Annotated in this window: 60 protein-coding genes, 1 pseudogene, 2 riboswitches and 1 other annotated feature (2 of these 64 cut by a window edge); of the genes and pseudogenes, 38 read left to right on the top strand and 23 right to left on the bottom strand. The window is 46.2% G+C overall.

Translation table 11 applies throughout. The annotated features are described in order from the left end of the window. On the top strand, nt 1-179 hold the final stretch of the coding sequence (locus tag KI350_RS03325; protein WP_023855809.1) for a glycogen/starch/alpha-glucan phosphorylase. The gene continues 2,227 nt to the left of window position 1, outside the view; 179 of the gene's 2,406 nt are visible here — the last part of the coding sequence; its start codon lies beyond the left edge, outside the window; the stop codon is at nt 177-179. A 27-nt stretch (nt 180-206) separates the two neighbouring features. On the opposite strand, the gene KI350_RS03320 is transcribed toward KI350_RS03325, so the two are convergent. Together KI350_RS03320 and KI350_RS03315 are read right to left on the bottom strand one after the other, a co-directional pair. Further along, on the bottom strand, nt 207-959 hold the full coding sequence (locus tag KI350_RS03320; protein WP_023855810.1) for a TraR/DksA C4-type zinc finger protein: 753 nt from the start codon (nt 957-959) through the stop codon (nt 207-209). Nucleotides 960-1,066: 107 nt separating this feature from the next. Further along, nucleotides 1,067-1,999, bottom strand: coding sequence for a 1,4-dihydroxy-2-naphthoate polyprenyltransferase (locus KI350_RS03315; protein WP_020452697.1), 933 nt, complete (start codon nt 1,997-1,999; stop codon nt 1,067-1,069). Nucleotides 2,000-2,267: 268 nt separating this feature from the next. On the opposite strand from KI350_RS03315, the gene KI350_RS03310 reads away from it, so the two are divergent. From KI350_RS03310 to menC, 6 genes are all read left to right on the top strand, one after another. Continuing rightward, nucleotides 2,268-3,692, top strand: a complete 1,425-nt coding sequence (locus tag KI350_RS03310; protein WP_023855811.1) for an isochorismate synthase — start codon at nt 2,268-2,270, stop codon at nt 3,690-3,692. Further along, the gene (menD, locus tag KI350_RS03305) at nt 3,689-5,431 is read left to right on the top strand and encodes a 2-succinyl-5-enolpyruvyl-6-hydroxy-3-cyclohexene-1-carboxylic-acid synthase (RefSeq protein WP_020452695.1); all 1,743 of its coding nucleotides are present in this window, start codon (nt 3,689-3,691) and stop codon (nt 5,429-5,431) included. The genes KI350_RS03310 and menD overlap by 4 nt, the downstream gene beginning before the upstream one ends. Further along, the gene (gene menH / locus KI350_RS03300; protein WP_025810960.1) at nt 5,419-6,240 is read left to right on the top strand and encodes a 2-succinyl-6-hydroxy-2,4-cyclohexadiene-1-carboxylate synthase; all 822 of its coding nucleotides are present in this window, start codon (nt 5,419-5,421) and stop codon (nt 6,238-6,240) included. Before menD ends, menH begins: the two co-directional genes overlap by 13 nt. A 13-nt stretch (nt 6,241-6,253) precedes the next feature. Then, complete coding sequence (menB, locus tag KI350_RS03295; protein ID WP_020452693.1) at nt 6,254-7,072, top strand: 1,4-dihydroxy-2-naphthoyl-CoA synthase; 819 nt, start codon at nt 6,254-6,256, stop codon at nt 7,070-7,072. Between the two features lie 77 nt (nt 7,073-7,149). Next, entirely contained in the window at nt 7,150-8,586 is a 1,437-nt protein-coding gene (locus tag KI350_RS03290) for an o-succinylbenzoate--CoA ligase (protein ID WP_025810961.1), read from the top strand. Between the two features lie 12 nt (nt 8,587-8,598). Next, entirely contained in the window at nt 8,599-9,708 is a 1,110-nt protein-coding gene (gene menC / locus KI350_RS03285; RefSeq protein ID WP_020452691.1) for an o-succinylbenzoate synthase, read from the top strand. A 161-nt stretch (nt 9,709-9,869) separates the two neighbouring features. Here menC and KI350_RS03280 read toward each other — a convergent pair whose 3' ends face one another. Genes KI350_RS03280 through KI350_RS03265 form a run of 4 tightly spaced genes read right to left on the bottom strand, consistent with a single transcriptional unit; the run spans nt 9,870 to nt 12,700 of the window. Further along, the gene (locus tag KI350_RS03280; RefSeq protein ID WP_020452690.1) at nt 9,870-10,061 is read right to left on the bottom strand and encodes a hypothetical protein; all 192 of its coding nucleotides are present in this window, start codon (nt 10,059-10,061) and stop codon (nt 9,870-9,872) included. A gap of 26 nt (nt 10,062-10,087) precedes the next feature. Continuing rightward, nucleotides 10,088-10,249: a DUF1540 domain-containing protein gene (locus KI350_RS03275; RefSeq protein WP_075212789.1), complete on the bottom strand. Its 162-nt coding sequence runs from the start codon at nt 10,247-10,249 to the stop codon at nt 10,088-10,090. Between the two features lie 44 nt (nt 10,250-10,293). Next, nucleotides 10,294-11,337, bottom strand: coding sequence for a cytochrome d ubiquinol oxidase subunit II (locus KI350_RS03270; RefSeq protein ID WP_025810962.1), 1,044 nt, complete (start codon nt 11,335-11,337; stop codon nt 10,294-10,296). A gap of 37 nt (nt 11,338-11,374) precedes the next feature. Next, a complete protein-coding gene (locus KI350_RS03265) occupies nt 11,375-12,700 on the bottom strand; it encodes a cytochrome ubiquinol oxidase subunit I (RefSeq protein ID WP_023855818.1) in 1,326 nt (441 codons plus the stop codon). Nucleotides 12,701-12,892: 192 nt separating this feature from the next. Between KI350_RS03265 and KI350_RS03260 the strand changes: the two genes are divergently transcribed. Continuing rightward, a complete protein-coding gene (locus KI350_RS03260; RefSeq protein ID WP_065643694.1) occupies nt 12,893-13,138 on the top strand; it encodes a type B 50S ribosomal protein L31 in 246 nt (81 codons plus the stop codon). Between the two features lie 81 nt (nt 13,139-13,219). Here the strand turns inward: KI350_RS03260 and KI350_RS03255 are convergent, their stop codons facing one another. Both KI350_RS03255 and KI350_RS03250 read right to left on the bottom strand, forming a co-directional pair. Then, the gene (locus KI350_RS03255) at nt 13,220-14,251 is read right to left on the bottom strand and encodes a metal ABC transporter substrate-binding protein (RefSeq protein ID WP_065643695.1); all 1,032 of its coding nucleotides are present in this window, start codon (nt 14,249-14,251) and stop codon (nt 13,220-13,222) included. A 98-nt stretch (nt 14,252-14,349) separates the two neighbouring features. Further along, complete coding sequence (locus KI350_RS03250) at nt 14,350-15,531, bottom strand: GTP-binding protein (protein WP_065643696.1); 1,182 nt, start codon at nt 15,529-15,531, stop codon at nt 14,350-14,352. A 125-nt stretch (nt 15,532-15,656) separates the two neighbouring features. Between KI350_RS03250 and KI350_RS03245 the strand changes: the two genes are divergently transcribed. Beyond that, nucleotides 15,657-16,226, top strand: a complete 570-nt coding sequence (locus tag KI350_RS03245) for a beta-class carbonic anhydrase (protein ID WP_025810964.1) — start codon at nt 15,657-15,659, stop codon at nt 16,224-16,226. Here KI350_RS03245 and yidD read toward each other — a convergent pair. Then, nucleotides 16,223-16,450 carry a membrane protein insertion efficiency factor YidD gene (gene yidD, locus KI350_RS03240; protein WP_020452683.1) on the bottom strand — a complete coding sequence of 76 codons (228 nt, stop codon included), beginning with the start codon at nt 16,448-16,450 and terminating at the stop codon, nt 16,223-16,225. The genes KI350_RS03245 and yidD overlap by 4 nt on opposite strands. A 137-nt stretch (nt 16,451-16,587) precedes the next feature. Here yidD and KI350_RS03235 point away from each other — a divergent pair, with 137 nt between their 5' ends. Then, entirely contained in the window at nt 16,588-17,061 is a 474-nt protein-coding gene (locus tag KI350_RS03235; protein WP_020452682.1) for an S-ribosylhomocysteine lyase, read from the top strand. A gap of 131 nt (nt 17,062-17,192) precedes the next feature. Further along, nucleotides 17,193-17,636, top strand: a complete 444-nt coding sequence (locus tag KI350_RS03230) for a FixH family protein (RefSeq protein ID WP_020452681.1) — start codon at nt 17,193-17,195, stop codon at nt 17,634-17,636. Here KI350_RS03230 and ytzI read toward each other — a convergent pair. Continuing rightward, on the bottom strand, nt 17,630-17,773 hold the full coding sequence (gene ytzI, locus KI350_RS03225; RefSeq protein ID WP_020452680.1) for a YtzI protein: 144 nt from the start codon (nt 17,771-17,773) through the stop codon (nt 17,630-17,632). The genes KI350_RS03230 and ytzI overlap by 7 nt on opposite strands. 133 nt (nt 17,774-17,906) lie before the next feature. On the opposite strand from ytzI, the gene KI350_RS03220 reads away from it, so the two are divergent. The 4 genes from KI350_RS03220 to ytkD all read left to right on the top strand — a co-directional run bounded on the left by KI350_RS03220 (nt 17,907) and on the right by ytkD (nt 19,926). Next, nucleotides 17,907-18,344: a Dps family protein gene (locus KI350_RS03220; protein WP_003184609.1), complete on the top strand. Its 438-nt coding sequence runs from the start codon at nt 17,907-17,909 to the stop codon at nt 18,342-18,344. Between the two features lie 149 nt (nt 18,345-18,493). Continuing rightward, nucleotides 18,494-18,898, top strand: a complete 405-nt coding sequence (locus KI350_RS03215) for a phage holin family protein (RefSeq protein WP_020452679.1) — start codon at nt 18,494-18,496, stop codon at nt 18,896-18,898. A 47-nt stretch (nt 18,899-18,945) separates the two neighbouring features. Next, complete coding sequence (locus KI350_RS03210) at nt 18,946-19,269, top strand: hypothetical protein (RefSeq protein ID WP_020452678.1); 324 nt, start codon at nt 18,946-18,948, stop codon at nt 19,267-19,269. A 180-nt stretch (nt 19,270-19,449) separates the two neighbouring features. After that, nucleotides 19,450-19,926 (top strand): RNA deprotection pyrophosphohydrolase, encoded by a 477-nt coding sequence (gene ytkD, locus KI350_RS03205; RefSeq protein WP_020452677.1) that lies wholly within the window; start codon nt 19,450-19,452, stop codon nt 19,924-19,926. Nucleotides 19,927-19,956: 30 nt separating this feature from the next. Here the strand turns inward: ytkD and KI350_RS03200 are convergent, their stop codons facing one another. The 3 genes from KI350_RS03200 to KI350_RS03190 are packed head-to-tail and all read right to left on the bottom strand — an operon-like array spanning nt 19,957 to nt 22,501. Further along, nucleotides 19,957-20,781 (bottom strand): ABC transporter permease, encoded by an 825-nt coding sequence (locus tag KI350_RS03200; protein ID WP_020452676.1) that lies wholly within the window; start codon nt 20,779-20,781, stop codon nt 19,957-19,959. Next, entirely contained in the window at nt 20,768-21,532 is a 765-nt protein-coding gene (locus KI350_RS03195) for an ABC transporter ATP-binding protein (RefSeq protein WP_020452675.1), read from the bottom strand. The genes KI350_RS03200 and KI350_RS03195 overlap by 14 nt, the downstream gene beginning before the upstream one ends. A 12-nt stretch (nt 21,533-21,544) precedes the next feature. Continuing rightward, a complete protein-coding gene (locus KI350_RS03190) occupies nt 21,545-22,501 on the bottom strand; it encodes an ABC transporter substrate-binding protein (protein ID WP_043054601.1) in 957 nt (318 codons plus the stop codon). Nucleotides 22,502-22,646: 145 nt separating this feature from the next. On the opposite strand from KI350_RS03190, the gene KI350_RS03185 reads away from it, so the two are divergent. Both KI350_RS03185 and KI350_RS03180 read left to right on the top strand, forming a co-directional pair. Beyond that, nucleotides 22,647-23,471, top strand: a complete 825-nt coding sequence (locus tag KI350_RS03185) for an alpha/beta hydrolase family protein (protein ID WP_020452673.1) — start codon at nt 22,647-22,649, stop codon at nt 23,469-23,471. Continuing rightward, entirely contained in the window at nt 23,472-23,714 is a 243-nt protein-coding gene (locus KI350_RS03180; RefSeq protein ID WP_009329422.1) for a DUF2584 domain-containing protein, read from the top strand. It begins immediately after the preceding gene. A gap of 40 nt (nt 23,715-23,754) precedes the next feature. Here the strand turns inward: KI350_RS03180 and KI350_RS03175 are convergent, their stop codons facing one another. Continuing rightward, on the bottom strand, nt 23,755-24,939 hold the full coding sequence (locus tag KI350_RS03175) for a dicarboxylate/amino acid:cation symporter (protein ID WP_020452671.1): 1,185 nt from the start codon (nt 24,937-24,939) through the stop codon (nt 23,755-23,757). A 250-nt stretch (nt 24,940-25,189) separates the two neighbouring features. Continuing rightward, the gene (gene pckA / locus KI350_RS03170) at nt 25,190-26,773 is read right to left on the bottom strand and encodes a phosphoenolpyruvate carboxykinase (ATP) (RefSeq protein ID WP_020452670.1); all 1,584 of its coding nucleotides are present in this window, start codon (nt 26,771-26,773) and stop codon (nt 25,190-25,192) included. Nucleotides 26,774-26,967: 194 nt separating this feature from the next. After that, nucleotides 26,968-27,105, top strand: a riboswitch (SAM riboswitch). Nucleotides 27,106-27,554: 449 nt separating this feature from the next. Here pckA and metK point away from each other — a divergent pair. Together metK and asnB are read left to right on the top strand one after the other, a co-directional pair. Beyond that, nucleotides 27,555-28,757, top strand: coding sequence for a methionine adenosyltransferase (gene metK / locus KI350_RS03165; protein ID WP_003184586.1), 1,203 nt, complete (start codon nt 27,555-27,557; stop codon nt 28,755-28,757). Nucleotides 28,758-28,901: 144 nt separating this feature from the next. Then, complete coding sequence (gene asnB / locus KI350_RS03160; protein WP_020452669.1) at nt 28,902-30,800, top strand: asparagine synthase (glutamine-hydrolyzing); 1,899 nt, start codon at nt 28,902-28,904, stop codon at nt 30,798-30,800. 41 nt (nt 30,801-30,841) lie between these two features. Here the strand turns inward: asnB and KI350_RS03155 are convergent, their stop codons facing one another. From KI350_RS03155 to KI350_RS03145, 3 genes are all read right to left on the bottom strand, one after another. Then, the gene (locus tag KI350_RS03155; protein WP_023855829.1) at nt 30,842-31,978 is read right to left on the bottom strand and encodes a glycosyltransferase family 4 protein; all 1,137 of its coding nucleotides are present in this window, start codon (nt 31,976-31,978) and stop codon (nt 30,842-30,844) included. 59 nt (nt 31,979-32,037) lie between these two features. Beyond that, complete coding sequence (locus KI350_RS03150) at nt 32,038-32,562, bottom strand: phosphatase PAP2 family protein (RefSeq protein ID WP_065643615.1); 525 nt, start codon at nt 32,560-32,562, stop codon at nt 32,038-32,040. Nucleotides 32,563-32,736: 174 nt separating this feature from the next. Further along, nucleotides 32,737-33,255 carry a gamma carbonic anhydrase gene (locus KI350_RS03145; RefSeq protein ID WP_020452666.1) on the bottom strand — a complete coding sequence of 173 codons (519 nt, stop codon included), beginning with the start codon at nt 33,253-33,255 and terminating at the stop codon, nt 32,737-32,739. Between the two features lie 43 nt (nt 33,256-33,298). On the opposite strand from KI350_RS03145, the gene KI350_RS03140 reads away from it, so the two are divergent. Both KI350_RS03140 and KI350_RS03135 read left to right on the top strand, forming a co-directional pair. Beyond that, nucleotides 33,299-34,078, top strand: a complete 780-nt coding sequence (locus KI350_RS03140) for an alpha/beta hydrolase (protein WP_023855831.1) — start codon at nt 33,299-33,301, stop codon at nt 34,076-34,078. Nucleotides 34,079-34,092: 14 nt separating this feature from the next. Then, complete coding sequence (locus KI350_RS03135) at nt 34,093-35,172, top strand: tetraprenyl-beta-curcumene synthase family protein (protein ID WP_020452664.1); 1,080 nt, start codon at nt 34,093-34,095, stop codon at nt 35,170-35,172. A gap of 40 nt (nt 35,173-35,212) precedes the next feature. On the opposite strand, the gene gltP is transcribed toward KI350_RS03135, so the two are convergent. The 3 genes from gltP to mnmL form a co-directional block, all read right to left on the bottom strand. Beyond that, nucleotides 35,213-36,463 carry a glutamate-aspartate/proton symporter GltP gene (gene gltP / locus KI350_RS03130; RefSeq protein ID WP_023855832.1) on the bottom strand — a complete coding sequence of 417 codons (1,251 nt, stop codon included), beginning with the start codon at nt 36,461-36,463 and terminating at the stop codon, nt 35,213-35,215. Between the two features lie 166 nt (nt 36,464-36,629). Next, nucleotides 36,630-37,214 carry a tRNA 5-(aminomethyl)-2-thiouridylate-methyltransferase MnmM gene (gene mnmM / locus KI350_RS03125; protein ID WP_023855833.1) on the bottom strand — a complete coding sequence of 195 codons (585 nt, stop codon included), beginning with the start codon at nt 37,212-37,214 and terminating at the stop codon, nt 36,630-36,632. Beyond that, on the bottom strand, nt 37,211-38,179 hold the full coding sequence (gene mnmL, locus KI350_RS03120; protein ID WP_065643616.1) for a tRNA modification radical SAM protein MnmL/YtqA: 969 nt from the start codon (nt 38,177-38,179) through the stop codon (nt 37,211-37,213). The genes mnmM and mnmL overlap by 4 nt, the downstream gene beginning before the upstream one ends. Before the next feature lie 152 nt (nt 38,180-38,331). Between mnmL and KI350_RS03115 the strand changes: the two genes are divergently transcribed. The 7 genes from KI350_RS03115 (at nt 38,332) to KI350_RS03090 (ending at nt 43,180) form a co-directional block, all read left to right on the top strand. Beyond that, the gene (locus tag KI350_RS03115; RefSeq protein ID WP_065643617.1) at nt 38,332-38,604 is read left to right on the top strand and encodes a YtzC family protein; all 273 of its coding nucleotides are present in this window, start codon (nt 38,332-38,334) and stop codon (nt 38,602-38,604) included. A 126-nt stretch (nt 38,605-38,730) separates the two neighbouring features. Continuing rightward, a complete protein-coding gene (locus KI350_RS23170; protein ID WP_020452661.1) occupies nt 38,731-38,859 on the top strand; it encodes a hypothetical protein in 129 nt (42 codons plus the stop codon). Between the two features lie 41 nt (nt 38,860-38,900). Beyond that, nucleotides 38,901-39,293, top strand: coding sequence for a GntR family transcriptional regulator (locus KI350_RS03110; RefSeq protein ID WP_003184565.1), 393 nt, complete (start codon nt 38,901-38,903; stop codon nt 39,291-39,293). Then, a complete protein-coding gene (locus KI350_RS03105; RefSeq protein ID WP_023855837.1) occupies nt 39,286-40,164 on the top strand; it encodes an ATP-binding cassette domain-containing protein in 879 nt (292 codons plus the stop codon). The genes KI350_RS03110 and KI350_RS03105 overlap by 8 nt, the downstream gene beginning before the upstream one ends. Further along, nucleotides 40,158-41,135, top strand: coding sequence for an ABC transporter permease subunit (locus tag KI350_RS03100; RefSeq protein ID WP_065643618.1), 978 nt, complete (start codon nt 40,158-40,160; stop codon nt 41,133-41,135). The genes KI350_RS03105 and KI350_RS03100 overlap by 7 nt, the downstream gene beginning before the upstream one ends. Nucleotides 41,136-41,160: 25 nt before the next feature. Beyond that, the gene (locus KI350_RS03095) at nt 41,161-41,859 is read left to right on the top strand and encodes an ABC transporter ATP-binding protein (RefSeq protein WP_025810970.1); all 699 of its coding nucleotides are present in this window, start codon (nt 41,161-41,163) and stop codon (nt 41,857-41,859) included. Next, nucleotides 41,849-43,180, top strand: coding sequence for an ABC transporter permease (locus KI350_RS03090; protein WP_020452657.1), 1,332 nt, complete (start codon nt 41,849-41,851; stop codon nt 43,178-43,180). The genes KI350_RS03095 and KI350_RS03090 overlap by 11 nt, the downstream gene beginning before the upstream one ends. 229 nt (nt 43,181-43,409) lie before the next feature. On the opposite strand, the gene KI350_RS03085 is transcribed toward KI350_RS03090, so the two are convergent. Further along, the gene (locus KI350_RS03085; RefSeq protein WP_236808599.1) at nt 43,410-44,141 is read right to left on the bottom strand and encodes a hypothetical protein; all 732 of its coding nucleotides are present in this window, start codon (nt 44,139-44,141) and stop codon (nt 43,410-43,412) included. A 131-nt stretch (nt 44,142-44,272) separates the two neighbouring features. Continuing rightward, nucleotides 44,273-44,380, top strand: a riboswitch (SAM riboswitch). Nucleotides 44,381-44,436: 56 nt separating this feature from the next. On the opposite strand from KI350_RS03085, the gene KI350_RS03080 reads away from it, so the two are divergent. The 5 genes from KI350_RS03080 to KI350_RS03060 all read left to right on the top strand — a co-directional run bounded on the left by KI350_RS03080 (nt 44,437) and on the right by KI350_RS03060 (nt 50,706). Then, complete coding sequence (locus KI350_RS03080; protein WP_065643620.1) at nt 44,437-45,261, top strand: MetQ/NlpA family ABC transporter substrate-binding protein; 825 nt, start codon at nt 44,437-44,439, stop codon at nt 45,259-45,261. Nucleotides 45,262-45,381: 120 nt separating this feature from the next. Continuing rightward, nucleotides 45,382-46,563, top strand: coding sequence for an MDR family MFS transporter (locus tag KI350_RS03075; protein WP_020452654.1), 1,182 nt, complete (start codon nt 45,382-45,384; stop codon nt 46,561-46,563). 220 nt (nt 46,564-46,783) lie between these two features. Continuing rightward, nucleotides 46,784-47,113, top strand: a complete 330-nt coding sequence (locus tag KI350_RS03070) for a DUF4257 domain-containing protein (protein ID WP_016885609.1) — start codon at nt 46,784-46,786, stop codon at nt 47,111-47,113. 102 nt (nt 47,114-47,215) lie between these two features. Then, nucleotides 47,216-47,422: a binding site (T-box leader), on the top strand. A gap of 112 nt (nt 47,423-47,534) precedes the next feature. Continuing rightward, the gene (gene leuS, locus KI350_RS03065) at nt 47,535-49,949 is read left to right on the top strand and encodes a leucine--tRNA ligase (protein ID WP_212930429.1); all 2,415 of its coding nucleotides are present in this window, start codon (nt 47,535-47,537) and stop codon (nt 49,947-49,949) included. A gap of 349 nt (nt 49,950-50,298) precedes the next feature. After that, nucleotides 50,299-50,706 carry a VOC family protein gene (locus KI350_RS03060; protein ID WP_026579041.1) on the top strand — a complete coding sequence of 136 codons (408 nt, stop codon included), beginning with the start codon at nt 50,299-50,301 and terminating at the stop codon, nt 50,704-50,706. Nucleotides 50,707-50,717: 11 nt separating this feature from the next. On the opposite strand, the gene KI350_RS03055 is transcribed toward KI350_RS03060, so the two are convergent. Beyond that, entirely contained in the window at nt 50,718-51,620 is a 903-nt protein-coding gene (locus KI350_RS03055) for a LysR family transcriptional regulator (protein WP_039072933.1), read from the bottom strand. A 117-nt stretch (nt 51,621-51,737) separates the two neighbouring features. Here KI350_RS03055 and KI350_RS23350 point away from each other — a divergent pair. The 5 genes and pseudogenes from KI350_RS23350 to KI350_RS03030 form a co-directional block, all read left to right on the top strand. After that, nucleotides 51,738-52,989, top strand: a pseudogene (locus KI350_RS23350) (APC family permease). A 32-nt stretch (nt 52,990-53,021) separates the two neighbouring features. Beyond that, nucleotides 53,022-53,909 carry a dienelactone hydrolase family protein gene (locus tag KI350_RS03045; protein WP_065643669.1) on the top strand — a complete coding sequence of 296 codons (888 nt, stop codon included), beginning with the start codon at nt 53,022-53,024 and terminating at the stop codon, nt 53,907-53,909. A gap of 18 nt (nt 53,910-53,927) precedes the next feature. Beyond that, nucleotides 53,928-54,692 (top strand): NAD-dependent epimerase/dehydratase family protein, encoded by a 765-nt coding sequence (locus KI350_RS03040; protein ID WP_025810974.1) that lies wholly within the window; start codon nt 53,928-53,930, stop codon nt 54,690-54,692. A gap of 141 nt (nt 54,693-54,833) precedes the next feature. Then, nucleotides 54,834-55,712, top strand: coding sequence for a carbohydrate ABC transporter permease (locus KI350_RS03035; RefSeq protein WP_020452647.1), 879 nt, complete (start codon nt 54,834-54,836; stop codon nt 55,710-55,712). Between the two features lie 16 nt (nt 55,713-55,728). Continuing rightward, nucleotides 55,729-56,570, top strand: the 5' portion of a protein-coding gene (locus KI350_RS03030; RefSeq protein WP_065643621.1) for an extracellular solute-binding protein. Its footprint extends 664 nt past the window's final position; the window shows 842 of its 1,506 coding nt (coding positions 1-842); the start codon lies at nt 55,729-55,731; its stop codon lies off the right edge, out of view.

Raw genomic sequence — 56,570 nt, 5'->3', positions numbered from 1 at the left:
ATTTTGCTTCTTATATTGAAGCGCAGGAACGGATTCAAAAAGACTACTTGAATAAGCGTTTTTGGGCCGAAAAAGCCGTCACAAACATCGCGTATGCCGGATATTTTTCAAGTGACCGCACGATCAGGGAGTATGCGGAAGACATTTGGGAAATTGAGCCGTATCACCGCCGAATTTAAAAACGCTAAGCCCCTGACCCGCGGGGCTTAGTCTTCTTCAGTATAAGGATCCTTTTCATAAGCCGGGAGATCACCGAAAGAGGTCATGATGCCTTCTTCATCAAGAAGGTCTTCATATTTTTCGTGTTCTTTCGTCGGGTAGACGGTTACTTCTTTTCCGGTAATGTCTGTTGCGGCATAGTTTTCGTAATCTTCGACGTATCCGAGCGGCTCTTCATATTCCATGTACATCTGGCTGTATGAAAGCGGCGGAACGGCCAGATCCTGAGGTGTTTCAGAATTGCCGTAGCGTTCGACGTCCTGGTAAGCGTCTTCTGAATCGTATGCGACGTTTTCGTCGTCTTCGTCTTTTTCAAAATGTCCGAACGGGGGATTCAGCACTTCTTCTTCAATCGGACGGTCTTTTGAAACGGAGACGGTTGACGAATGTTCGCTGCATGTCGTTGCGGTTGGCAGTACGGACAGCCTTTCATACGGGATATCCTTTCCGCATACCTCACAGCGGCCGTATGTTCCTTTTTCGATCAAAGCCAGAGCATGTTCGATATCGTGCAAATGCTCTCTTTCATGTTCAAAAAGAGCAAGATCTTTTTCGCGTTCGTACAGTTCTGTACCTTCATCTCCTGGATGGTTGTCATAAGCCGAAAGATCGCCCGTCGAGTTGAACGGATGCGTCACATCGATGCCAAAATGTCCGTTTTCTTTAAAGCGGCTGACGATCTGTTCTTTCCCGGCTTTCAGTTCATTTTCGAGTTTTGTCAACTGTTCTTTTGTTAGCACATGCATCGCCTCGTTTCTTTAAAGTGCTCGCGTTTTTAGTATGAACGAATTCAAACAGAACTTTCTTGTAAATAAAAGCAAAAAAAAGAGCCATAAAGGCTCCTTTTTTAAAAAATATACTGAATGAGCAGGGCAATGGCGAGCAAAAGGCCGAAAAAGGTGTTCGTCTGCGCCGTTGATTTCATGGCGACCATCAGATCCGCCGGTTTTTCTTTTTCCTTGAACTCCTGGATGGCTTTAATCGGCTTCGGCAGGCTTAATAGAACAATGCAGCTCCACAGAGAAACGATCTCAAAGCCGATGTATATACCGATCAATATATAGGAAACAGCAAAAACCCAGCTCAAAATCTGCACGGCATTTTTTCTTCCAGCCAAAATCGGCAGCGTCTTCCTTCCGTTTTCTTTATCTCCGACCATATCGCGGATATTATTGGAAAGATTGATGCCTCCGACTAAAATCGTAATCGGAAGGGAGATCAGAAAGACGTTCCAAGTCAACCCGCCAGTCTGAATATAATATGAAATCAGAATGATGACCATTCCCATAAAAACGCCCGACATAATTTCACCGAACGGCGTATAGGAGATTGGAAACGGTCCGCCCGTATAAAGATAGCCGACGGCCATGCATACCAATCCGATCAACGCAAGCCACCAGCTTGAAGAAGCGCAGATGTACAGGCCGAGTAAAACGGCTGCTCCAAAAAGTCCGTATGCCAGGTATAATACCGTCTTTGGCTTCATTCCATAGCGGACGATAGCACCGCCGATGCCGACCGAGTTTTCATTATCAAGTCCTCGTACAAAATCAAAATACTCATTGAATAAGTTCGTTCCGATTTGAATTAATATTGATGCGGCCAGCATAGCTAAAAACAGCCAGATATCAATTTTTCCCGATTCAAGGGACATTACGGTCCCGAGCGTTACAGGGACAAAGGCTGCTGTCAGTGTATGGGGTCTTGTTAACATCCACCATACGCGCCATTTTTCCGGCTTTATTTCAGAAACACTCCCTGAAAGTGATTGATGCTGCATATAGTATGACTCCTTTAGTTTTAATACGTACACGTCCATACTAAGTTTAGAAAAAGTTAAAAAAGGTGTCAATATAATGGGTGATATTGTTAGAAAAAAAGCGGCCGTCCAGCAATTCAAAAATATTAAATGACCTTGTCTTTTTCAATCGGCCGATTACGTTTATAATAGGTAAGGGCAGTTGTTAATAAAGTGTCGTTTTGTTGACACATACCGTTCACAGGTGTATGGTTATAAAAGCATTTTACGGATTTTGGAGGAATGTATCATGGTGACAACAGTGCAGCGCACTTTCCTAAGGGAAGCGCCTGAAGCATTAAACATCGTCAAAAAAGTCAACCATGCTGTTTTAATAAGTTATTCCAGAAAAATTGAGAGCATAGATGCTCTTTCCTTTTTCATAAATGGGGAAGAACAATTTGCCGGGAAACGGTTCTTCTGGTCTGATCCCGACGGCGGACTGACGCTTGTCGGATTGGGAAAGGAAATTTCGGTTTCCACAGACCTGAAGGATGCCGGACGTTATCAGGCTGTACATGAAAAATGGGAGCGCTTAAAAGAGAAAACCTTTCACTTCCACGAAGATCAATGCACGAGTCAGGCAGCGGTGGGGCCATTGCTGTTTGGCGGTTTTTCATTTGATCCGCTGGAAGATCGCAAGCAGCATTGGAACGGCTACCAGGAAGGCGCTTTTTTTATTCCTACCGCTATGCTGACACAGGACGGAGAGGAAACGTTCATTACGGTCAATAGATGGAAGGCTCCTGAAGAGGATGTGCGCAAAGTACTTGAAGAAATAAAGGGCGCTGCTTCACAGCTGATCAAGGCGGACGCTTCCCGTTATCCCGAAAACGGTCATGCGCGATTTACCGCCAAGGAGGAGCTTGATGTTCCTGAATGGCTTGAAGCGGTCCGGCGGGCGACTGACGACATTAAAAACGGGAAGTACGATAAAGTTGTGCTCGCCAGAGAGATCCTTTTAACGTTCGACCAGCCAGTCGAACTTCACAGAGTATTATTCAATCTGATGTCTGAACAAAAAACGAGCTATATATTCGCTATTGAAGAAAACGGCAAAAGTTTTGTCGGCGCGTCACCTGAACGACTGGTCAAAAAAGACGGAGACAACGTGCTGTCGACCTGCCTTGCCGGTTCAATCAAGAGAGGCGAAAGTGAGCAGGAGGACCGGATGCTCGGTCTTGAGCTGTTAAACGATGAAAAAAACCTTATCGAACACGACATTGTCGTCAATATGATTCATCAGGCGCTATTGTCAAATTGCAGCAATATCAAAAAGCCGGCCAAGCCGGGACTATACAAAACAAAAAATGTGCAGCATTTGTATACGCCGATTGTCGGCAAAATGAATGCGGAGTCCTCGCTTTTTGATTTAATCGAGAAGCTTCATCCAACTCCTGCACTTGGAGGAGCGCCTCAGCAAAAAGCGATTGAGGTCATCAGAGTGTTGGAGCCGATGTCAAGGGGCTGGTATGCGGCACCGGCGGGCTGGATCGACATGTCCGGCAATGGGGAATTTGCGGTGGCGATCAGGTCAGGACTTATCGATTCAAAAGAGGCCAGAATTTTTGCCGGCTGCGGGGTTGTGGCTGATTCCGATCCTCATATGGAATACGAAGAAACGCAAATTAAGATGAAGCCGATGCTGTCTGCACTTGGAGGCGATATCCGTTGACTGAAAATCCAATTACAAAATATATAGGGAATTTTATTGATGAGCTTTCTCTTGCAGGCGTGACAGAAGCGGTTATCTGCCCGGGATCAAGATCGACGCCCCTTGCGATTTTGGCCGCGAGTCATCCGGACATCAATGTTCATATTCATGTGGATGAAAGATCCGCTGCGTTTTTTGCAATGGGCATGGCAAAAGCTATGCGGAAGCCTGTCGCATTGATCTGTACATCCGGAACAGCTGCGGCGAATTTCTACCCGGCTGTGATCGAAGCTCATTATTCAAGAATACCGCTTATCATCTTAACGGCTGATCGGCCGCATGAACTGAGAGAAGTAGGAGCACCTCAGGCGATTGATCAGCAATTCTTATTCGGAAACTTTGTTAAGTTTTTCACAGACTCGGCTTTGCCTGACAGTCATCCCGAAATGCTGGCGTACATCCGTTCTTTGGCAGCACGCGCAGCCGGAGAAGCCAAAAAAGCGCCGCGCGGACCCGTGCATATCAACTTTCCGCTGAGAGAGCCGCTCATGCCGAACCTTGAGGATGAACCGTTTCAAAGGTTGAGAAACGGCAGTCATGTGGCGGTTGAAAGCGGCCGCTTTCGTGCTGACCGGCATCAGCTTGAAGCGCTGAGCGCTCTGATCAAAGAGACGGAAAAAGGCATGATCGTCTGCGGAGAGCTGCAAGATGATAACGCCAAAGCACATATTGTATCTCTCTCTCAGGCAGCGGGATATCCGATTTTGGCTGACCCGCTTTCAAACTTGAGAAACGGCAGCCATTCAAAAGAAACCATCATCGATGGATACGATTCATTATTGAAAGAAGAACAGCTGAAACGGGAGCTCATGCCTGAGCTAGTCATCCGCTTCGGCGCGATGCCGGTTTCAAAGCCGCTTTTTCAGCTGCTAAAGCAAAATCCGAGCATCAGGCAAATCGTTGTTGACCCAGATGGAGGGTGGCGCGATCCGACTCAGCTCAGTGCACATATGCTGCATTGCGCGGAAGAAGAGATTGCGGCTGCTGTGGCTTCCGCTGTCCATTCAGAAAAAAGATCAGACAGCTGGCTGGAGAAATGGCGGTTTGCCAACAGCCGCTTCCGAGCTCTTTTAAGAAATCTTGAAGCTGAGGATCTTACCTTTGAAGGAAATATCTACCGGAACCTGCAGCATTTGATTCCGGAAAACAGTTCCCTGTTTGTCGGAAACAGCATGCCGATCCGCGATGCGGATACATTTTTTGAAAATCAGGAGCGATCATTCCGGATTTTCGCCAATAGAGGGGCAAACGGGATTGACGGCGTTGTCTCGACTGCGCTGGGCATATATGCCGCAACGAAAGAACCGGTAACTCTTGTCATCGGCGATCTGTCTTTTTATCACGATTTAAACGGCCTTCTTGTCAGCAAAACGCTCGACATTCCGCTGACTGTCGTTCTCGTCAACAATGACGGCGGCGGCATTTTCTCATTTCTTCCCCAATCTGCTGAAGAAAGGTACTTCGAGCTCTTGTTCGGAACGCCGACGGGGCTCGAATTCGAGCATGCCGCCAAGCTGTATGGGGGACGCTATGTATGCCCTGAGTCATCCGCTCATTTTGCCGATGCGTATTTGTCCTCCGTCAACCGCCGCGGCTTGGATATCATTGAGGTGAAAACGAAGCGCGATGATCGTGTAGAGCAGCATCGCCGAATGCTTGATTCCGCAATGTATGAAATAAGAAAAGAGTGGCCGTTTTGAAATTAACACTGAAAGACGGCGTTTCCTATAAAATAGAAGACAATGGCCTGTCTGCGGAAAAAACGGCGGTGTTTTTGCATGGCTTTACAGGAAGTGCGGCAACATGGGACGGGATAGACGGCTATTTTCAGGGGCTGCGTCTGATCAAGCTGAACCTGCTCGGACACGGCGGAACAGACTCGCCGGCAGACAGCAGCCGCTACACAACAGAGAAGCAGGCAGCCGATCTGATCGAGATTTTTGATCAGTTAAATGTGAAACAGGCTTACCTCATCGGTTATTCAATGGGCGGCCGGCTTGCCTTATCAGTGGCGATGATTCATCCGGAGCGTGTGTCCGGTCTTGTGCTGGAAAGCAGTTCTCCGGGGCTTGATTCGCCGGAAGAAAGAAAAATGCGCAGGGAGCAGGACAGCCGGCTCAGCAGACGGATACTTGAAGAAGGAATCGAGTCTTTCGTAGATTATTGGGAAGGCATTCCGCTGTTTGCATCCCAGCTGTCAATGGACCCTTCGAAAAGAAAAAAAGTGCGTGAAGAACGTCTGAACAACAATCCGGTCGGGCTTCGAGGCAGCTTAATCGGAATGGGAACCGGATCACAGCCGTCCTGGTGGAACAGATTGAGCGGAATCGATGATCCGGTGCTTCTCATTGCGGGGAGCCTGGATCGGAAATTTATCGCGATCAATGAAAGCATGGCAAAGCGAATTCCAACTGCCCGCCTCGAGATTGTTGAACATACCGGTCATGCGGTTCATGTGGAAGAGCCCGATTTTTTTGGTAAAATAGTAAGTGAATTTATTTTAAAATAGGAGGTACACATCTATGACTGTAGAATGGAAAAGCGAACGTCAATACGAAGATGTATTATATGAAACATATAACGGCATCGCCAAAATCACGATCAATCGCCCTGAGGTACATAACGCATTTCGTCCAAAAACGGTTTCGGAACTGATCGATGCGTTTGCATATGCGCGGGATGATGCCAATATCGGTGTCATTATCCTTGCAGGGGCCGGCGATAAAGCGTTTTGTTCAGGAGGAGACCAGAAGGTAAGAGGACACGGCGGCTATGTTGGCGAAGACGAGATTCCACGTCTGAACGTTCTTGATCTTCAGCGGCTGATCCGCGTCATTCCGAAGCCTGTTGTTGCGATGGTGTCAGGCTATGCGATCGGCGGCGGCCATGTGCTCCACATCGTATGCGATTTGACGATTGCTGCAGACAACGCAATTTTCGGACAAACAGGGCCGAAAGTCGGCAGCTTTGATGCAGGCTACGGATCAGGCTATCTGGCTCGTATCGTCGGTCATAAAAAAGCGCGTGAAATCTGGTATCTGTGCCGTCAATACAACGCTCAGGAAGCTAAGGAAATGGGCCTTGTCAATACGGTTGTACCGCTTGAAAAGCTTGAAGAAGAAACGATTCAATGGTGTGAAGAAATGCTTGAGAAAAGCCCGACAGCACTCAGATTTCTTAAAGCGGCCTTTAATGCCGACACGGACGGGCTTGCAGGCATCCAGCAGTTTGCCGGAGATGCGACACTGCTTTATTACACAACAGATGAAGCGAAAGAAGGCCGCGATGCGTTTAAAGAAAAACGCCGTCCAGATTTCGGACAGTTCCCGCGTTTTCCTTAAAAGACGGAAGAGAGAAACAGCTTAGTGCGACTGAGCTGTTTCTTTTATCATTCAAGATATTTTTTGGAGATGATGATATGCTGATGGACCATCCGAATTGGCTTAAACAGCGAGCAGAGCTGACTCCTGACAGGATGGCTGTGATTCAGGGGGATCACAAGCTGACTTTTAATCAATTGTTTCATGAAGCAAAAAAAACGGCCGGGCAGCTGAAGAGCTTTGGTCTGAGGAAAGGGGATACAGCGGCTGTACTTCTCACCAACCGGCTGGAGATGGTTATCGCCGTCCATGCCTGTTTTATTCTCGGAGTTCGCATCGTTTTGCTGAATACGAAGCTGTCAATGGCCGAACGAACATATCAAATTGAACACTCGGAAGCAAAGCTATTGCTTACAGAACAGCCTTTCCTGGAAGAGCATAGAGAGGGCAAGCCGGCCCGCGCTGTTGACATTGAAGACGTTCAAAACGCCGCCGGCCCTCCGGTTACGGAAATCGAGAGCATTCATTTGGACGATGCAGCCACAATTATGTATACGTCCGGAACGACAGGACGGCCGAAAGGGGTTATGCAGACATTTGCCAACCATTATTTCAGCGCGGTTTCATCCGCTTTGAATTTGGGGCTCCAAGAACACGATCGCTGGCTGATCGCCTTGCCGCTTTTCCACATCAGCGGCTTATCGGCTCTTTTTAAATCGGTCATTTACGGAATGACAGTTGTTTTACATCAAAGGTTTGACGCGGAAGAAGTTCTCCGTTCGATCAAAGACAATCAAGTAACGATTGCATCGGTCGTTCAGACGATGCTGTCAAGGCTTGCGGCAAAAGTCGACAGCTGCCCCGAATCATTAAGGTGCCTGTTACTGGGCGGAGGGCCTGCTCCGCTTTCTCTCCTTGAGGAATGCAAAAGAAAGAGGCTGCCTGTCGTACAGTCATACGGAATGACTGAAACGTGCTCACAGATTGCCACCCTCGCCCCAGAATACTCGATTGAAAAGCTCGGTTCAGCCGGCAAGCCGCTGTTTGCATCAAGCATTAAAATCGAAAAGAACGGCACGGAATGCCAACCCGGAGAACATGGAGAAATAACCGTAAAAGGGCCGACCGTTATGAAGGGCTACTTAAAAAATGAGGCGGCAGACAAAGCCTCATTCAATGATGGCTGGTTTAAAACCGGTGATATCGGGTATCTTGACGTTGACGGATTTTTATACGTGCTGGACAGGCGTTCAGACTTAATCATATCAGGGGGAGAAAACATCTATCCGGCTGAAGTCGAGGCCGTTCTTCTGTCACACCCCAAAGTTGCGGAAGCGGGGGTAAAAGGGGTCGATGACAAAACTTGGGGAAAGGTTCCCCACGCCTATCTTGTCGCCGCCAGCCCTGTTGATGAAGAGGAGCTGAGCGACTTTTGCAAAGAACGGCTTGCTTCCTATAAAGTGCCTAAAGCCTTTCATTTTGTCGGCAAGCTGCCGAGAAATGCTTCGAATAAACTGATGAGACATCAATTGTAGAAGGAGAGCGCCATGATTCAAATCAAACAGCTGACATTGTACCATCTCAGCATGCGGCTGAAAAAGCCTTTTAAATCAAGCTTGGAAACCTTTCAGGATCGCAAGTTTATCATCATAGAAGCTGCTGACCGGGAAGGGGTGACAGGCTGGGGGGAAGTATCCGCTTTTTCATCTCCGTGGTACACAGAAGAAACAACGGAGACATGTTACCACATGCTAAAAGATTTTTTGATTCCGGCTGTGCTGCGCGAATCATTCACACACCCTTCAGAAGTGCCCGAGACGCTTCGCGGATTCAAAGGCAACAGAATGGCAAAGGCCGGCCTTGAAGCCGCCTTTTGGGACATTTACGCCAGGAAAAAAGGGATCTCTTTAAGAGAGGCGCTGGGCGGAGTAAAAACAGAAGTTCCTGCCGGGGTCGTCGTCGGTCTTGCTCCATTGGATGATATGCTTGAGGAAATTGAACAATATGTAAAAGAAGGTTATCAAAGAATAAAAATCAAAATTCAGCCGGGGCAGGATATAGAGCTTTTAAAGGAAATACGCCGGCATTTTCCGAAGGTGCCGCTGATGGCGGATGCCAACTCTTCTTATGAATTAAAAGACATCAGCCGGATTAAAGAGCTTGACGCATTTAAATTAATGATGATCGAACAGCCTTTGGCGGATGATGATATCGTAGACCACCGCCATCTGCAAAAACATATCAAAACATCAATTTGTCTTGACGAAAGCATCCGTTCTGCTGATGATGCGCGAAAGGCAATCGAGCTCGGCAGCTGCAAAATTATCAATATTAAGCCGTCCCGAGTCGGCGGTTTGACAGAAGCTCTGAAAATCCATGACATCTGCAAAGAACATCAAATGCCTGTCTGGTGCGGCGGCATGTTTGAAACCGGTATTTCAAGAGCACACAATCTTGCGCTGAGTTCTCTTCCGCAGTTTTTGATTCCCGGGGATCTTTCTTCATCCTCAAGGTATTGGGAAGAGGATATCGTAAAACCGGAAATCCGCATCGAAGGCGGCTATATTCAGGTTCCAAGCCGACCGGGAATGGGCTTTGAAGTGGATACTCATGTTTTAAGAAAGAATTCATCTAAAATAGATGTTTTCAAACAGTAAAGGCTGTTTTAAACGCTGATTTCCAGATTTTCAAGCTTTGTTAAATGGACGGCCTCTCATGTATAGTAAAGCTGTACATTATTCCCTTCTCGTTTGGACCGGCTTTCAAGCCGGTTTTTTTAAAAATATGAAAAGAGCTGCCTTTATGACAGCCCTTTCCTTTAATCGCCCAAAAGCAAATCTTCGTGTACGATCTGTCCGATCAGCCGGTCCGCTTGATCCGGCAGCCCGTCCAGACATCCGTATTCATAATCCCATAAGTTCATGAAGGAGCAGGCGGCTTTTTGAAATGCGGTTTCGTCCGCCCCGTGGATTTCCTGATAAAAAGCCTGTAGCAGCGACTCTTTATTCATGACTGTCCCTCCTTCATTCATCCGCTTTAATGATGTTCAGGTTTAAATGTTTTACAATCCGTTTCTTTGCTATTAGAAGCTTTTTCACCTTCAGCATGGCTGACGACATAAATGGCGTCGGCTGTACACTTGTTTCCCTGGCCCCAATAGGTGCAGTTGCTGACTTCACACAGTATTTTTTGTTCCATATCATTTTGGCCCCCTTTAAAAGTTGTACACATTTAGCTTAACCTTATTCATGCTGTTTGATGTACCTCTTGTCCTTCATGAACAATTTCCAGAAATAATAAAAGCCGGGGAATAAAATAATAAAACCGACGATATAGGAGATGAACAGCGCCCTGAATGTCTCCGGCGCGGTGAAGCCTGATTGAATCGTGACATCAGGATAGACCATGTAAGGAAGGTGCGCTCTCCCGTACACATAGCTCGCCGTAAAATACTGCAGCGTAATGGCGATGACGGCGAGGCGAGGCTTTCCCTGCCGGTCGCTGTTATGTCTGTTTGGCAGAAACAAAGCCGCAAATGCGACGAGAAACAGCAAAAACGATAAAATCAGCCACGGAAGCCCGTCCATCATTTTTGTATAAAGCCAGCGGGCTTCCGTCCTCATGGTCATCATGATGCTGAATGACATAAGCAAAGCGAGCGGGCCGGTGATTAAAGCGTTTCGGCGGTAGACCTGATACGCGTCTTTTTCTCCGGCTACATTTGAAAAATCAGCCAGCAGCAATGAAGACAGAAACAGCGTGCTGAAAATGGCAAAGCCCATAAAAGAATAGGCATGAGGGCTTAAAAACAAATTAATAAAATCCAATTGGTGGTTTCCGTCTACCTGATATACGAAGTTGCCGTGTGTCACGGGCAAGACAAGGATTAAAACAGCCGGAATGATAAAGCCGCTGATCCCTGAAACGTAAGTCAACGCCCTTTCATAATCTTTTGCAGCGTGCGAAAAGACCAAAAATCCGCTTCGAATCGCCAAAAGCAATAAAATAATGCTGCCAGGAAGCAAAAGCACCGTTCCCAGCACAAAAGTGCCGCCCGGGAAAAAGCTGAAAAGGGCCACGACGATTCCGACGATGAAAACATTGGTCACTTCCCAGGTCGGGGAAAGGTAGCGGTTTGCAATATTGGTTGCTTTCAGCTGTTTTTTGTTCATATAGATCATCGACCAAAATCCCGCTCCAAAATCCATTGACGCCATCACAGCGTAGATAAATATAAATCCCCAGACGATCGAAATAGCCAGCAGGGCATCTGTTGTTCCATCCAGTTGCATCATATGACTTCCCTTCTGTTTTTTTGTGCATTCAGCTGCTTTTTAAATCTTCTTCGACAGGGTGGCGTTTAAAGTAATATTGCAATACGAACACCACCGCTGCTCCTAAAATGATGTAGACGATAAAGAACAAAAGAAACAATATGCCGATCGAGCCGGAGGATGTCACTACTTCGGACGTTTTCTGCATATGGTAAATGACCCAAGGCTGCCTTCCGGTGCAAGCGAAAACCCAGCCCAATTCGATTGCAAGCAAAGCGAGCGGGCCGCCGGTTATAAACACGGCCAGCATCCAGCGGGGAAAGCGGTCTTTTTTCATGACTTTTCTCCAAATAAAACCGACAGCGGCATAAACAATCAAAAGGCTGCCGATAAAAACCATGCCGTTGAACAAAGTATGAATGAACAGAGGAGGCCACTCATCCCTTGGAAAGTCATTCAGTCCTTTTACAACGGTGTCAAAGCGGTTGTCGGCCAAAAAGCTTAAAGCCCAAGGAATCTCAATCGCCCATTTGACCGATTGCGTCTTTTCATCAGTAAATCCGCCGATCGCAAGTGGAGCGTGGGACTGAGTTTCAAAAAGCCCTTCTGCGCCCGCCAGTTTTTCAGGCTGGTAGCGGTGAAGAAGCTGTGCGGATTCGTGTCCGCTCAGAGCCGTGACCAGAGAAAACGCTCCTCCGACAATCAGCCCGAGCAGCAGCGCTTTTCTATGAAGGGCGTAGACTTTTTCATCACCGCGGTTTCGGAGCATTTTGTAGGCGGCTATCGTCGCAATAATAAACGCGCCCGTCATAAAAGCGGAGACGACAACGTGTCCTGCTGTAGCCACAAAGCTTTTGTTGAAGAACGCCGTCCACGGCTGAACATCTGTAATTTCGCCGTTCACGATTTTGAAGCCTTCAGGCGTTCCCTGGAAAGCGTGCACATTTGTAATTAAGATGGCTGATGCGGCTGCTCCGATAACGATAAAAATGACAGCTGTAATTCTCATAAGGGGAGTCAGCCGATCGGCTGCGTAAACATAAATGGACATAAATAATGCCTCAATAAAAAAAGCGTAGATTTCAATTTGAAATGGGAGGGACATGACTTTCCCGATCACTTCCATGAATCCCGGCCAAAGCAAGGCGAGCTGCGTTCCGGCAATGGTTCCTGTCGGTATGGCGACCCCGAGCAACACGGCCTGTGCCTTCGTCCATCTTTTGGCCATAATGGCGTAGTGGGGATCTTTCGTTCTTTGATAGATCAGCTCGGCCAGCAAAATCATTAAAGGAATTCCGACACCGAGCGAGGCGAAAATAATATGGAACCCCATCGTTGTTCCGAAAAGGCTTCTTGCAAAAATCAAGTCATTCATCCGGAAAACCACCTTTCATTTACACCATTTTGCTTTTTATTGTTTACCGCCTTTTTTAGATTATTCTTCCTGTGAGCGGTTAAAATGGATAAGGTGATCAAAACATGGCAAATGAACATTCATTTTTGACACAAACATATGAAAGGTATATAATAAAACGTAATTATTACGTTTTGTTAGGAGGAATGGCATATGAAACCAAATATTCATCCGAAAACTTATCAAGTGATCTTTCAGGATGTAAACAGCGGGTACCGTTTTTTAAGCCGCTCAACTAAAACTTCCGATGAGACGGCCGAGTGGGAAAACGGCAAGACGTATCCCGTTATAAAAGTTGAAGTAAGCTCAGACACCCATCCGTTTTATACCGGAAGACAGAAATTCAACGAAAGAGGCGGAAGGGTCGAACAGTTCAAGAAAAGATTTAATATGGATTAAATGAAAAAGACCGGATGTTTCCGGTCTTTTTTCGTCCATATAAAAAAACAAGCGCATGAGGTCTCATGCGCTTGATCTTTGTTATTTGTTTGATAAAGCTTTTTTCAAGACGGTCAGGTTTTCTTTCATGATGGTAGTATAATCTTTGCCGCTTTCAATGTCTTCTTTTGTTACAGATTCAAGGTTTTTCATCGTCAGACTTTCGGCTCCGATTTCTTTTTTGATGATCTCGGAGATTTTGCTGCTGACATTGCTTTCAAAAATGACGTATTTAATATTATGTTCTTTCGCTGTTTTAACAATGTTTTCAAGCTGCTTTTGTGAAGGTTCCTCAGTAGGCGAAAGGCCGAGAACGCTTATTTGTTTAATGCCGTAGCGTTTTTCCCAGTAGCCGTAGGCGGCATGTGAGACGAGAATTTCTTTTTTATCAGCTTTGTCAACGGTTTGTTTAAAGTCTTTGTCAAGCTGCTCCAAATCTTTTTTTAGAGACTCATAGTTTTTCGTAAACGTTTTTTCGTGTTCCGGATCTAATTTTACGAGTTGGTCTTTAATGTTTTCGGCCATTTTTTCAGCAAGGACAGGATCAAGCCATACGTGCGGGTCATGATCTCCATGGTCGTGATGATGATCATGGCCTTCGGCTTCTCCGTGTTCATGTTCTTCTTCGTGAGCATGCTCATCGTGGTCACCATGTTCTTCTTCATGTGCATGGTCATCGTGTTCGCCTTCTTCTTCACGTGACAGAAGGTCAATGCCCTCTCCGGCTTTGACGATTTTGACGTTGCTGTTTTTTAATGTGTTTACAGCTTTGTCTGCGAATCCTTCTACACCGACTCCAGAGTATATAAAGGCATCCGAGTCGGAAATTTCCGCCATCGTTTTTGAGCTTGGCTCGTAAGTGTGCGCTTCAACGTTTGGCGGGTAAACACTTTTGACGTTCACATATTCTCCGCCGACCTTTTTGGCGAAGTCTTCAAGCGGATAAATGGTTGTATAGATATCCAGCGTGTCTTTATTTTCTTTTTGTTCACTGGAAGTGCCGTTGCTTGAACAACCGGCTGCTAATCCGGCAGCAAGAATGAATGCAGATGCTAATCCGAATGTTTTTTTCATGGTATTTCTCCTCTCAATGTAAAACTGTAATGGTTCCGATTTAATGGTCCTGTATCATTGTATCGTAATAATTACGATTTGAAAAGAGGAAATGATAGTTAAATATACTCAGGCAGTGAATCATGGAAGGCCGACCAGTCTGAATTCATTTCTTTATCTGTAAGAAGGGTCTGATCCAGGGAGCGGATCACGTCTTCCTGATTCATGTCAATGCCGATAAAAACGATTTCCGTTTTCCGGTCTCCGTATGTTTCATCCCAGTCCGTTTTTAAATGGGGATCCTCTTCAAACGCGAGCTTTTGTTCTTCCTCGGGAGACGCTGCAATCCAGGGGCCTGCGCTTTGGATCATCAGAGAAGAGCCTGCCTGGGACAGAAGGCCTGCTGTGTCATTTCGAGAAGCAAGCCAGAAGAAGCCTTTTGCTCTGATAATATGAGGCGGCCAGTTTTCAAGCCAGCGCTTCAGTCTTTCAGGATGGAAAGGCCTTTGTTTTTGATAGACGAAGGAAGAAATTCCGAATTCCTCTGTTTCAGGTGTGTGCTCTTTATTCAGTTCTTTGATCCACCCCGCTGATTGACTCGATTTTTCAAAATCGAACGATTTCGTATTCATGATGGCCGAAAGCGGCACTTTTGCGAATGTCGAGGAAATGATTCTGCAGTCCGGATTCAGTTTTCTCAGAGACCAGAAAAGCTTTTCTTGCTCTTTTTTATTGAGTAAATCAGTTTTATTCAAAATGAGGACATCGGCAAATTCGATTTGCTCAATTAAAAGATCGGCCACTTCACGGCTGTCTGTTTCATCTGCCGCCTGTTTCCGTTCCAAAAGGCTTTCCCCCGAAGCGAAGTCCTCAAAAAAACGGCTGCCGTCGACGACGGTGACCATTGTATCAAGCCTGCAATATTTGCCTAAATCAATATCCAGCTCCTCATCTTTGTAAGTAAAGGTTTGGGCAACGGGAATCGGCTCGCTGATACCGGAAGATTCGATGAGAATATAATCGATTCCGCCGTTCTCCGCCAGCTTTTGGACTTCGATGAGCAGATCGTCTCTCAGCGTACAGCAAATGCAGCCGTTCTGCATTTCGACAAGCTTTTCATCCGTGCGGATAAGATCCCCTTTTTTCACGAGGGAGCCGTCGATATTAATTTCACTCATGTCATTGACGATCACGGCGATTTTCATGCCGTGCGCTTCATGCAGAACATGCTGCAGCAGCGTCGTTTTCCCGGACCCGAGATAGCCGCTTAAAACAGTGACAGGAATCAGGTTTTGCGTCATGTTTTCACTTCCTTTAAAACGTAATTATTTCGATTTGCACAATGGAAATCTTACTTGACTTATGAAAAAAATACAAGAAATATGTTATATTTAGATATAAAAAGCGTTTAGAAAGGAAATGAGCCATGAAACTTTTGGAGAACATTCTACAGTTCAATCAACAGTTTGTTGAGCGGCAGGACTATCAAAAATACCAAACAAGCAAGTTTCCCGATAAGAGAATGGTGATTCTGTCTTGCATGGACACAAGGCTTGTCGAGCTGCTTCCTCATGCCATGAATATGCGGAACGGGGACGTGAAGATCGTTAAGAGCGCGGGTGCACTCGTGGCTCATCCTTTCGGGAGTATTATGCGGAGCATTCTCGTTGCGGTATACGAACTGAACGCTGATGAAGTATGCGTGATCGGCCACCATGACTGCGGAATGAGCAAGCTGAGCTGCGCCAGCTTTTTGGATAAAGTCGTTAAGCGAGGCATTCCAAAAGAACGGATTGAGACGCTTGAGTACTCCGGCGTCGATTTTGAACAATGGCTGAAAAGCTTTGATTCTGTAGAGGACAGCGTCAGGGATAGTGTAAGCGTGATTCGAAACCATCCGCTGATGCCGGAGGAAGTACCTGTTCACGGACTTGTCATCAATCCGGAAACAGGCAGACTGGATCTTATTGTCAACGGATATCCGGAAGAACGTTAATCCTTTTGCTTTTTTTCCGGAACGGGATCTATCCCGCCGGGATGGAACGGATGGCATTTCAGAATCCGCTTAATGGTGAGCCATCCGCCTTTACATGCGCCGTGCTTTTCGATCGCTTCACGGCCGTAATTGGAGCATGTCGGATAAAAACGGCATGTCGGCGGAAGAGCCGGTGATATCCATTTTTGATAAAAGCGGATGAGCAGCAGGAATAAGGTTTTCATGTTTTTCGCACCTTTTTTGTTTTGATCTTATTATAATATAAGCAAAAAACTCATAAAAAGGAAAAGCATTGACCTGAAAACTTATCGGTAAAGTATGATATAATACAAAAAGACCGATTAGAGGGGAGAGAGGAAACATGCCTTCAGTTGAAAGTTTTGAACTTGACCATAATGCAGTAAAAGCGCCTTACGTCAGACACTGCGGCGTCCATAAAGTGGGATCGGACGGCGTCGTCAACAAGTTTGATATCCGTTTTTGCCAGCCGAATAAGCAGGCTATGAAACCTGATACAATTCATACTTTGGAGCATCTTCTTGCATTTACGATCCGCACGTATGCGGAAAAATATGACCACTTTGATATTATCGACATTTCGCCGATGGGCTGCCAAACAGGCTATTACCTGGTGGTGAGCGGTGAACCGAAAGTGGAAGAAATCGTTGATTTGCTTGAGGATACGTTCAAAGAAGCCGTTGAAGTGACTGAAATTCCGGCGGCTAACGAAAAACAGTGCGGCCAGGCAAAGCTTCACGATCTAGAGGGCGCAAAGCGCATGATGCGTTTTTGGCTTTCGCAAAATAAAGAAGATCTGCTCAAAGTGTTTGGATAAAACGTTTGAAAAAAACCGGCTCAGAAAAGAGCCGGTTTTCATTTTTTGTTCACAAAGAAAATAATGCCATATATCCCTGAACTTTGCTACACTTTATATTGTAATACATATCATAGAAGAAGGGTGATAGGATGCGTTTGGGAAAATGGTTTATTCTCTTATGTTTAGCAGTCGGTCTTTCAGCCTGCAGCCAGGGGGACAAGCAGGCGGCATCGGATGAGGAGCCCAAAGTGCTGACGGCAAAACTGGCGGCTCCAGAAGCGGCGGCCAAAAATGAAAAGGCTGTCATAAAAGCGACCGTGCGCTATGGGGACGAGCCTGTTGCAGATGCCGATGATGTGGAGTTTGAATGCTGGAAGGCCGGGAGCAAGGAAGATAGCGAGCTAATCAAAGCGAAGAATGAAGGAAAAGGCGTATACAGCATTGAAAAAGCGTTTCCTGAAGATGGCCATTACAAAGTTCAAGTCCATGTCACGGCGAAAAAACAGCATACAATGCCGGTTGCAGACATTAAGGTAGGGAAAGCAACGGATGTGACTGAAGAAGATGAAAAAGAAGAAGCCCACCATCACTGATGAGGCTGTTCTTCTTCCCGCGACGGAAGGGGATCGACTTCATGCTTGTAGTCATAAGCTTTTGATGTTGTGACAAGCGATACGGCCAGAACGGCGCCTGTAATCAGAATTCCTACAATAATCCAAAAGAGGATCATCACTTACCTCCGAATAGCTTTTTCCAACAGTTTACCATATCAGGCAAAGAAAATCATGATAAAGAGTAAAAGAAATGTTTCCTGCACAAGCTAAACGGGTAAATCAAAAGTAAACGAAAAGGAGGACGACCTTATGTCTGAAAAATTGAAAGCAACCGTCAACAAACAAGTCGCAAACTGGACCGTTCTATATGTAAAGCTACATAATTATCATTGGTATGTGAAAGGGAAAGATTTCTTTACGCTGCATGAAAAATTTGAGGAACTTTACACAGAAGCTGCAGAGCATATCGATGATTTGGCTGAACGCCTTTTGGCTATACAGGGCTCCCCGGTCGGAACGATGAAGGAATGCCTGGAAATGTCCGCGATTAAAGAAGCGGACGGAAGCGAGTCTGCTGAACAAATGGTGCAAAATATTTATAATGACTTTTTAACGGTGGCTGAGGAGCTGAAAAGCGGAATGGAGCTTGCCGATGAAGTCAATGATGAAACGACGGGAGACATGCTGCTCGCGATTCATCAATCGATCGAAAAACACAACTGGATGCTGAAAGCCTACTTAGGGTAAGAATAGCTCGGGCAATGCCTGAGCTTTTTTTATTTTCGTTCTTTTTAAAGCCTTTTTTAGAAATTGTCAAACAATTCATCCAAGCCTTTCAAAGTCTTTTTTCATAGGATAAGCTATGAAAAGTCTTTTTTGAAAGGATGTTGAAGCATATGTTTAAGGACTTAAGCATCTTTTCGCTCTTTACAATCGGTTTATCAGCCATCGGATTTTTGTTTGGCCGAATCGAATATTTATTTATGATCTTAATAACGCTCATGGGAATTGAATTTGTCAGCAAAAGCTTGAACGAATGTGTGGAAGATCGCTTTACAATGAAGAGGCTGTTTACAAGGCTGGCGAAAAAATTGGTGACGCTCTTTCTTATATCCGTTGCCCACCTTTTTGATCAGATGCTGCAAACAGGCAGTTCGATCCGCGATTTTTCTATTATGTTTTATATTTTATATGAAGCGTTTCAAATCATAAGCACGGCTCATTCGTTAGGAATCCCCGTGCCGCAGATGTTATTGGATATTTTAAATACCATAAAGGAAAAACTCCGGGGAAAGCCGTAACATTTTAACACAACTGGTCATACTAACACGAAAAAGGATGATTGGCCTTGGAAAAAAGGACATACTATGTTTCGGTGCAAGATGGAATGATTTCACAGAGCTCAGACGCTTCCCCGTGGGAATTTCAAATTTCAGCGACAGATGATGACATCATTATATTAAGGGAATATTTTGATCAGCTGTATTCAGAAGACTGGATAAACTTTTTCAGAGCTCACGTGCCGGCAGTCGAATACCATTATGACAGTGCAAATGACAAAATGGACGAACTGCGCAAAGACATTTACTCGATGCTTTACCGTCTGGGCAATGAAGAAACGAAGTCGTTTATCAGTGAAAACGGCCTTGCCGAACTCAATTCAGCAGATTAAACGAAGCACCATCAAGCACGGAGTTACCCAGCCTTGCCGCCTTCTCACTCAGAAATGGACACTGAAGTTCCCGAGGGAACGATAAAATTACTGAGCTGAACTGGACAAAAACTCTACCGAAAGAACCAATATATGATATGATGAGTGGAAGAAGCAAGGAAACGGATAAGAGGGATTAGGATGTACGAATTTAAAGATTTTTACCGTAATACGGTTCAGCTTTCTTTTGAAAAGGAACCTTTTTCAAAAGAACCAAAGCATGTATGGGTGATCTGCCGTTACGAAGATCAATGGCTGTTGACAAATCATAAAGACAGGGGCCGTGAATTCCCAGGCGGCAAAGTCGAACCAAGCGAAAATGCTGAGGAAGCGGCTTTGCGGGAAGTAAAGGAAGAAACAGGCGCTGTCGTAAGAAAGCTGACCTATCTCGGACAATATAAAGTTCTTGGCAGAGAGAAAGTGATCGTCAAAAATATTTATTTTGCCGATATCGAAAAGATCGAAAAACAGCAGACATACTATGAGACAAATGGCCCTGTTTTGCTGAAGAGCCTCCCGAAAGATATCGCTAAAAACAGAAATTACAGTTTTATAATGAAAGATTCCGTCCTGACGATCAGTCTTGAAAAGCTGAAAAAGGCCGGCATCATCAAATAAAAAGCCCTGCATTTGCAGGGTTTTTTCATGTTATACTCTGCCTTTCATCCACTTTCTTTCCAACAGCTCGACACCCTGATACATCAATGTTGCAAAGACGGCGATGATCAGGAGGCTCAGCATGACGAGGTTGAAATTAAAGACTTGAAAGCCGTAGATGATCATATAGCCGAGGCCTTGAGCCGACACTAAAAATTCTCCTACGATGACGCCGACCCAGCTTAAGCCGACATTGACCTTCAGTGTAGATATGATTGTCGGAATGGAAGCGGGCAGAATGACTTCTTTGAAAATCTCGCGTTTCGTTGCACCGAATGTTTTCATGACTTTTAAATAATTTTCATCGATTTCTTGAAAGGACGTGTAGACGACGATTGTCGTAATGATAACGCTGATGATGGCGCCCATTGCAATAATACTCGTCAAGCTGGGGCCGATCGCCACGATGAGAATGGGGCCTAGCGCCACTTTCGGCATCGCATTTAAGACGACAAGATACGGATCCAATATTTTGGAGAGCCTCGGGAACCACCATAGGAGGGCGGCCAGAAAAGTTCCAAGCAATGTTCCGGCCAGAAAGCCGAGGATGGTTTCAAATACGGTGACACCGATATGCCCCGGCAATGATCCGTCTCCCATCTTTTCGAGGAAAAGCGCCCAGACGGCTGAAGGAGAGCTGAAGATCAGCGGATCGATCCACGCCAGACGGCTTGCGGTTTCCCACAGTGAAAAGAAAACGATGAAAATCACGATTTGATAAAAGCGGACCCGCCTTTTTTCGGCTTGCTGCTCCTTTAAAAAATCCTCATGAAGGAAGCCAATTTTTGATTTCAGATGTTTGTTATTCAAGGTCATTGAGCTCCTTCCATATGTTCTGAAAGAGGGGCTGAAATTCCGGTTCCTGTCTCGCTTCAAACGGTGTCAGCTTCCTGATCGCTTCAGGAACGGCAAATGTTTTATGGATGGTGCCCGGCTGCTTTGAAAATAGCAATATCCGATCGCTCATCGCGATCGCTTCACCGATATCATGAGTCACGAGCACCGCTGTTTTTTGATACGTCTTTAACGTGTTGAACACCAAATCTTCGAGGTTTAGTTTTGTCTGATAGTCAAGGGCTGAAAAAGGTTCATCAAGCAGGAGGATATCGGGATCGACAGCGAGTGTGCGGGCAAGCGCCGCCCTTTGTCTCATACCGCCTGAGAGCTCTTTTGGATACTTTTTTTCAACCTCGTAAAGCCCGAATTTTTTCAGCAGGCCGAGAGCGGTCTCCTTTGTTTCCGGTCCGAATTTTTTGGAAATATGCAAACCGATTAAGACGTTTTCCTCAATGGTTTTCCAGGGAAATAAATAATCCTGCTGGAGCATATAACCGATGTGCCGATCCTCTTCGTCAGGCGTGCGCCCTTCCACCAAGATGCGTCCTTCCGTGGGGGAAACGATGCCGGCGATGATCGATAAAAGTGTTGTTTTGCCGCATCCGCTTGGGCCGAGAAACGAAACAAATTCGCCCTTTTCGACTTCAATGCTGACGTTTTCCAGCGCTGCTGTTTTTTCCTTTAATGAAAAGTAAGTATGTGTGACATCCTGAACTTGCAAAAAAGACACTGCGGCCACCTCCTAGTGATTTTTTGTGACCTTTTCGGCGATCCTTGTATTGACCAGCTCTTGATGAGGGGTGCGCTTCGGCAGCTCGCCGGCTTCATCCATGATGGTTTGAAGCTGGTTCCATTCTTTTTCAGCCAAAACAGGCTCAAGGGCAAAAGACCGTTGTTGTTTATACCGTTCGATTGAAGATTCAATGATTGAAAGCTCGGTATCTTTAAAATAATCTTGAATGCTTTCGGCAGCTTCTTTTGCAGAGTGCGTCTCTACCCACTGCTGCGCTTTGTAAACCGCGCGGGTGAACTTTTCGACCGCTTCTTCGTTTTTTGTTAAGTAGCTTTGTTTAGCCATGAATGTCGTATATGGAATTCGGCCCGATTCTTTTCCGAAGGAGGCGACAATGCGGCCGATGCCTTCTCTTTCAAAAATGGAGGCCTGGGGTTCAAATAATTGAACATAATCGCCTGTACCAGATGCAAAGCTGTTTGCGATATTCGCGAAATCAATCGTTTGGATCAGGTCCACATCCTTTTTGGGATCAATGCCTTTCTGTTTCAGGACAAATTCGCCCGCCATCTGCGGCATTCCGCCTTTGCGCTGGCCAAGGAACGTTTTGTTTTTCAAATCATCCCAGCTGAAATGCCCCGCATCGTTCCTGGCGACGAGGAATGTTCCGTCCGTCTGGGTAAGCTGTGCAAAATTAATCACCGGATCGCTTGCGCCCTGGGCATTCACGTATATTGACGTTTCCGAGCCGACAAGCGCAATATCGGCACCGTTTGACAGAAGGGCAGTCATCGTTTTATCTCCACCCCATGTCGTTTTCAGTTCAACATCAAGGCCTTCTTCTTTAAACAAACCTTCAGACAAGGCGATATATAAAGGCGTATAGAAAACGGAACGGGTCACTTCCGCGAGACGGATCTTTTCGGGCTTTTGACCGCCGCATGAAGCGAGGATAAACAGCATCATAATGAAGGATAATATGGTAAAAAAGAAACGCTTCAAACCGATTTCCCTCCTTTGATTTCGGTTATTTTCGGCATAAAATAGTTTATGTTATATACTAAACAGGTGTGAGGGGCAGCTACGGATTAAAAAAGAGGTGACGTGACGAATGTGGTTAGAAAAAAGAAGGTTTCCATCGCCGAACAAAAAGGTGCGTCTGTTTTCCGTCACATACCTTTCACAAGGACTCAAGGTTAAGGGGCTCTTGGCGGAACCGGCCGCTCCCGGACATTATGACGGATTTTTGTATTTGCGCGGCGGAATTAAAAACGTCGGGATGGTCAGACCGGGCCGAATCGTCCAGTTCGCTTCACAGGGCTTTGTCGTTCTTGCTCCGTTTTACAGAGGCAATCAAGGAGGAGAAGGCGATGAAGACTTTGCGGGTGATGACCGGGAAGATGCTTTTGCCGCTTTTCGTCTTCTGCAGAAGCATGACCTGGTAAAAGATGGACGCGTACACATTTTTGGCTTTTCCCGCGGCGGGATCATGGGTATCTTAACGGCAATCGAAATGAAAGAAGCTGCAGCTTCGTTTGTGTCTTGGGGCGGTGTCAGCGATATGGTTATGACCTATCGCGAACGCAAAGATTTGCGGCGGATGATGAAGCGGGTCATCGGCGGGACGCCTGAAAAGGTTCCTGAAGCGTACGAATGGAGGACGCCTTTTGACGAGCTGGAGAAGATCGAAGCGCCCGTGCTTTTGATCCACGGAGCAAACGATGAAAATGTCTCCATCGAGCATGCGCGGCGTCTAGAACGCGAACTTCTGCAAAGAAACAAGTCTGTGGATACGTGGTATTTCAGTCGATATACCCACTATTTTCCTCCGCGGGAAAATAGGCGGATTGTAAGAGAATTGTCTCAATGGATGAAAAGCCGGCCTTGGACAAGTTATGGTAAACTAAAAGAAAAGAGAAAAGGAGGGGGACTTTAGGTGGGAATGCCAGTTGAATTTAATACAATGATTGTGACAAAAGGAAAAGAAACACGGGTTGAGGAAAATGTGTTTACACTTGAAAAAGAAGGTTATCGGGTTTACCCTCTTCATGTGCCGCTTGAAGTCAGAAAGACTAAGCGGGGCGACATTACCGGCACCGCGCAGGCGGAGCGCCTTGAATGGTCAGACGGACGGACTCATTTAACATACAGGCTCGTATCATTAAATTCGACGAATTAAAAAAAGCCAAGGCGCGGATAGCGTCCTTGGCTTTTCTGTATTATGCAGGCACATCTTCCTCTTTTCCGATTCCTTTTTTGGAAGTCAGCCTGTGAATCAGCATGGTGAGAGCGCCGTCTCCTGTCACGTTCGTTGCTGTACCCAAGCTGTCCTGAGCAAGGTAAAGTGCGATCATCAATGATACGCTGGTTTCATTAAAGCCGAGCATCGACTGCAGCAGTCCGGCCGCGGCCATAACGGCACCCCCCGGGGCACCGGGCGCTGCGACCATTGTGACGCCAAGCATTAAAATGAACGGCATCATGATCGAAAAAGTCGGTGTTTGACCGTTTAGAATCATTACGCCCATTGCACAGCTCGTCAGTGTAATCGTGCTACCTGACAAATGAATATTGGCCAGGAGCGGAACGGCGAAGTCAGCCACTTTTTGGCTTGCTCCCGTTTTTCTGACTTGTCTCAACGTGACGGGAATCGTTGCCGCTGACGATTGTGTGCCGAGCGCAGTGAAGTATGCCGGCGCCACGATTTTCAACAGCGACAGCGGATTTCTGCCGTTTGCAGCGCCCGCAACGGAGTACTGAATCAAAAGTATGACGAGGTGAAGCACGATAATCATCACGAAAACTTTAGCAAATACGGATAAGATTGTCTGCACCTGACCGCCGAACGTCATATTGGTGAAAATACCGAAAATATGAACAGGCAGTAACGGAATAATAATATATGATATCAGCTTTTCAACGATCGTTTGAAATTCATCGAATGCGTTTTTTAATGTTTTTCCGGGCAGATAAGCGATTCCGATTCCCATGATGAAAGCAAAAATCAGTGCGCTCATCACGCTCATAAACGGCGTCATTTCAATGGTGAAAAATCCTGCTTGCAAAACTTCTTCCGGATTTTTAAATTCCTGCAGCTGATGGCCGGAAATGATCGCGGGGAGAAGATTTGATCCGACAAGGTACGCCAGGAGGCCGGCAAAAATGGTTGACGTGTAGGCGATACCTGCTGTAATGCCAAGGATTTTTCCGGCGCCGCGGCCGATTTGTCCGATGCCGGGAATAATAAAAGCGATAATAATAAAAGGAATGACGAATTTAATGAAGTTTCCAAAAATATCATTGAAAGTAGCGGCTGTTTTGACAAACCAAAGCGGAGCAAAGCTTCCGACGATAACACCAAGAACAATTGCCGTCATAATTCTCGGCAGTAATCCAAATTTCATAGATGTGTCCTCCTGATATATACAAATGTTTTTATCATATTATCATATGAAAGATTTCTTTTGTTAAAAATAAAAAAAGTCTGTATTTTCAAATAATAACAGCCGCGAATTGGAAGCGTTTTATCACAGGCCGTGCTTGATTGTCGTTTTAATCATTGTCCAGAAAATGGCATCGGCCGCTGACAGGCGAAGCGGATTTTTAATAAACTGCAGCAGCGCAGAATACCTGCGCTGCTGCAAGCGGGTTGAGTTATACGAGCGGTCCTCCGGCTTTTTCAATGTTTTCGGTATTAGAGAATTTTTTGAAATTCTTTTTGAATGCATTCGCCAAGTGGATCGCTTTTTCCTCGTATTCGTTTTCATCTGTCCAAGTTTTAGCCGGGTCAAGCACTTGATCAGGCACACCCGGAACATGGACCGGTGAATGAAGTCCGAAAATGCGGTCAGTCTTCATTTCGGCGTTATCCAGTTCTCCTTCTATCGCAGCCTGAACCATCGCTCTCGTATAAGCGAGGCTCATTCTTTCCCCTGTTCCGTATCCGCCGCCGGTCCAGCCTGTATTGACGAGAAAGACACTGACGCCGTGTTCATCGATTTTTCTTCCGAGCATTTCAGCGTACACATGTGCAGGGAGCGGAAGGAACGGGGAACCGAAGCAGGTCGAGAATGTGGCTTCAGGAGCGGTGATCCCGCGTTCGGTGCCGGCGAGCTTGCTTGTATATCCGCTCAGGAAATGATACATGGCTTGTTCTTTCGTTAACTTGCTGATCGGAGGAAGCACGCCGAAAGCATCTGCCGTCAGAAATACAATGGTCTGCGGGTGTGCTGCGATGCTCGGCTTGACGATGTTGTCAATCGCATCAATCGGGTAAGCCGCTCTCGTGTTTTCCGTATAGAATGCGTCGGAATAGTCCGGCTCCCCGGTTTTGCCTTCAACCACGACATTTTCAAGAACGGAACCGAAGCGGATCGCATTGTAAATCTGCGGTTCTTTTTCTTTGCTTAAGTTAATGCACTTGGCGTAGCAGCCTCCTTCAATGTTGAAAACGCCTGTGCTGGACCAGCCGTGTTCGTCGTCACCGATCAGCTTCCGTTTCGGATCGGCGGAAAGCGTCGTTTTGCCTGTGCCTGACAATCCGAAGAAGAGAGCTGTTCCGCCTTCCTCGCCAATGTTTGCCGAACAGTGCATCGGTAAAATGTTTTGTTCAGGAAGAAGATAATTCATAATAGAAAAAATCGATTTTTTCATCTCTCCGGCATATTCGGTGCCTCCGATTAAAATCGTACGCTTTTCAAACGACACGATGATAAATGTTTCAGATCTGGTCCCGTCAATAAGCGGATCGGCTTTGAAATGCGGAGCGGAAAGAATCGTAAACGGCTGTTCTTCAGGTTTTTTATCATGTTCTTCAGGTCTGATGAACAACTGTCTTGCAAACAGGTTGTGCCAGGCGAACTCGTTGACAACTGTAATCGGAAGCCGGTATTTTTCGTCTGCTCCTGCAAACCCTTCAAATACATACAATTCATCGCGTTCCTTTAAATAGCTGAGCACTTTTGTGTACAGCCGGTCAAAGGCGGCTTCTGAAATCGGCTGGTTTACTGCGCCCCAATCGATTTTGTCCTTTGTGCTCGCTTCTTCCACAATGAATTTGTCTTTTGGCGAGCGGCCGGTGTATGTACCGGTTGTAGCCCGCACGGCTCCGGAAGATGTTAAGACTCCTTCTTTGCGTTCAAGGACTTTTTCAACCAAAAGGGGAACGGATAAGTTCAGCTGAACGTTTTCGCCCATTAATAACGTTTGTAAGTCAGTTGTTAAATCTACAGAATTCATAAAAAACCTTCCTTTGCGTGTTTTTTAATGTGTATAACATTAATGTAGAATTAGTATAACACATTTACTCTTATAGTCTATACCGTTTCTTCATTTTTCGTTCGGGTTTTTTCTCGAAAGACAAGTTTAAATTTATTGCGGCCGATATTGACATAACAAGCCATTTTAAGATAAGATATTTCATTGAGCGGATACTCTTATCCCGAGCTGGTGGAGGGACAGGCCCAATGAAACCCAGCAACCGGTTTCTCTTATTAATGGAAAAAAACAGTTTCTGAGACAACTACGGTGCTAACCTGATGCAAGGTGTTCAATACCTTGAGCGATAAGAGTGAAAGGCACGCAATACCAGACCCTTTCCTCAGCGAATAGGAAAAGGTTTTTTTATTGCATAAATCGAGATCCAAAAATTGCTAAAAAAACTGCCTTCAGGAGGAAGGTACTGGGCGTTTTTCACAGGACGTGAAAGGTTTTAGCCGAGTATCAAGCAGGAGGAAGGTACTGGGCGTTTTTCACAGGACGTGAAAGGTTTTAGCCGAGTATCAAGCAGGAGGAAGGTACTGGGCGTTTTTCACAGGACGTGAAAGGTCTAGCCGGGCAGCCAGTCAGGAAAAATTCTATTAAGAGGAATTTTGACTTAGAATCTCGTCAAGAATAGCATATGGAAATTGTTTCAAAACGAGAGCGTATGAAGCCCGAGTATCGTCATATAATCAAGAGGGACGAGATCCGTATCATACTTAAGATCACGGCTGATCTTCATATACAGGAGGAAACATAAATGAGCAAAAACCGTCGGTTATTTACATCAGAGTCAGTTACGGAGGGACATCCGGACAAAATTTGCGACCAGATTTCGGATAGTATATTAGACGAAATTTTAAAGAAAGATCCGAATGCCCGCGTTGCCTGTGAAACATCTGTGACAACCGGATTGGTGCTGGTAAGCGGTGAAATCACGACGTCCACTTACGTCGATATTCCGAAAACAGTCCGCGAAACGATTAAAGAAATTGGCTACACACGTGCAAAATACGGTTTTGATGCCGAAACTTGCGCGGTCTTAACGTCTATAGATGAACAGTCGCCAGATATTGCAATGGGAGTCGACCAGGCGCTTGAAGCGCGTGAAGGAGCAATGAGCGACGCTGAAATTGAAGCGATCGGAGCCGGAGACCAAGGTTTAATGTTCGGTTTTGCCTGCAACGAAACAAAGGAACTTATGCCTCTGCCGATTTCGCTTGCTCATAAATTGTCTCGCCGTTTGACAGAAGTCCGCAAAGAGGAAATTCTGCCGTATCTTCGTCCGGACGGAAAGACACAGGTAACTGTTGAGTATGATGAGAACAACAAGCCGATTCGCATCGATACAATTGTCATTTCGACTCAGCATCACCCTGAGATTTCGCTTGAACAAATTCAGCGCAATCTGAAAGAGCACGTCATCAACCCGGTAGTGCCAAAAGAGCTGATCGATGAAAACACGAAGTACTTCATTAATCCTACGGGCCGTTTTGTTATCGGAGGACCGCAGGGGGATGCCGGTTTAACAGGACGCAAAATCATCGTTGACACCTATGGCGGATATGCCCGTCACGGCGGCGGAGCGTTTTCCGGTAAGGATGCGACAAAGGTTGATAGATCTGCAGCTTATGCTGCGAGATATGTAGCGAAAAATATCGTCGCCGCAGGCCTTGCTGATTCCTGTGAAGTGCAGCTTGCCTACGCGATCGGTGTCGCACAGCCGGTATCCATTTCAATCGATACATTCGGTACAGGCAAAGCCAGTGAAGAAACATTGATCGAAGTGGTTCGCAAAAACTTTGATCTAAGACCTGCCGGCATTATTAAAATGCTCGATCTTCGCCGTCCGATTTACAAACAAACGGCAGCTTACGGACATTTCGGCCGCCTCGACCTCGATCTGCCTTGGGAGCGCACAGACAAAGCAGATCAGCTGAAGAAAGATGCATTAGGAGAATAACAACCGCATAGCCGCTTTCATAAGCGGCTTTGTTTTTCGATGGCAAAAAGCGGGCGGATGTGAAACGTTTTTCTTTAAACACTTGTCTAATCAAGAAGCAGACTTTGATTTCTGCACGAAATTTAAAAAATCGGAGGCAATACTATGTGTGGATTTGTAGGGGTATTCAATCATCGCCCATCATCCGAGACAGCAGCCCAGGAAGAACTGATTAAACAAATGAATGAAATGATTGTACACCGCGGTCCGGACGATGATGGGTACTATCATGATGAGCATGTAGGCTTCGGATTTAGAAGGCTCAGCATCATCGATGTGGAAAACGGAGGACAGCCTCTGTCTTATGAAGATGATTCCTATTGGATTATTTTTAATGGAGAAATCTATAACTATATAGAACTGAAAGACGAACTTATTTCAAAAGGATACGAGTTCAAAACCGATTCAGATACGGAAGTTTTGCTTGCGACTTACCGCCACTACAAACAGGAAGCTGCTTCCAAGCTGCGCGGAATGTTTGCTTTTTTAATCTGGGATAAAAAAGAACAGCTCCTATACGGAGCGCGCGATCCGTTCGGCATTAAGCCGCTCTATTTTACGAAAACGGACGGCCATGTTTATTTTGCGTCAGAAAGAAAGAGCCTGATGGCTGTTGATGCCGATTTGGAATTGAATGAAAAAGCGCTTCAGCAGTATACGTCATTCCAATTTGTACCAGAGCCTGAGACGCTTGACAAAAAGGTGCAAAAAGTAGAACCGGGCCATCAGTTTACTGTCCGCCCGGGCGAGGATATTCAATTTAAAACATACTGGAAAGTTCAATTCAAGCCTGTTCAGACCGAAGAAGACAAGCTTGTTCAGGAAGTAAGAGACGCGATCTTTGATTCCGTAAAAGTCCATATGCGAAGCGATGTACCTGTAGGTTCCTTCCTTTCCGGAGGCATCGACTCTTCTTTTATCGTGTCGGTGGCAAAGCAATTTCATCCCAACTTAAAAACGTTCTCTGTCGGCTTTGAACATGAAGGCTTCAGCGAAGTTGACGTTGCGAAAGAAACCGCTGATAGGGTCGGCGTGGAGAACTTCAGCGCGATCATTTCCCCTGAAGAATATATGAACGAGCTTCCAAAGATCGTCTGGCATCTGGATGATCCGTTGGCAGACCCTGCTGCAATTCCTTTGTATTTTGTCGCGAAGGAAGCGAAGAAGCAAGTTACGGTTGTTTTGTCCGGAGAAGGAGCAGATGAGTTGTTCGGCGGTTATAATATTTACCGGGAGCCGCTTTCATTAAAGCCGTTTGAACGAATTCCGTCCCCGCTGAAAAAGATGCTTCTGTACGTAGCTTCAGCGATGCCGGAAGGAATGAAAGGGAAAAGCTTTTTAATGAGGGGCTGTACACCTCTTGAAGAGAGATATATCGGCAACGCAAAGATTTTTGAAGAAGGCATGAAATCAAAACTTCTTCGCCAGTATGACAGCAACCTCTCTTACTGTGACGTGACAAAGCCATATTTTGAAGAAAGCAAGTCCTACAGCGAAATTAACAAAATGCAGTATGTCGATATCCACACATGGATGCGCGGTGACATTTTGCTGAAAGCCGACAAAATGACGATGGCCAATTCACTGGAACTCCGCGTTCCGTTTTTGGACAAAGTCGTATTTGAAGCGGCTTCCAAAATTCCGGAAGAGCTGAAAACGAAAAACGGCACGACAAAATATCTGCTTAGAAAAGCGGCGGAAGGCATCGTTCCAGATCATGTCTTAAACCGCAAAAAGCTAGGGTTCCCTGTGCCGATCCGCCACTGGCTGAAAAACGAAATGCATGACTGGGCCGTGAACATCATTAAAGAGAGCGAGACAGACGCATATATCCATAAAGATTACGTGCTTCAGCTTCTTGAAGACCACTGCGCCAACAAAGCGGATAACAGCCGCAAAATCTGGACGGTTCTCATCTTTATGATCTGGCACAGCATTTTCGTTGAAAAGCGCTTTGTACCGGAAGAACTGAACCATCAGCCAAAAGAAGTCATTATCGTTTAAGTCAAAAAAGAAGGTTTTCGTTAATCGAAAACCTTCTTTTTTTATGCCGGTTTTTCAGCTGATAAATCTGCTAGCACACGTTCACATTCGGAGAAGAGATTGTCAAAAATCACTTCCCACGACTGGGTAAGGGCATAGCTTCTCGCATCGTATGACATCCGTTTTTTTAACGGCACATTGGAGAGGACGCGCAATATATTTTCGGTGAATGCATCCGGATTTCCAGGTTCGGAAAGAAAACCGTTTCTTCCGTTTTGTATAAAGTCTTTCAGGCCGCCGGAATCTGCCCCGATAACAGGCGTCCCGCAGGCGAGCGCTTCAAGCGCGGAATTTCCGAAGGTTTCCGTCGGAGAAGGAAAGACGAACAAATCTGAGCTTGCATAAATGCTTGCCAGCTCTTCTCCTTTGACATAGCCGGCAAAAGTCATATTGAGGGGAGCCCGCTTCTCAAGCTCTTTTTTTAACGGGCCGTCTCCCGCGATCAGCCAGTGGACGCCATCTTTCAAATTGGGGTGACTTGCGATCTTGAGCAGCGTCTCCAAATCTTTCTCAGGTGCAAGCCTTCCGACATAGCTGAGGATATAGGTTTCCTTTATGCCGTATCGCTTGCGGATGTGTTCGGTTTGATGCGCCGGACTGAACAGCGAGCAGTCCACGCCGCGCTTCCAGATGGAGAGGTTCCTGAATTGTTTGGCTTTGAGCTGCATAAACGTTTCGCGCGAAGGGACAAAAATTTTTCGAAAATCTTTATGAAACCAGTGCATATATTTCCATAATAGTTTGGAAAACATTTGAAGATCATAATATGAAAGGTACTGGTCAAAATCGGTATGGTAAGAGCCTACGACAGGGATGTTCCATTTCTTCGCAAGCTTGAGCCCTGCTAGGCCGATATTAAAAGGAGTCGCGATGTGAATGAGATCGGGATTGAATTCGCGGAGTTCTGATTTCATTTTGATGAGATTAGGAAGAGCGATTCTGCACTCGGGGTATAAGAAGAACGGCATGCTCGTAAAACGGCGGATGCGGCTCGAAAATTGTGTTTCATGCGTGCTTTCCGGCGCAAATACTTTATAGGACATCCCGTTTTTTTCAAGATAATCCGTATACCTTTTCAGCGTTCTGGCGCATCCGTTCACATCCGGTGTAAAAGTGTCCGTAAATATCGCAATTTTCATCGTTTCCCCTCCTGTTTGTGATGTAAAAAATCAGTGACGCTTTGGAAGAAACGGCCGGCTTAGAAGACCAACGCCGACAAAGTTCCGACTGATATCCCGAGGGCCGTGCCTGCCAGAACATCCGAAGGATAATGAAGACCGAGATAAATTCTGGAGAGTCCCACACTGATGCCTACCGGAATTAATAAAAGCGCGAGTATCGGAAAGAATATCATTAGCGGTGTAATGACGGAAAATGCCGCGGTCGTATGGCCGGATGGAAAAGAATGATCCTTGAGCGGATTTTGCAAAACCTGTGTTTCCTTTAGCGTTAAATACGGCCGCTTTCTTGGATACAGCTTTTTGATCAGCATGACTTGAAGGTGGCTGACCAAAAGTGCAATGGCGCTGGCGATCCCCGCTGTACGAACACTTCCGGATCCGAACAGCAAGAGAGACAGGCAAGCGGAAATCGTGCAGAATGCCCCTCCCAGATGTGTTGAGGAACGAAAGTAACGGTTTAGTGCTTTTTGGTGAAATAAGCTGTTCATACCGAGGAAGACCCGGCATTCAAAGTTGTAGATGCCGACCATCAGTTTATTCAAATGTCATAACCCCCTTTACATGAATGGCTGCTTCATGTTTATTGTAAAAAATGAATGTTTAGCAAATGATAAGTATTTGTAAAGATTTCGGAAAAGAAAAAAGCCGCAGACGCGTGCGGCCGAAAAGGTTATTGCTTAAATTATCGGTGAAAAAATGGTAAAGTTGTAGCAAAGCTAATCTTTTTTTTGCAAGGATTTGTAGTATTGTCCTTTTTCAATATATTCTTTGCGAATTCTTTCCATTTCCTGTTTATCCTTGTCAGTTAACGGGCGGATGACTTTAGCGGGCCTGCCGAATGCGAGGTGCCCGGCCGGGATCTTTTTGCCAGGCGGGACAAGACTGCCTGCCCCGATAAAAGCGCCTTCCCCGACTTCCGCTTCGTCAAGAATAACCGACCCCATTCCGATAAGGGCATGCTTTCGTATCACGGAGCTGTGCAGTGTAACCTGATGGCCTACCGTCACACCGTCTTCAATCACAAGAGGGCGCTCAGGGCTTTGGTGCAGGCAGGAAAGGTCTTGAATGTTCACGCCTTTTCCGATCCTGACCGGGGCGACATCGCCGCGGATAACCGAAGAGAACCAGATGCTTGATTGCTCTCCGATTGTTACATCTCCGGTGATGACCGCGTTGTCGGCGATAAACGCCGTTTCATGAATAACGGGTTCCGTTTTTTTATAAGGGTAGATCATTGGTTTCATCCTTTCATTTATAAAATTGTGTGAGGTGGTCAGCATGTGGTGCATGGAAGCGGAAAGACCTGTTGCTTCAATCGTCATCATTCACGGTGCATGTGAGCATCACGGGCGGTATAAATGGCTGTCCGAAATGTGGCGTTCATCCGGGTTTAATGTCGTCATGGGGGATTTGCCCGGACAGGGAACTTCGACAAGAGAAAGAGGACATATACGCTCGTTTCAAGAATATATTGATGAAGTGGACAAATGGGTCGCCAGGGCGAAAGCATTTGAACTGCCTGTATTTATGCTCGGGCACAGCATGGGCGGCCTGATCGCGATCGAGTGGTTTAAGCAGCAGCAAAGCGGCATTGCCGGTCTCATTTTATCATCCCCTTGTCTCGGGCTGCAATTAAAGCCGAACAAATTTTTGGACTGGATTTCCAAAGGGCTCAACGTTTTGGCTCCGTCCATGCGGTTTGAATCCGGGATCACGCCTGATAAAGCGACGAGAAACAAAGAAGTCATCGAAATGGACATCAACGATTCATTATATATCACAAAAGTTTCTGTCAGATGGTATCAAGAAATGTTAAAAGCGTTGAAAAGCGCGATGGAGCCGACGGACGCCTTTCTCAACATCCCGCTCTTTGTCATGCAGGCGGGCACAGACTGGCTTGTCGACAAAAAAATGGTCGTCAAGTGGTTTAACGAGCTTGCTTCTCACAATAAGACGTACAGGGAATGGGAGGGCTTATACCACGAAATTTTTAATGAGCCTGAGCGGGAAGACGTTTTTAAAGCGGCCAGAGCGTTTGTGGAACAGTATATGACATAATGGAGGTGCATTCTTTGGCAGTACCGGAGCATCCTTTTGGATTAATGGCTAAAGTATACAGAGAAGTTTTTCCCCTTGTTCATCAGGAGTTGGACAAGTGGAAACGAAAAGCTGAAACGATTCAAAATCCCGAGCTGAAAACGCAGGCGAAAGCCAGCATCAGGGATAAAACCTTTCACTGTGAAGGCGGCGGCATTATGGCCCTCCTTTCAGGCGATAAAATCGAGCAGTCGATCCGGTTTATTACGGCGTATCAGACGATAAGCGACTATCTCGACAATCTATGCGACCGGAGCACCTCGCTTGACCCGGATGATTTTTCCATGCTTCATCAGTCAATGAAAGACGCGCTGACCGTCGGGGCTGAATTGAAGAACTATTACCGGTTCAGGGAAGACCAGGATGATCAAGGCTATTTGCACGACTTAGTGAAAACGTGCCAAGACGTGCTTGCGGAAATTGAGAACTATGATCTGATCAAGCAGCACCTGCTTGAGCTTTGCAGCTATTACTGCGATCTGCAAGTTCATAAACACGTTGTGGAGCATGAGCGTGTCCCCCGGCTCGAAGCGTGGTTTGAGAATTATAGATCGGCCTTGCCGAAAATGGAATGGTACGAGTTCTCAGCCTGTGCGGGTTCAACGCTCGGCATCTTCTGCCTCGTATCGTATTCCGTCCGTTCCGATTTTACTGAATCGATGGCCGGAAAGATCCGCGACAGCTATTTTCCGTACATACAGGGACTGCACATCCTGCTCGATTATTTAATTGACCAGGAGGAAGACTTAATCGGCGGAGATTTGAATTTCTGCACGTATTACCCATCACATTCAGATATGATGGAAAGGCTCGAATATTTCATCGAAATGGCGGATGAACATTTGCGCGGGATTCCGCACGAAAACTTTCACCGTTTGATCAACAGAGGTCTTCTGGGTGTTTATTTATCAGACGATAAGGTCGCGGGTCAAAAGGAAATCGGCCGGCTGGCGAAGCGCCTTATTAAAGCGAGCGGAAAAACTTCCTACTTCTTCTATATCAACGGAAGGGCCTACCGCAAAATTCAAAAAATGCCGTGGATGAAAAGCTCGTAAAGAAAAGCTCAAACCGTTCATCGGCTTGAGCTTTTGCTGTTTACAAGCTTTCCATCCGGTATTGTTTTTCAAGTACAAAACGCTTATTATACCGGAAGCTTTTTTCCCATTTTGAAACAACGATGCAGGCGACAGCATGACCCGGCACGTTCACGCCTGTTCGCGCCATGTCCATCACGCGGTCCACTCCCGCGATAATCGCGACTCCTTCAGCGGGAAGGCCGACTGCGTTGGCGGTAGCCAGAAGGACGACGAGCGAGCCAGATGGAACGGCGGCGATCCCTTTGCTTGTCATCACTAGCACGAGCATCATGAGCAATTGCTGTGAAATGCTCATGTCTATATTGAAAGCCTGCGCCAAAAAGATACAAGCGACAGATAAATATAGGCTGGAGCCGTCACAATTCAGCGATAAGCCTGAAGGAACCACAAAGGAAACGACCCGTTTTGGGCAGCCGTATTTCTCCATGCGGTCCATCAGCTGCGGCAAGACTGTTTCTGTGCTCGTAGTGGAGAACGCGATCAGAAACAAATCCCAAATCATTTTCAGGACTTCGAAGTATTTAATTTTAAAAATAAGACCGACAATCGGAAATAAAACAAAAAGAACGAGAAACAGTCCGAGAAAAACAGTGCCGACTAATTTTAACATAGGAAGCAGGAGTTCGATGCCGTATTGCCCGACGGATGCGGCCATAAGAGCAAGCACGCCGATAGGGGCTGTGACCATAACCATCTGCGTCAGTTTGAACATGATATTGGCAACAGACTCAAAAAATTTCATGACAGGCTCTGAGGCTTTGCCGATCCCGGCAGCTGCGACGCCGAACAATATCGCAAAGAAGATCACGGCAAGCAAATCATTTCTGGCCATGACGTCAACGATGTTGGTAGGAATAATATCGAGGATCATTTGTTTAAGATCGACCACTTTTTCCGTGTAGCCTGAGAGCTCGCCGATATCTTTTTTGGCCAAATGGGAGAGGTCAAGGCCGACACCGGGCTTTAGCACATTAGCCAAAAGCAGCCCGAGTCCGAGCACGAACGTCGTAATCACTTCAAACCAAATAATCGTCTTGATGCCGAGACTGCCCATTTTTTTCATGCTTCCGCTTCCGGCCGCTCCGATGACGATTGTAGAAAAAACGATCGGAACGACGATCATTTTAATCAAGCGGATAAATCCGTCTCCGACGGGGCGCAGCGCCATTCCGAAATCAGGGAAAAAGTGTCCGATCACTGCTCCAATGGCGAGTGCGATCAAAATTTGATAAGCGATAAATTTTTTCAAAGCGAAATCCCTCCGTATTTTACATGAGTTTTCAATAATTTCGTGACAAAGAGTGAAACACCTTTTCTTTTTAGAAAATTGCGAAAAATTTCTTATATTTTATTTTGATATCGCTTACATTATGTTTGGATGAAAAAAATCCTCCTAATGGAGGATTTTCAAGATATCATTTTTGAGCCGCTATTTTCTTTTCAATCGCAATGATAAAAGGCGGATCGTTTCGCTGGTTTAAATATTGGTAACAGAGGGCGCGGGCAGTATCTTGGTCGAGTGATGTGCAAAATTCGAGCAGGGCGTCCTTTTCCCGCTTTCCTTCGGGATGGCCATGGTAGACGACCAGTACGATCAGCCCCTCATTTTTCAGGATTTTGAGAAGCTGCTTGATGCTGGCGATGGTTGAATCGCTTTTTGTCGTCACCGATTTGTCGCTTCCCGGAAGATACCCGAGGTTAAACACAGCTGCTGCCACCTTGCCTGAGATGTCGTCAGGAAGCGAAGTGATGAGCTCATCATGGCTTTTTTGAATCAATGTCACCCGGTCTTTGTACTCGTTTCCAAGTCTTTCCGCAGTATGGATCAGCGCCTCTTCCTGGATATCAAAGGCATAGACATGTCCGTTTTCACCGACAAGTTCTGCTAAAAAATACGTATCATGTCCGTTTCCCATTGTCGCATCAATGACGATGTCTCCTTCGCCTGCGGCTGTTTTCAGCAGTTCTTTCGCATAAGGGAGGATCTTCTTGAGCTTCATGTGGCGATGCCTTCTTTCTCTTTGTTGAACCATTTCCCCTGATAGCTGCCGCGCCTTTCCAGTTCTCCATTGATGGCATTTAAGACTTCCCATTTATTGACGCTCCACATCGGTCCGACCATCAATTCGATCGGTCCGTCACCCGTAATCCGGTGAATGATCATTTCCGGAGGAAGAATTTCAAGCTGATCACAAACAAGCTGGACATAATCATCTTGCGAAAGGAACGTTAATTTTCCTTTTTCATACTGCTTCACCATTGGCGTTCCCTTTAACAGGTGAAGCAGATGGATTTTAATCCCCTGCACATCCAAATCGGCGACCGCTTTTGCGGTTTCCATCATCATGCCGCGGTCTTCGAGAGGCAGCCCGTTAATGATGTGAGAGCAGACGCGGATACCGTGTTTCCTCAGCTTGTTCACGCCTTCTACATAGCAGTCGAAATCATGGGCACGGTTGATCAAATCAGCCGTCCGTTCATGAACGGTTTGAAGGCCGAGTTCCACCCAGAGGTATGTTCGTTCATTAAGCTCGGCAAGATATTCGACAACATCGTCAGGAAGACAGTCCGGCCGGGTTGCGATTGAAAGGCCGACTACGCCGTCGAGGCCAAGGACCGTTTCGTATTTTTCGCGAAGAACGCTGACAGGAGCGTGCGTATTCGTAAATGCTTGAAAGTACGCCATGTATTTGCCGTCTTTCCATTTTTCATGCATTCTGTCGCGGACTTCTTTAAATTGGGTCAGCAGATCGTCGGCTCGGTTTCCCGCAAAGTCTCCGCTCCCTGCGGCGCTGCAAAATGTGCATCCGCCGTGTGCGACCGTGCCGTCGCGATTCGGGCAGTCAAAGCCTCCGTCAAGGGCGACTTTAAACACTTTATGACCGAAATGATTTCGTAAATGATAATTCCATGTATGATATCGTTTTTCACTGTTCGTATATGGAAAAGGGTTGTTCTGATGCAAACAAAAGGACCTCCTTTTAGTATTACGCATCCTAAAATTGTAGCAAATAAACACGATAAGAACAAACCGATTCCCAATTATTTTCTTCAATGATCACGGCTGTGATGGCCAAACTAATCACGATGGATTTTTCCATTAAGGAGGGGTTTTCTTTGGCTACAAGACAATCCGTCGGAGAGCACATCCAAAGAAGCGAAGATGCTTATGATTATGCTTTATCTCAATTTGAAACTGCAAGCAGGCAGGAACATTACAATGAGACAGAGTTCAGCGATGCGCAGCTGATGCTTGAAAACGCGGTCAATGAATTAAACAAGCTTTCGCTGTTTGCCAATGAGCAACAAAGGGAGGAAATTCACCGCAAAAGGCTTCAGCTGCAAACCCTTCAAAACAATATGATTCTGCAGAGATCGTATGAAAGATGAACCCTTTTTGAAAGGGTTCATTTTTTTGAAAAAAAGTGATTGACAAAAAAGGACGATGTATTTAATGTATTAGGTGTACTATATCGAGTAATACAATTAACACACACATGTAAAGGAGTAATACTCATGAGTGATAAACATAAAAAAATAACGCCGATGGTGGTCGTGGCGTTTATCATTGCCTGTTCGTTCTTGTTTGTTCTTGCGAAGCTGGGCTTTATAATTCAAGAAAATTTGGGATACGTGTTTTTTTAAAAGTGAATGACCTGAGATTGAACGAGAAAGAAGGGAGATAGATGATTCAAATCGATCCGAGAAGCTCTACCCCGATCTATGAGCAGATTATCCAGCAGATGAAAGAGCTTTGCTTAAAAGGGATAATCAAGCCTGGAGATAAACTTCCTTCTGTCAGAGAGCTTGCAACCATTATCATTGCAAACCCGAATACTGTCAGCAAAGCCTATAAAGAACTTGAACGGGAAGGAATAATTGAAACGTTGAGGGGGAGAGGAACGTATATTTCAGAAAACGCGAAAGTTACGCTTGATGAAGGGAAGATTGCGATGATTAAAGAGCAGTTAAAGCAGCTGATCATCGATGCGCATTACGCTGGGATCGACACTAAAAAGCTGCAGGAGTGGATGGCGGAAATCGACGAAGAAGTGAGAGGAGGGGAAGTGAATGATTGAGCTCAAATCTGTATCAAAAACGATTGACGGAAAACAAATACTCAAAAACATCTCCTTTAAGCTTGAGGAAGGAGAGATTTTCGGACTGCTCGGCAGAAACGGCTCAGGGAAAACGACGCTTCTCCGCCTGATTCAGCAAATCCTGCTGCCTGATGAGGGAGATATCTACTTCGGCAGCGTCAAGGTGAAGGACCATCCGCTCGTCAAGCGCAATATCGTCTATATGCCCGTTCAAAACACCTATTTCGAAAAATACAATTACAAACAGCTCGTCAATATTTTGCGAAACATTTATCCTGACTTTGATGTTACATACGCTAATGAATTAATGAACCGCTACGATATTCCCGAAACAAAAAAGTACAGGGAATTGTCTACAGGATTGAAAAAGCAAATGTCGCTGATCTTGTCATTTGCGATCCGGCCGGCGGTCATCCTGCTCGATGAACCGACAGACGGCATTGATGCCGTCACAAGACAAGATGTTCTCCAGCTGATGGTCGATGAAGTGGCTGAAAACAACACGACGATTCTCATCACATCCCACCGGCTTGAGGATATTGAAAGAATGTGCAATCGAATCGGTTTTCTCGAAGACAATACATTGTCGAACATCATGGATCTTGATGAACTGAAAGGCGATTTTATTAAAATCCAAATGGCATTTGAAGAAGATGTCAATTTGAAAATCAGGGAAAGGGAAATCCCTGTTTTGGATCACACCGGCGTGTTTTATACGGTGTTGATTCCGAAAGCAGACGATGTGAGCAAACAATTTCTAAAAAGTTTGTCTCCGAAAGTTTGGAACGAGCTTCCGGTCAGTCTTGAGGAAGTATTCATCGCAAAGTATGGAGGTAAGCGAAGATGGTAGACCGCGGACTTTTATATAAAGAGTGGAAACAGCATTTCTGGATTTTTTTAGTTGTGTTTGCAGCGGTGATGCTGAGTGAACCGTTTTCGATTTTAAATGATTATTTTCAGTATCAAGGATGTCTTGCGGAACAGAAAAAATTTCCCGATATAGAGTGCGTTTTATATAAAGATTATGAGATAAGCGGGGTCATGAGAATGTTCTGGATTGGCGGAGTCGCGCTTGCACTCAGCCAGATCGGGTTTGAACGGAGCAGAGGGACGCTTGAATTCACACTCGGCCTTCCTTATAAGCGAGGCGTCATTTTCAATACGAAATATTTCTTCGGCATTTCAATTCTTTTAACAGCCCAGCTATTATCTTACTTTTTATCTTATGCCTTGATTGTTTTATATAAGGTTGACGTCGTCCATTTCCATGAGTATTTTATCGGGTCGGTCATCTTCTGCTTTATGGTCTACTCGCTTGTTATGGCGGCGGGCGCGATAACCGGCAATCCGCTGGCCCAGCTGATCGTTGCATTTTCAACGTCGATTCTGCCGTATTTGCTGATCGGGCTTCCGTTGGCCAACTTTCGAATCATCCGGAGTTTCTTTGGAGGGCACCCTGCTTTCTTTTATGGTGAAACAGAACTATTGGATTATATAACGCCGATCATGTACCTCAACCAATTCGGCATTCAAGACGGCAGCCTGGCCTTTACGCTTATTCCGCTCGCCATGGGGATCTTGTTTTATATCATTGGCTATTTTTGCTTTATCAAACAGCAGCTTGAACGGAACGGACATTTTTTTCTCTGGAGAAAAATGGATCGCCCGATTCAAATTCTCGTGATTTTATTTGGCATCTGGGGATTCGGCACAGCCTCTGGCTCAAACCTGTTCAGCTATATCTTCGGTATGGTGATCGGTTCGGCAGTCGGATTTTTAATCAGTTACTTCTTGATTTTCAAAAAAATAAAACAGCTGTAATCCATAATGGAGAGGAGATTTACAAATGATCAGTGTAGAGCATATTCACCACTCATTTAAAGTCGGTAAAAAGGGGAGGGAAAATGAAATTAAAGTGTTAAAGGATGTCTCGCTTACCGTTGAAAAAGGCGAAATCGCCTGCATTGTCGGACGGAGCGGTTCCGGAAAATCGACGCTGTTGAACTTGATTTCCGGCTATATCGCCCCGACAAAAGGTAAGATCGTCATTGACGGTACGGATGTCACAAAGTACAGCGAAAAAGAATGGGCGGCATTCAGGCTTGAACATTTCGGCTTCATCTTTCAAAGTTTTCAGCTGATTCCGAGCTTGACGACTTACGAAAACATCGAACTGCCTCTGACTTTAAAAGGTGTTCATCCGTCTGAGCGGAAGCAGCGCGTCAATGAGATGCTTCACCGCGTCGGCCTTGAAAGCCACGCCGGACACTATCCGAATGAGCTTTCAGGCGGACAGCAGCAGCGCGTCAGCATCGCCCGCGCTTTGATTTTGAATCCGTCAATCATTTTAGCCGACGAACCGACCGGAAGCCTCGATTCCGAAACAGAGCAGGAAATCCTCGAATTCATTCGGCAGCTGAACAGGGAGCGCGGTATTACATTCGTCATCATCACGCACGATGACGAGGTGGCATCGATCGCCAAAACGAAATTTCAGTTATCTGACGGCGTATTAGAGAAGGGGGAAGAGACTGTTGAAGTTTAAGGATCAGTTGAAGTTCATTAGAAGAAATATGAAGAAAAACCGCCTGCGTGTATTCATGACCATTCTCGCAACAACGGTGGCCTGCGCGTTTTTAATCGTGCTCGCATCGGTCGGATTCGGCCTGCAAAAATCGCTGACTGAACAGCTGATGAAAGAGCAAATCGTGACTGAGATAAATGTTGTCGGAAAAGAAGGGCAAAGCGATCAGAAAGTTCAAAAGAAAGACTTGAAAGAATTCGAAAATCGCAAAGATGTGTCCGCGATTATCGAGCGCACGCAGGTGTTCGCACCTGCTGAAGCAAAGTTGGGCAACAGGACAAACAATCAAATGTCGAATATCACGATTACTGACATGGCTGCTGAACAAAAAGCCAATATTAAACTCGATCGCGGCCGCGTAGCGAAAACACCGAATGAAATCGTCGTCGGCTACCATTTCGGGAAGAATCTCTGGACGAAAAAAGAAGCCCAAGATTATGAAAAGCAGATGGAAAATAATGCTGAGGAAGTAAAAGAACCAAAAGGATACGCAGAAGATATTCTCGGCAAAACAATTGAATTAAAGATCTCAAAAATGGATGAAAAAACAGGAGAAGAAGGGAAAGCGAAAACATATGATCTGAAAGTTGTCGGAGTTACGAAAAAACCTTCTTATGAATGGGCAAGCGATTCAACAGTCTATGTCAGCAACGACATGCAAAAAGACATCACCGGATTTCTGAAGGCGGACAAAGACAGCGGCACGATCGAAAAAAAGCTTTCGGTTTACGCGGATAACTTTGAACATGTCGGACAGCTGACAACAGATTTGGAGGATGAAGGCTACTACGTCGATTCAATAACGAAAAAACTCGAAAGCATTAATCTTTTTTTCATGGCTTTTAAAATCGGTCTGATCTTCGTCGGAGTCATTGCCGTCTTGATTTCAGCGATCGGCATTTTCAACACGATGACAATGGCGGTTACAGAGCGGACGCAGGAGATCGGCATTATGAAAGCGATCGGGGCAAGCCCGAACGTGATCAGGAAAATGTTTCTGCTGGAAAGCGCCTATATCGGTATCTTAGGATCTGTTTTAGGTGTTATCATTTCATACGGTGTCAGCTTTTTAGTGAACAAGATTATACCACCTATTTTATCATCGGTTTCAGAAGGAGGAGCGAGTGCGGCAGACTTCAGCATCACCTTCTCGTACATTCCGGTCAGTCTTGTCCTTATCGCGACCTTGATCAGTGCAGGCGTCGCCATTCTTTCAGGCCTGAACCCGGCCATTAAAGCGACAAGAACGAACGTGCTGACAGCATTAAGAAGAGAGCTTTAAGAAAAAAGCCGGCGGTATGCCGGCTTTCAGCGTGTCGACAAACCCTCGCATTCGTTGTCAGGCCTGCGCGTCGGTGCTCACGAATAGGAGAAGGATCGGCGGCTAACCGCCCAGGCGTCCTGCCTGAACGCCGCCGTCATCACATCCTGTGAAAGTCAGCTTCCGATGCTCGGCCTTCCTAGACTGCAAGGGTTGGGGGTCACGCTGAAAGGATGACAAAATCCCAAAACTAAGAGCCGTTTTGGGATTTTGTCAACAATCTGAAAGCCGGCGGTATGCCGGCTTTTTTAACGTTTCGGAGGTCTGTACCCCGCATCACGCGCCTCCTGTTCTGTGCAGAACCAGCGGGCGACGTTTTTCGTGCGGTCATAATATGTACTTCCTGGTGTATGATAAATATGGTTGACGCTTCCTTTGATTTTGCACTCTTGTTTGCTTTCACCGCTGTTTTTCTTAGGGGAGGGCGCGCTGTTCCGGCCTGAGCGGTGGCGTTCTTTTCTTTTACAGTGGCTTCGGTACTGCCGCTTTTTTCTTCAGCCTTAGCCAGTTTTTCTGACAGCGATTTTGTTTTTTTCGTAAGCGAGTCTTTTTCTTTTGTCAGTTTTTCGTTTTCTTTTTTTAATGTGTCATTCTCCGTTTTGGCTGCCTTCAGTTTTTCGTTTGCTTGATTGAGCTGCTGCTTTAATGCGGTTTGCTCCTTTTGTACAGCGCTGTGTTCAGTTTTCAGTTCCTGAAGCTCGGTTGTCAGGTCCTCTGTTTTTGTCTCATCGATGGCATATGTTTCCTCACTGTAATAAGGCGCAGAGATGATCAGGAGGAGAAGTCCGCCTGCAAAACAAGGATAAAAGAGTTTTCTGGAAAACCTTTTGCCTGGAGAAAAGATTCTTCTGATCAAATGAAATACAAGGTAGCAGATGGAAAAAATAAAGGATAAAAACCCGATCAGCATGATAGATTCCATGATTCGTCTCCTTTCGTGTTTGATAACTATATTTTAGCTTAAAAAGAAAAAAATGTTTATACCAAAAAACTTCTTGCAAATCTAAATATTCAAACGTAAAATAAAGAAATCATTTAAAAAACTGAATATGCAGCTTATAAAGAGAGATGGAGGGACTGGCCCGGCGAAATCTCAGCAACCTGCAGCAGAGCAAGGTGCTAAATCCAGCAGAATGTCAGGCGCATTCTGAAAGATAAGTTGAACAACTCTTTCAGGCGCTGAAAGAGTTTTTTTTATTTTGGAGGAGGAGATATACATGAACAAGATATTAAAATGGACTTCCGTGCTGGGACTGGCCTTGAGCATGGCGCTTCTGACCGCATGCGGAAACAATGCCGAAAGCGATGGTAAAACGATCAAAATAGGCGCTACTGCAGGACCGTATTACGATATGGTCAAAAAAGCGATTCAGCCTGAACTTGAGAAAAAAGGCTACAAAGTTGAAGTGGTCGAATTCACCGACTATGTACAGCCGAACACGGCGTTAAGCGAAGGCGAACTCGACGCCAATTTGTTTCAACATGAGGTTTTTATGAAATCATACAATCAAGAAAACAATAAACATCTTGCTGCACTCATTTCTGTGCCGACCGCTCCGATGGGTCTCTATTCTGCCAAATATAACGACTTGAACGATGTCAAAAACGGGGCGGAAGTGGCTGTTCCAAACGATCCGGCCAATGCCGCCAGGGCATTTTTAACGCTCCAGGATCAGGGGCTGATTCGGCTGAAAAGCGATGTCGACACATTGAAAGCCTCTGTGCAGGATATTGCGGAAAGTCCGAAAAAGCTGACATTTAAACAGCTTGAATCTGCCAATCTTCCAAGAGCGGTCGATGACCTGGATATCGCGGCTGTCCCGGGTAATTTCGCTCTCTCCGCTAATATGAAGTTGCAGGACGCGCTGGCGCTTGAGAACATGCCTGACCGCTACCGCAATCAAGTGGTAGTGGATGAAAAAAACAAAGACAAGCCATTCGCCAAAGATCTCAAAGAAGCGGTAAAATCCAAAGCTTTCGAAGATGCGATCGATCGGGAATTCGCCGGTTTCGGAAAGCCAAAATGGATGACGCAATCATAAAAAAATTCCCCCTTTAAAAAGGGGGTTTTTTATGTTGAAAATCGAAATCGTGTCAATTGAAAAAAATGGGCAAAACGAATAGAATCTAGAGGGAATGCTAAAGAGAAAGAAGGAAACGCTATGCCGCGCACATTATGGCTTTTGGTCATCGGAATGTTTATCAATGTCACAGGGGCATCTTTTTTATGGCCGCTGAATACCATCTATATCCATCAGCATTTGGGAAAGTCGCTGACAGCGGCCGGATTTGTGCTGATGCTGAACTCAGGGGCAAATGTGCTGGGCAACCTGTTCGGAGGATATTTATTCGATAAAATCGGCGGATTTAAAACGGTCGTACTTGGAATTGTGATCACGTTTGCGAGCCTTTCAGGCCTCGTCTTTTTTCACGAGTGGTTCCAATACATTCTTTTCTTAACATTGGCCGGTTTTGGATCAGGGATCGTGTTTCCGGCATGCTATGCAATGGCCGGCTCGGTTTGGCCGGAAGGCGGCAGAAAGCCGTTCAATGCTGTATACGTGGCGCAAAATGCAGGGGTGGCAGTTGGTTCAGCGCTCGGCGGAATTGTCGCGTCTTTTTCATTTACGTATGTTTTTCTGGCGAATGCGATGCTATATGCCGTCTTTTTCATGATTGCGATTTTCGGATTTAGACGCATCCGGTCTGAAAAAGCCATGCAGTCTTCTGTTTTGGATCATGCCGATTCAGTCAGCGGGAAATCTAGATTCTCCGCGCTTTTGGTTATATGTACGGGCTACCTGCTCGGCTGGGTCGCTTATTCGCAATGGTCCTCGACCATCGCTTCACACACCCAGGAGCTGGGGATATCTCTTGGGCAGTACAGCGTACTTTGGACAGTGAACGGGGCGCTCATTGTTTTCGGTCAGCCGCTGATCGGTTTTTTTGTGAAACGGTTTGCCGAATCGCTGAAAAACCAAATCGTCATCGGATTTGTCATTTTTATGATGGCATACGGAATTTTGTTTGGCGCTGAACGGTTTCCGGCGTTTCTTGCCGCGATGGTTGTGCTAACCATTGGCGAAATGCTTGTATGGCCGGCTGTGCCGACAATCGCCAACCGTCTCGCTCCGAGGGGAAAAGAAGGGTTTTATCAAGGGTTTGTCAACAGTATGGCGACCGGCGGAAGAATGATCGGGCCGCTTTTTGGCGGAATGCTGGTTGATTATTTCAATATGCAGCTTTTGCTCGCGGTTCTGCTCGTATTGCTGCTGTTCGCAATAGGAACGGCGTTTTTATACGACAGGAAGGAAAAGCAGCTCTCCGCTCAATCAGATGCATAAGTGGTATAGAAAAAATAGGTAATTGTAATTATATGAAAATGAATCGAAGGAATCAAGATTATCAACCAAATCTTCACATATAATGGAAGAAACAAGCTTTTTTTCTTCTCAGACAGAACACATTTTCTGTATGGTAGTATCGAATATCATCGCAAGGGGTCTAGGGGGGCTGCTCGATGGCCTGAAGTCGCTTGACTAAACTAAGGGCTTTAGGAAGGTGATGAAGATGCTGCATCAAGTTTTGGTTGCTTGTTTGATTGGAGGGATTATGGGGGTTCTCGGGCACGTTAAAAAAAGAGGGCGCCTCGAGAAACCGAGAACAACGAAACGATTCATTTACCTTGGATTTTTTGAAGATATTCTTGTCGGAATGGTTGCTTCTATTTTGCTTGTTTTATCTGCGGAACCTGATTCTGGAATTCAGCTTGTCGTGTTATCGATCATTGCCGGCTACGGCGGTGAAGCTGTATTGAGAAGCTTTGACTTTGTCAGAGAACAGCAGGCAAATGTACAGAACTCCGAACGGCAAAACAAATCTCCACACGATTAAGATCCTCACTCTTACCCTTTTTTCAGCACATTCCCATTGTATACAAACCTGCTTGCACTTATGAACAGAATTCTATAAAATACAGATAAGATTACGGTTACGGCAAGAACAGTGAAGAGGAGCAGTAAGAAGCCCATTTTGTTTCAGAGAGTTGACGGCTGGTGAAAGTCAATCAAATGAGCTTCCGAACTCGCCTCAGAGTTGCAGCAGTGATGAGCTGCTGCCGCGTATCTGCGTTACAGATATCAAGTGAGTGTGCCCCATGCACACTAACAAGGGTGGTACCGCGGGAAATCTCTCGTCCCTTCTTAGGGATGGGAGAGTTTTTTTGATTTTAGAATAATCTGAATATAACGCTGCCAGTCCCGTCCATACTTGAATACAAAGAAGCCGTACTCATATTCAAAGGAGGTTTTTACAATTGAGTTTTGACCATCAAACAATCGAGAAAAAGTGGCAGGACTATTGGCTTAAAAATAAAACGTTCGCCACGCGTGAAGATAAATCCAAACCGAAATTTTATGCATTGGACATGTTTCCGTATCCGTCAGGCGCAGGCCTTCACGTCGGACACCCTGAAGGCTATACGGCAACTGACATTTTGTCCCGCATGAAACGGATGCAAGGGTACAATGTCCTCCATCCGATGGGCTGGGATGCATTCGGGCTTCCTGCGGAACAATATGCGCTGGATACGGGAAACGATCCTGCCGTCTTTACCGAGCAGAACATTGACAACTTCCGCCGCCAGATCAGAGCGCTCGGCTTTTCGTATGACTGGGACAGAGAAGTCAATACAACAGATCCGGACTACTATAAATGGACGCAGTGGATTTTCTTAAAGCTTTACGAAAAAGGTCTCGCTTATGTAGATGAAGTCCCTGTAAACTGGTGTCCTGCGCTTGGAACCGTTCTTGCCAATGAAGAAGTCATCGACGGCAAAAGCGAACGCGGCGGCCATCCTGTAGAACGCCGTCCAATGAAGCAGTGGATGCTGAAGATTACCGCTTATGCCGACCGTCTGCTTGAAGATCTGGAAGAACTCGACTGGCCGGAAAGCATCAAAGAGATGCAGCGCAACTGGATCGGCCGTTCCGAAGGGGCGCATGTTCATTTTGCGGTCGACGGCACAGACGAAACGTTTACGGTTTTCACAACGCGGCCTGATACATTATTCGGTGCCACATATGCCGTTTTGGCTCCGGAGCACGATTTGGTTCAAAAAATCACGACGCCTGAACAGCAAGACGCGGTCGACGCCTATATCGAAGAAGTTCAATCAAAGAGCGACTTGGAGCGGACAGACCTTGCCAAAACAAAGACAGGCGTCTTCACAGGTTCTTACGCCGTCAATCCGGCAAACGGGGAAAAAATTCCGGTATGGATCGCGGACTATGTCTTGGCTACATACGGAACCGGAGCGGTCATGGCCGTCCCTGCCCATGATGAGCGGGACCACGAATTCGCATCAGCATTCGGGCTGCCGATCAAAGAAGTCGTCAAAGGCGGAGATGTTGAGAAAGAAGCTTATACAGGCGACGGCGAACACATCCATTCAGATTTTCTGAACGGCCTTGATAAAGCGGCTGCGATCGAAAAAATAATTCAGTGGCTTGAGGAAAACGGGAAGGGCGAGAAAAAGGTAACATACCGCCTCCGCGACTGGCTGTTCAGCCGTCAGCGATACTGGGGCGAGCCGATCCCGGTCATCCATTGGGAAGACGGCACATCGACTCCGGTTCCTGAAGAAGAGCTGCCGCTGATCTTGCCGAAAACGTCGGAAATCAAACCGAGCGGAACGGGTGAGTCCCCTCTTGCGAACATTAAAGAATGGGTGGAAGTGACAGACCCTGAAACAGGCAAAAAGGGAAGACGCGAAACGAATACGATGCCGCAATGGGCGGGAAGCTGCTGGTACTTCCTGCGCTACATCGATCCGAAAAACCCGAACGAACTGGCTTCCCCTGAAAAATTACAGGAATGGCTTCCTGTCGATATGTATATCGGAGGTGCGGAACACGCCGTTCTTCACTTATTGTATGCGCGCTTCTGGCATAAATTCCTTTATGACATCGGGGGCGTTCCGACGAAAGAGCCGTTCAAACAGCTTTATAACCAAGGAATGATTCTTGGTGAAAACAACGAAAAAATGAGCAAATCCAAAGGCAATGTCGTCAATCCGGACGAAATAGTGGAGACTCATGGTGCGGACACGCTCCGGCTGTACGAAATGTTCATGGGGCCTTTGGATGCATCGATCGCCTGGTCAACGACAGGACTTGACGGCGCCCGCCGCTTCCTTGACCGCGTATGGCGTCTGTTCATCGATGACAATGGCGGGTTAAACGAGAAGATCGTTGAAGGAGCCGGCGAAACGCTTGAGCGCGTCTACCACGAAACGGTCATGAAAGTAACAGACCATTTCGAAGGTCTGCGCTTCAATACAGGTATTTCTCAGCTGATGGTCTTCATCAATGAAGCATATAAAGCTGATCAGCTTCCGAAAGAATACATGGAAGGCTTCGTGAAATTGCTGTCTCCTGTTGCGCCTCACTTGGCTGAAGAGCTGTGGAGCCGACTTGGACATGAGGAAACGATCACGTATGAAGCATGGCCTGTCTATGATGAAGCAAAGCTCGTTGATGACGAAGTCGAAATCGTCGTTCAGCTGAACGGAAAGGTGAAAGCGAAGCTGAACGTTCCAGCCGACGCCGACAAAGAACAGCTTGAAGAGCTGGCGAAAAACAATGAAAAAGTAAAAGAACAGCTCGAAGGGAAAACGATCAGAAAAGTGATTGCTGTACCTGGAAAGCTTGTAAATATTGTCGCAAATTAATGGAAAAGCCCCTTCAATCCGAAGGGGCTTTTCAGCGTACCGACAAACCCGCGCATTCGTTGGCAGGCCTGCTAAGCCGGTGCTTACGATAGGAGAAAAGATCAGGCGGCTAACCGCCTAACACCGCCGTCACCACATCCTGTGGAAGACCGCTCCGATGCTCGGCTTTCCCAGACTGCAAGGATTGCGGGACAAAGGATGACAAAATCCCAAAACTAAAAGCCGTTTTGGGATTTTTTTTAATAATCTGAAAGCCCTGTCATTCCGCCGAAAGGATGAAAATATTTCAGCCGTTCGCTTCGTTTCAAATGATCCATGACCGCTTAAAATGGGAAAAAAGGAGATGATGATGATGCATTTTTCCGATTTTTCCGCCGCACAGGTCAGAATCGCCCGGCCTACAGACCGTTTTGACGAAATCGTTGCGTTTTACGAAAAGGGGCTGGGCCTGAAAAAGCTTGGCGGTTTTTCCGGACATCAAGGGTATCATGGCGTCATGTTCGGCCTGCCGAATGTCCAATATCACCTTGAATTCACCTCCCATATTGGAGGCAGCCCTTGTCCGGCACCGACCAAAGACAATCTGCTCGTCTTTTATATTCCTGATCAGAAGGAAATCAAGAGTATTTTAAAAAGGCTCGCTGATATGGGCCATCACGAAGTGCCGCCAGAAAATCCGTATTGGAAGGACAAAGGGGCAACAGTGGAAGATCCGGACGGCTGGCGGATCGTGCTGATGAATACCGAAGGCATTTAGATATAGGAACGTTATGCCTGTGCCCAGTCTCTTGCTTTCGTGCGGACGATATCTGTAAAAGCCGCCATTGCAGGAGAAAGCCATTTGTTTTTATGATAAGCCATTTGAGTGGAAAACAGGGCGTCGCGGACAAGCGTGCCCTGAAGCTTTCCTTCTTCGATATCAGTGCGCGTTGTGATCAAAGGAAGAAGGGATACGCCCAAACCGCACATCACGCACTGTTTAATCGCTTCGACACTCCAAAATTCCATCGTATGGTCGGCAATGACTCCCCTTTGACGTAAATACTCCTCAAAAAAATCACGGTAGCTGCAGCCGTGCTCCGTATATAAAAACGTTTCATTTGCGGTAAAAGTCAAATCATCAAGGGCCTTTTGTCCTGCCGGGTGTTCCTTTGGAAAGATGAACACCATCGGCTCATTGACCAGCTTTTCAACATGAAGGTCGTTTTCTTTCCGATCGTTGTCCAAAAGAAAAGCGACATCGATTTTTCCCTGCTTCAATTCATCTCTCAGCTGCCAGCACGTGGAAGACTTTAATGTGACCGTGACCTGCGGATATTTGTTAGTAAATTCGTGAAGAATGGCAGGCAATCTGTAAACCGTTAAAGATTCCGAGGCGCCGATGATCAAGTTTCCCGACGGCTCCTGATCGTTTTCCGGAATGTGCCTCGCTTTTTCATACAGTTCGACCATTTCTGCGGCATAAGGGAGAAGGTGTTTTCCTGCTTCTGTCAGCATCATTTTTTTCCCCAGCCTGTAGAACAGCGGCTTTCTTAATTCTTGTTCGATTGCTTGAACGTGCGAAGTCACAGTGGACTGCGCATATCCCAAATAATCGGCAGCACGGGTAAAACCGCCGATATCCACGATGGTTTTGAATGTTTTCAAATGTCGGATCTCCGTCTCGTCCATCTCCCTTTTATTTTGTATCGAAAAATTCGAAGTTGCAGATCGATAATATCTATTTTACTGATGAATTAAACAAGATTACAATCATTTTAAACGACTTTGCGAAAGGATTGTATCAGTATGAGAGAAAAAAAGCTTGGCCCTTTATTATTAAGCGGGCTGATGACGGGGCCTATTTTAGGGTCGGGAATCATTCTGCTGCCGCCGATGATTCATCAGACAGCGGGGGACTATGCGATTTTTGCATGGCTGTTGATGTTGGGAATCGGTTTTTTATTTGCCTGGATTTTTGCCAGATTGAGCGTCGAGTATCCGAATGATGCCGGGATTGCTTATGCGGCTGAAAAAGCGTTCGGTTCCCGTGTTAAAAAATTGGCAGTCTTTTATTTTATCATGGCTGCAAGCTTCGGCCCCGCCGCCGTATTAATGACGGCCGGCGAATATATTCATTCTCTTGCGGCCGGCACGGCATTTCCTGCTGAACTGTACGGCTTCATTTTTTTTTATCTTTTGTATGGTAGTCCTTTGCTTTAATCTTTCATTTGTCGGCATGGTTGCACTCATTTTTTCCACTGCCGCGGCCCTCATTCTGTTTGGAAGCAGCGCGGCTTCTGTGCCTTACTTTCGTGAGGGGCCGCTCGTAGACGGAACATTTCAGTTTGCCGATTTTGGCCGCGGATTGCTGCTGCTGTTCTGGGCATTAGTTGGATGGGAAATCGTCGGCAACTACAGCATGGAAGTGAAAAACCGCGGGAAAACGATTCCCCGGGCCGTCGTGATCAGCAGCCTGACGGTAACGCTCATATATGTGGCGACTGCGGCAGCTGTTCAATGGATTGATCCGGGGTTCTTCGCAAACGGACAATTGAAGCTGGCGATGATGCTGACGCCGTTGTTCGGATCTTTTGCATTGCCGGTGATCGCTGTGCTCACCGCTGTTCTCTGCATGTGCGCTTATTTTCAGGTGACAGGCGGAGCAGCCAGGCTGGTGGCATCGCAGGCCGGCGGGCTGTTTGCCCGCAGATCAAGGGGAAATCAGCCGATGGCAGCACTGGGGCTTATGTTTTTCATTCATACCGTCGTTTTTGTCTGCCTGATGTTTCACTTTCTTAATGTTGAGACACTGGTCCTGATCGCAAACGCCTTTTTCATCTGCAACTCGCTGTGCGGTCTTGCCGCTGCTTACAAGCTGCTGTCCGGTCGCGTTTACAAAATAGGCTGCCTCTTTCTCATGGGGTGCTTCTCGCTGCTTCTTTTGTTTTCATCACCCTGGATATTACTGTTTATCATGCTGACCAGCGCCTTGTTTGTGGTGAACTTCCGTCAACTTATCATCTGGAAAAAGGTAAAACGCCCTTTCAAATCGTATTAATGAATCAAACGGAAAAAAGAAAGGGGAACACGATGCGCAGTCAACTTTTCAAACTGCTCGGCGATTTGCCGGAGAAAAAAAGCATTGATGTGAGTACTCTTAAAATTGAAGAAAAGTCATCTTTTATCCTTGAAACGCTTTTGCTTGATTTAAATGGAATTGAAGCGGTACCGGCCTATTTTGCAAAACCGAAACAGATGAACGGCAAGCGGCCGGCCGTGCTTTACTGTCATTCACACGGAGGACGTTACGAAAGGGGGAAGGAGGAGCTGATTGAAGGAGCGGATTACTTGCAAACGCCGCCGTTCGCCGAGGAATTGACGGCCTTGGGATTTTCCGTGCTTGCGATTGACCATTGGGCTTTCGGAGACAGGCGGGGCAAAACGGAGAGTGAGATATTTAAAGAAATGCTTTGGACAGGACGGGTGATGTGGGGAATGATGGTCTTTGACAGCATCAGAGCCATCGATTACCTGAGCATGCGTGAGGACACAGACGAAAGCCGCATCGCTTCACTCGGCATGTCGATGGGAGGTCTGATGGCCTGGTGGACCGCTGCATTGGATGAGCGGGTCAGCGTATGCGTTGATATATGCGCTCAGGTGGACAGCGAAACATTAATTAAGACGCAGAATTTGGACCGTCACAATCTCTATTCGTATGTTCCAGTGCTGGTCAAGCACTTTTCAACCGCTCAAATCGAAAGCCTGATCGCTCCAAGGCCCCATTTAAGCCTGGTCGGAACCGCAGATAAACTAACGCCAGTTCAAGGAATTGACCTCATTGAAGAAAAGCTGTCCGATGTGTATAAAGAAAAAGGCGCCGGTGAACGCTATGAAGTGTTTCGCTCTCATTCAGGGCACTTCGAGACAGCCGGAATGAGGCATAAAGCGATCGGTTTCTTAAAAACATGGCTGTAAAACAGGAGGTGAATCACTGTGAAAAAGGTGACGATCATCGGAGGGAACGGCACGGTCGGCCGCGTGTTAGCGGGCGGATTGGCAGGCGAAGGATACGAGGTGACAGTGCTGGATTTAAAAGAACCGGATGAAAAGCCGGCTGTCCGCTTTGTCCGGGTGGATGCGGCAGATTACAATGAAGTCGTGAAAAGCATTCCTCTGAATACGGATGCGGTGATCAACCTTTTGGCTGTCAAGCCTACAGGCGATTTGCTTGACCGGCGGGAGTTTGAGAAAATGACGGATATCTTTTTTAAAGCGACATATACGATTTTGCGGGCGGCGGCGGAGCTCGGCGTGCCGAAGGTGGTATTTGCAAGCAGCAACCATGTGACAGATGTGTATGAAAAGAACGGTGATTCTCTGCTGGGGAGGAAGATCAACACGGATGACTACCCGCAGTCCAAAAGCTTGTACGGCTTGCTAAAATTGGCGTCCGAAAATCTCGGCTATCTTTTCTCGCACCAATCAGACGCCAAGGTTTCCGTGATCAATCTGCGGATCGGGACAGCCGCTGAAAATGAGCAAGAAACGCTGCGTGCAAAACCGAGGAGCAAAAAAACGCTGTTATCCCACCCCGACCTCGTCCAAATCTTTAAAGCCGCAATCGAATCCGGCAAAACATACGGTACATATTATGCTGTCAGCGACAATAAGGGGCGGCCGTGGTCGATCGATTCCGCCATTCGGGAACTGGGGTTCAAGCCGAAAGTCAGCACCTCAGACATCCTTGATGAAGACTGACGTATCATCTTCTAAGGTGATGATCTTTTTCTCCGCTTTTCTGATCCTGCTTAAAAAATGATTATAGACGCTCTCCTTTCTGTTTGCTACATTTTAGACACGATATCGTAATATTTTGACAGCGCTTACAAGGAGGGGGAAATGACGATCAGGCATTCTGCTGGAAGCCGCGTGTTTGACATATTGAATTATTCATTTTTAACAGGGTTCGGATTGGTTTGTGTGCTGCCGTTCATCCACGTTATTGCAGCCTCTTTTGCGACAGTGGAGGAGGTTATTTCGAAAAAGTTTATTTTAATACCAACAACTTTTTCGCTGGATGCGTACAGGTATATTTTTTCAACTGACATTGTGTACAGAAGCTTAATCATTTCTATTCTTGTCACAGCCGCAGGGACGGCGGTCAGCATGTTTCTATCCTCTTTAATGGCATACGGGTTGTCGAGAAAGGAGCTGATGGGAAGGCGCGTCCTCATGTTCTTGGTCGTGTTCACGATGCTGTTCAGCGGAGGGATGATCCCAACCTTTCTCGTTGTAAAATCGCTCGGCTTGCTCGATACCTATTGGTCTCTGATTCTTCCGACGGCCATCAATGCGTTTAACTTGATCATTTTAAAGAACTTTTTTCAAAACATACCGTCAAGCCTCGAGGAATCCGCCAAAATCGACGGCTGCAATGACATCGGAATTTTCTTCCGCATCATTCTTCCGTTGTCTTTGCCGGCGATTGCGACAATTTCGCTGTTTTACGCCGTCACCTATTGGAATACGTACATGCAAGCGATTCTGTACTTGAGCGATGCGACAAAATGGCCGATACAAGTTTTGCTTCGCCAGATTGTCATCGTATCAAGCGGTATGCAAGGGGATATGACGGAGATGGGGGCAGCCGCGGCGCCGCCGGAACAAACGATCAAAATGGCGGTCATTGTCGTTGCAACCATACCGGTGCTGCTCGTGTATCCGTTTATTCAAAAGCACTTTGCAAAAGGCGCTCTTTTAGGGTCAATTAAAGGATAAAAACGGAGGGGACAATATGGGGAAAAAATGGCTGATCGCGATTTTTGCGTTCGCGCTTTTGGCCGGCGGACTGTTTGGCTGTTCGAAAAGCGGAGCAGATCAGGCTTCTACAAAGGATGAGAAAGTCGATCTGAACTCGCCTTTGGACTTGAGCTGGATGGTAATCCTTTATCATCAGCAGCCGCCGAAGGATACGGCGATTAAAAAAATCGAGGAGCTCACCAATACAAAGCTCGATTTAATGTGGGTGCCTGATGCAGTAAAAGAAGACCGCTTAAACTCAGCGCTCGCCGCCGGAAACCTGCCGAAAGTCGTCACCATTCAGGACATTAAAAATTCATCTGTCATGAATGCGTTCAGATCGGGGATGTTTTGGGAGATTGGTCCTTATTTAAAGGATTATCCGAATTTAAGCAAGATGAACAAGCTGATCAATAAAAACGCTTCAATCGACGGAAAGCTTTACGGCATCTACAGGGAGCGCCCGTTATCAAGACAGGGGGTTGTCATCCGTAAAGACTGGCTTGACAACCTTGGGCTCGATATACCAAAGACGGTTGATGAACTTTACGAAACAGCGAAGGCATTTACAGAAAAAGATCCTGACCAAAACGGAAAGAACGATACGATCGGCTTTACCGACAGAAACGATTTGATCTACGGCGCCTTTAAAACATTGGGGTCCTATATGGGCATGCCTACTGACTGGGAGGAAAAAGACGGCAAGTTCACGCCTGACTTCATGACAAAAGAGTACATGGATACGATGAAATATATGAAAAAACTGTATGATGAAGGGCTGATCAACAAAGACTTCCCGGTTACGAGCAAAACGCAGCAGCAGGAGATGTTTTCACA

The organism is Bacillus sp. J41TS8 (genome assembly GCF_018333035.1).
Lineage (GTDB): Bacteria > Bacillota > Bacilli > Bacillales > Bacillaceae > Bacillus > Bacillus paralicheniformis.
Note: the sequence above shows the minus strand (reverse complement) of the source record. Positions and strands in the feature narration are given on the sequence as shown.

Excerpts from the sequence above, each read along its gene's own strand:
- KI350_RS03265 (WP_023855818.1), bottom strand. The coding sequence starts at position 12,700 with ATGAATGACTTGATTTTTGCAAGAAGCCTTTTCGGAACAACGATGGGG.
- mnmM (WP_023855833.1), bottom strand. The coding sequence starts at position 37,214 with ATGAAGCTCAAGAAGATCCTCCCTTATGCGAAAGAACTGCTGAAAACA.
- KI350_RS03275 (WP_075212789.1), bottom strand. The coding sequence starts at position 10,249 with ATGGAACAAAAAATACTGTGTGAAGTCAGCAACTGCACCTATTGGGGC.
- KI350_RS03215 (WP_020452679.1), top strand. The coding sequence starts at position 18,494 with ATGTTTAAGGACTTAAGCATCTTTTCGCTCTTTACAATCGGTTTATCA.
- KI350_RS03190 (WP_043054601.1), bottom strand. The coding sequence starts at position 22,501 with ATGATGCTGTTTATCCTCGCTTCATGCGGCGGTCAAAAGCCCGAAAAG.
- KI350_RS03060 (WP_026579041.1), top strand. The coding sequence starts at position 50,299 with ATGATGCATTTTTCCGATTTTTCCGCCGCACAGGTCAGAATCGCCCGG.
- KI350_RS03290 (WP_025810961.1), top strand. The coding sequence starts at position 7,150 with ATGCTGATGGACCATCCGAATTGGCTTAAACAGCGAGCAGAGCTGACT.
- KI350_RS03220 (WP_003184609.1), top strand. The coding sequence starts at position 17,907 with ATGTCTGAAAAATTGAAAGCAACCGTCAACAAACAAGTCGCAAACTGG.
- KI350_RS03250 (WP_065643696.1), bottom strand. The coding sequence starts at position 15,531 with ATGACGCAAAACCTGATTCCTGTCACTGTTTTAAGCGGCTATCTCGGG.
- KI350_RS03315 (WP_020452697.1), bottom strand. The coding sequence starts at position 1,999 with ATGCAGCATCAATCACTTTCAGGGAGTGTTTCTGAAATAAAGCCGGAA.
- yidD (WP_020452683.1), bottom strand. The coding sequence starts at position 16,450 with ATGAAAACCTTATTCCTGCTGCTCATCCGCTTTTATCAAAAATGGATA.
- KI350_RS03175 (WP_020452671.1), bottom strand. The coding sequence starts at position 24,939 with ATGAAATTTGGATTACTGCCGAGAATTATGACGGCAATTGTTCTTGGT.
- KI350_RS03095 (WP_025810970.1), top strand. The coding sequence starts at position 41,161 with ATGATCAGTGTAGAGCATATTCACCACTCATTTAAAGTCGGTAAAAAG.
- KI350_RS23170 (WP_020452661.1), top strand. The coding sequence starts at position 38,731 with ATGAGTGATAAACATAAAAAAATAACGCCGATGGTGGTCGTGGCGTTT.
- KI350_RS03140 (WP_023855831.1), top strand. The coding sequence starts at position 33,299 with ATGTGGTGCATGGAAGCGGAAAGACCTGTTGCTTCAATCGTCATCATT.
- menC (WP_020452691.1), top strand. The coding sequence starts at position 8,599 with ATGATTCAAATCAAACAGCTGACATTGTACCATCTCAGCATGCGGCTG.
- pckA (WP_020452670.1), bottom strand. The coding sequence starts at position 26,773 with ATGAATTCTGTAGATTTAACAACTGACTTACAAACGTTATTAATGGGC.
- KI350_RS03105 (WP_023855837.1), top strand. The coding sequence starts at position 39,286 with ATGATTGAGCTCAAATCTGTATCAAAAACGATTGACGGAAAACAAATA.
- KI350_RS03255 (WP_065643695.1), bottom strand. The coding sequence starts at position 14,251 with ATGAAAAAAACATTCGGATTAGCATCTGCATTCATTCTTGCTGCCGGA.
- KI350_RS03245 (WP_025810964.1), top strand. The coding sequence starts at position 15,657 with ATGAAACTTTTGGAGAACATTCTACAGTTCAATCAACAGTTTGTTGAG.
- KI350_RS03200 (WP_020452676.1), bottom strand. The coding sequence starts at position 20,781 with ATGACCTTGAATAACAAACATCTGAAATCAAAAATTGGCTTCCTTCAT.
- KI350_RS03070 (WP_016885609.1), top strand. The coding sequence starts at position 46,784 with ATGAAGATGCTGCATCAAGTTTTGGTTGCTTGTTTGATTGGAGGGATT.
- KI350_RS03055 (WP_039072933.1), bottom strand. The coding sequence starts at position 51,620 with ATGGACGAGACGGAGATCCGACATTTGAAAACATTCAAAACCATCGTG.
- KI350_RS03145 (WP_020452666.1), bottom strand. The coding sequence starts at position 33,255 with ATGATCTACCCTTATAAAAAAACGGAACCCGTTATTCATGAAACGGCG.
- KI350_RS03045 (WP_065643669.1), top strand. The coding sequence starts at position 53,022 with ATGCGCAGTCAACTTTTCAAACTGCTCGGCGATTTGCCGGAGAAAAAA.
- ytkD (WP_020452677.1), top strand. The coding sequence starts at position 19,450 with ATGTACGAATTTAAAGATTTTTACCGTAATACGGTTCAGCTTTCTTTT.
- menB (WP_020452693.1), top strand. The coding sequence starts at position 6,254 with ATGACTGTAGAATGGAAAAGCGAACGTCAATACGAAGATGTATTATAT.
- KI350_RS03280 (WP_020452690.1), bottom strand. The coding sequence starts at position 10,061 with ATGAATAAAGAGTCGCTGCTACAGGCTTTTTATCAGGAAATCCACGGG.
- metK (WP_003184586.1), top strand. The coding sequence starts at position 27,555 with ATGAGCAAAAACCGTCGGTTATTTACATCAGAGTCAGTTACGGAGGGA.
- KI350_RS03085 (WP_236808599.1), bottom strand. The coding sequence starts at position 44,141 with ATGGAATCTATCATGCTGATCGGGTTTTTATCCTTTATTTTTTCCATC.
- KI350_RS03075 (WP_020452654.1), top strand. The coding sequence starts at position 45,382 with ATGCCGCGCACATTATGGCTTTTGGTCATCGGAATGTTTATCAATGTC.
- KI350_RS03235 (WP_020452682.1), top strand. The coding sequence starts at position 16,588 with ATGCCTTCAGTTGAAAGTTTTGAACTTGACCATAATGCAGTAAAAGCG.
- KI350_RS03260 (WP_065643694.1), top strand. The coding sequence starts at position 12,893 with ATGAAACCAAATATTCATCCGAAAACTTATCAAGTGATCTTTCAGGAT.
- ytzI (WP_020452680.1), bottom strand. The coding sequence starts at position 17,773 with ATGATCCTCTTTTGGATTATTGTAGGAATTCTGATTACAGGCGCCGTT.
- KI350_RS03230 (WP_020452681.1), top strand. The coding sequence starts at position 17,193 with ATGCGTTTGGGAAAATGGTTTATTCTCTTATGTTTAGCAGTCGGTCTT.
- KI350_RS03100 (WP_065643618.1), top strand. The coding sequence starts at position 40,158 with ATGGTAGACCGCGGACTTTTATATAAAGAGTGGAAACAGCATTTCTGG.
- KI350_RS03155 (WP_023855829.1), bottom strand. The coding sequence starts at position 31,978 with ATGAAAATTGCGATATTTACGGACACTTTTACACCGGATGTGAACGGA.
- KI350_RS03035 (WP_020452647.1), top strand. The coding sequence starts at position 54,834 with ATGACGATCAGGCATTCTGCTGGAAGCCGCGTGTTTGACATATTGAAT.
- KI350_RS03080 (WP_065643620.1), top strand. The coding sequence starts at position 44,437 with ATGAACAAGATATTAAAATGGACTTCCGTGCTGGGACTGGCCTTGAGC.
- KI350_RS03110 (WP_003184565.1), top strand. The coding sequence starts at position 38,901 with ATGATTCAAATCGATCCGAGAAGCTCTACCCCGATCTATGAGCAGATT.
- KI350_RS03310 (WP_023855811.1), top strand. The coding sequence starts at position 2,268 with ATGGTGACAACAGTGCAGCGCACTTTCCTAAGGGAAGCGCCTGAAGCA.
- asnB (WP_020452669.1), top strand. The coding sequence starts at position 28,902 with ATGTGTGGATTTGTAGGGGTATTCAATCATCGCCCATCATCCGAGACA.
- KI350_RS03185 (WP_020452673.1), top strand. The coding sequence starts at position 22,647 with ATGTGGTTAGAAAAAAGAAGGTTTCCATCGCCGAACAAAAAGGTGCGT.